The following is a 57671-nucleotide window of genomic DNA, read 5'->3' on the forward strand; positions in this document are numbered from 1 at the left end:
TCCACGCCTGCGACTTCGTGGTGGGACGGGGACGTTGTTCATGCTTCCTCCTCATGACGGCTGGGCCGGCGGCCAGCAGTGCTACGAACCGGCGGCCCGGTGGCTGGGCAGCCACCATCGACTGTCGACGTCGTACCGGGTGGTGGTTTGCCGGTCGTCCTGCACCGTGACCGGCGGAGTAGGTAGCGACAATCGACGATCATCTAGATGCGTCGATGGCCAACAGTATTGGCGCGACGTGGCCAACCAGTCAACAACTTCCGGAAATACTTCCGAAACCTCGCCTTGACCAGGGTCTACGGGAGGTGACACGTTGACACTGGTCAGCAAGAACAGGCTGGTCAGCCGTCCCAGGTCACCGTCATCAAGTCCTACGCCAGGTCAGGCCGGCCGGTAAGCGAAAGTTCCAGAGACCTTCCGGATGTTCACCGGGCTCGGTCGCATCCCTGCTCGGGGAACCGGGACACCCCGCTATCCGCTGCCAGGGTCGACGGTGAGCTGGTTGGTCAGCACCACCAGAAGCTCGAAGCGGGCGGTCGGGTCGTCCAGGTCGTCACCGTACAGGTCACGCAGCCGCTTGAGGCGATAGCTGACCGTCTGCGGATGCACGAACAGTTCGGTGGCGACCTCGGCGCGCGACCCCCAGTGCCGCAGCCAGGCGTAGAGCGTGGTCAGCAGGTTCTCCCGTTGCGCTGGGCGTAGCTGCGCCAGCGGCGCCAGGCGGCGGGCGGTCAGCACCGCCAATGCCCGCTGCTCGCCGCGCAGGGTCAACGCGACCAGGTGGTCGTCGGCGAAGACCGGGTCGGTCATCGAACCGCCCAGGCCGGCGGCCAGCTCGGCGAGCCGGACGGCCGCCGGCACCTGGGTCCAGCCGAGTTCCGGACCGACCACCGCCCGCCGCCCGGTCAACGCTGCGGTCAGGGCGGCGCGGGCCGCCCGGGGACCGGACCGCAGCAGCAGCACGGCGTCCCGGCCACGCTCGACGACCAGCCCGTCCGGGCCGTACCGGAACCGCACGTCGCGGGCCTGGTCCAAGGGCAGCAGTACGGGCACCACCATGTCCAGGCCGACCCAGCCGACCCGGGCCGCCGCGGACTCGACGGCGCTGGGGATGCCGTCGCCGCGGAGCAGCAGCTCGGCGAGTTGTCGACGACGATCGACCTCACCGGCCTGCTCGCGCAGTTGCAGGGCGTACCCGTCGGTACTCGCCGCCGCCAGTTCGGCGACGTACGCGCTGACCGCGTCCGAGAGGTCGATCAGCTCCTCCGCGTCGACCGGGCGCAGCCGGGCCAGTGACTGCGACGCCGTACGCAGCAACAGCCGTGCCGCCGTCCGCAGCGCTGCCAGCAGCGCCTCCGGTCCACGGTCCTCACGTGCCTCGGCGGCGCCCAACCCGACGAAGACATCCCGGAACCGGGGCGGCAGCGCCGGCTCCTCGGTGCCGACGAGGTCGAGGAAGCGGTCCAGCGCCACCTGCACGGCGGTGCGTACATCCCGGGTGAACTTGTCATCGGCGATGCCGGCGAAGGCGGGGGTGGCCTCGGTGACGGCAGCCGCGACGGCGGCAACGGTGGCCGGCAGGTGCGGGCGCATCGCGGCGGCCAGATCGGCGGGCAGGTGGCGCCAGGGGGTCGCGGAGACGGGCGCACTCACCCGCAGATTTTGTCACGACGGGATAAGAACGGTGGACATTGACGCTGCCGACGGGACGGTGTGTCGATCGGCGTCGCCGGGCGACGATGGACCCGCGACCAACGACCGGGCCCCCGCATGTGCCGCCCGGCGGCCGGCGACCTGACGGAGGAGAACGCGTGCAGCACCGACTGTCCCGCCAGCACGTCGTCGACATGTGCCGGACCATGCTCGCCCGGGGCTACCTCAAGGCCACCGAGGGCAACGTCTCGGTCCGGGTGCCCGGCCACCGGCGGTACGCGGTCACCCCGAGCAACTACGACTACGACCGGATGCGCGTCGAGGACATCTGCATCGTGGACTTCGACGGTCGGCACCTGCCCGACGACTCCGGCGCCCCGCTCAAGCCGTCCATCGAGTGCGGGATGCACGCCAACATCTACCGCGAGCGGCCGGACGTCAACGCGATCGTGCACACCCACCAGCCGTACGCCTCGGCGCTGGCCTTCCTGCGCAAGCCGATCCCGGCGCTCACCGATGAGCAGGTGCGCTTCCTGGGCCGGGAGGTGGCCATCATCGACTACGCCCCGTCGGGCACCGGATTCCTGGCCCGCAACGTGCAGAAGAAGGTGGCCAGCGGGGACAACGCCTTCATCATCGCCAACCACGGGGTGGTCGCCGTCGGCACCGACCCCGATCGGGCGGTGTTCAACATGGCGCTGCTGGAGAAGGTGTCGATCGCCTACCTGCTGGCGCTGACCAGCGAGGCGGGCAAGGTCCACACCATCCCGACCGCGATCCGGGAGATCGCCTTCAGCAAGCTGCGGGCCGACGAGAAGCGGATCGCCGCGCAGCTCACCGAGGCGGTCGAGCCGCTGCGGGTACCCGCCGACGAGGAACTGCCGAGCGCCGACGCGGCCGCCGCCGAGGTCGTCGCCGGCTCTGCCGCGAACGGCGCGGGCGGCGCGGCGAGCGCCGCCGGGACCCCCGTGGCCGACCGTGTCCCGGGCGCGGAGTCGGCCCGGCTCGGGTACGCGATCAGCGAGTACCCCGACGTCGACGACGTGATGCGTCGGTTGAAGGCGCTGACCGCCCAACCGGTCCGCGGGCTGCGCCACGACGCCATGCTCGACGTGCTGAACTACTTCGACACCAAGTGCCGGGCCAGCAGGGAGATCACCGACCGGGCGAAACGACGTATCCCCGGGGGCGTCCAGCACAACCTGGCGTTCAACTACCCGTTCCCGCTCGCCGTCGACAAGGCCGACGGCGCGTACCTGGTGGACCGGGACGGCAACACCTACATCGACTTCCTCCAGGCTGGCGGGCCGACGATCCTGGGCAGCAACTACGGCCCGGTCAACGAGCGGGTCGCCGAGGTGGTCCGACAATCCGGCCCGGTGACCGGCCTGTTCCACGAGTACGAACTCAAGCTCGCCGAGATCATCCACCGGTTCATGCCGCACGTGGAGATGTACCGGTCGCTGGGCTCGGGCACCGAGGCGGTGATGGCCGCCGTCCGCGGCGCCCGCGCCTTCACCGGCAAGAAGATGGTGATCAAGGCCGGTGGCGCCTATCACGGCTGGTCCGACACGATGGTCTACGGGCTGCGGGTGCCCGGCACCTACCGGATGAACGCCAAGGGCATTCCCTTCGGGGCGACGGCCCGCACCCGCGAAGCGTTCCCGCACGACCTCGGGCAGCTCAAACGCAAGTTGATCGAGAACCGGCTGCGCGGCGGCACCGCGGCGGTGGTGGTCGAACCGGTCGGCCCGGAGTCCGGTACCCGGCCGGCGCCGCGCGACTTCAACGCGCACGTCCGCGAGTTGTGCGACGAGTTCGGCGCGCTGCTGATCTTCGACGAGGTGGTCACCGGTTTCCGGCTCGGGTTGGGCGGCGCTGCCGGCTACTTCGGTGTCACCCCCGACCTGACCGTGCTGGGCAAGGCCGTCTCCGGCGGCTACCCGATGGCCGGTGGCGTCGGTGGGCGGGCCGACGTGATGGCGGTCTTCGGTTCCGGGTTGGACGGCAGGAGCGGAGCGCACATCCAGGTCGGCGGCACGCTGTCGGCCAACCCGCTGTCCTGCGCGGCCGGCTACTTCGCCATCGAGGAGATGGCCCGCACCAACGCTCCGGTGATCGCCGGCCGGGCCGGTGACCGGCTGACCCGAGGCCTGCAACGGCTGATCGACTCCTACGGGCTGCCGTACGTCGCGTACAACCAGGGGTCCATCGTGCACCTGGAGTGCAGCGGCGTGATGCTGTTGGACATGCGCAACCCGGTGAAGCTGCTCAAGGAGAACAAGGCCCGCAAGCGGCTGATGGAGCAGATGGGCGCCGCCTACACCGCGCACGGCATCATCACCCTGGCCGGCTCGCGGATGTACACGTCGATGGCCGACACCGACGAGGTCATCGACGACGCACTCACCCGATTCGACCAGGTCTTCGCGCTGGTCGAGGGGGTCTGATCCAGTGGCCGTCAGCCCGCCGCAGGTCTTCGCGATCGACCTGGGCACCTCGGGGCTGAAGGCCGCGCTGGTCGCCGCCGACGGCACGGTCACCGGCTGGGCCGAGCGTCCGGTGCCGCTGCGGGTGCTGCCCGGTGGCGGCGCCGAGCAGGATCCGCTCGCCTGGTGGACGGCGCTCGGTCAGGTCGCCGCCGACCTGGGCCGGGACCACCCCGAACAGCTGCGGGCAGTGACGACGGTCTGCGCCTCCACCCAGGGCGAGGGGACCATCGCGGTGGACACCCACGGTGACCCCCTGACCCCGTGCATCACCTGGCTCGACATGCGTGGCGCGCCGCACCTGCGACGACAGTTCGGCGGCTTTCCCGCGTACCAGGGGATGTCGGTGCGCCGGATCGCCCGCTGGCTGCGGCTGACCGGCGGCATGCCCTCCCCGACCGGCAAGGACCCCGCCGCCCACATGCTGTTCGTCCGCGACACCCTGCCGCAGGTGTACGCGCGGACCGCGACGTTCCTCAACGTGCTCGACTGGATCAACCTGAAGCTCACCGGACGCACGGTGGCCACCGTCGACTCGATCCTGACCTCGTGGGTGACCGACAACCGGCGTCCCGGCGACATCCGCTACTCCCCCGCCCTGGTCACCGACTGCGGCATCGACGCGGACAAGCTGCCGCCGATCGTCGCCTGCACCGAGGTGATCGGCACCCTGACGCCGGCCGCCGCCGCCCACCTGGATCTGCCCACGACGGTGCGGGTGGTCGCCGGATCGATCGACAACACCGCGGCGGCGATCGGCGCCGGCACCACCGGCGACAACGAGCCGCACCTGTATGTCGGGACCTCCTCCTGGATAGCGGCCCACGTGCCGCGGAAAAAGACCGACATCGCCGCCGGCATCGCCGCCGTGCCCTGCGCCATCGACGACCGCTACCTGATGACCGCCCTGCAGGCCACCGCCGGGGCGAACCTCACCTGGCTCCGGGACAAGATCGTCGAGTACGACGACCCGTTGCTCGGCGCCGGTCGGGTCAGCCGTGACGAGGGAAGCATCTTCGACGCCTTCGACACGATCATCCCGACGGTGCCGCCGGGCGCGAACGGTGTGCTCTACACCCCCTGGCTCTACGGCGAACGCGCCCCGGTGGACGATGCGAATCTGCGCGCCGGGTTCTTCAACATCTCGCTCGACACCAACCGCTCGGATCTGCTGCGGGCGGTCTTCGAGGGGGTCGCGTTCAACACCCGCTGGCTGCTCGGCTCGGTGGACCGGTTCCTCGGCGCGCCGGTCACCTCGATGGCCATCACCGGCGGCGGGGCACTGTCGGACTCGTGGTGCCAGATCTTCGCCGACGTGCTCGGCGTCGAGATCCGCCGCGACGCCCAACCGCTGGCGGTCAACGCCCGGGGTGCGGGCTGGATCGGCGCGGTCGGCACCGGGCAGCTCACCTTCGCCGACATTCCGGACCTGATGCGCACCGACCGGGTCTTCGCACCGGACCCGGCGCACCGGCCCGGCTACGACGAGATCTTCGACGTCTACCGGGAGCTGCACAACCGGCTCGCCCCGGTGTACCGCCGACTCAACCGCCGCTGGAAGATTCGGTAGCCATCGATCATGGCTTTTATCCTCTGATCGATGCGACGCTATGACGTCAGCCCGGGACATCGGCAGGAGGATAGATGCAGGCAATACTTCGGAGGTTGCGCGGAGCTCCGTCCGCTGACCCCGAGCAAACTGATCCGGAGCAGGCCGGACCGCAGTTGCAGTCCCCACCCGGACCAGGACGGCTGGCGGGGACCGTTCGGGTGGCGTCGCGCCTGCTGCGGCATGAATGGACGTTGGCGGCAATCGCGGGCCTGGCGTTTGCCGTTCTCCTCACCTGGCCGACGCTCAAGCAGCCGTGGACGACCATCCCGGGCGACATCGGCGATCCCCCATTGCAGGCGTGGCAGGTCGCCTGGGCCGGTCATGCCCTGCTCACCGACCCGGCCAACCTCTGGCACTCCAATACGTTCTTCCCGAATCTGTACACGTACGCCTACACCGATGTGGTGCTCGGCTATGCACCGGCCGGTCTGCTCGGCCACGGTGTGGCGGCGGCCCTCTTCCGCTACAACCTCCTCTACGTCCTGGCCCACGCACTCGCCTTCGTCGGGGCGTACGCCCTGGTGCGCCAGCTGGGGGGTATCCGGACGGCGGCGGCCGTGGCCGGCGTCGCCTGGGCCTTCGCGCCGTGGCGGCTCGCGCACAGCGGCCACCTGAACATCCTCTCCATCGGCGGCGTCGCACTCTGCCTGGCGATGCTGGCCCGCGGCCACGGCTGGTCCCTGCGGGACGGTCACCGGCCGGCGCTGCACCGCCCCGGTTGGATCGTGGCCGGCTGGCTGGTCGCCGCCTGGCAGATCACCCTGGGCCTGGCGATCGGCCTGCCGCTTGCCTATTTCCTGGCCGGCACCGTGGTGGTGGCTGTCATCGGGGTCGGCTGGTCCCGGTGGCGGACCGGTAGGTGGGTGGTGGGTCGGCGGGTGGTGCTGGCCAACCTGCTGGGTGGCGTCGTTTTCAGTGGGGTGTGCGTCTGGTTGGGAACCGCCTTCCTGCGGGTGGTGGAGCTGAACCCGGAGGCGCATCGGGATCTGTCCTGGACAAAGATGTACTCCCCGCCTCTGCTGGGATACTTCGTCGCGCCGGCGGACTCGTGGCTGTGGGGCGAGCACTTCGCGGCTGCCCGCGCCCAGTTGTCCTGGCCGCCGGAGATGGCGCTGCTGCCGGGCGTCACGTTGATCGTGCTGGGCGTGGCCGGGCTGAGCTACTCGACGTTCCGGGTCCGTCACCGTGTTCTGCTCGGGCTCGGTGTGCTGGTCAGCGGCGCCCTCGGGCTGGGCAGCAACCTCGTCGGTGGGGGCGATCCGGGATACCTGACCTTGTCGCGGCTGCTGCCCGGCTGGGATGCGCTACGGACCCCGGGGCGGCTGATGATGTGGACGAGCCTGCTGCTCGCCATTCTCGCCGCGGGAGCGATCAGCGAGTTCGGGCGCAATCGCCCCCGGCTCGGGTGGCGGAAGTGGGTGAGCGCGGTCGTGCTCGTGCTGCCCCTGCTGTTGGTCACGGTCGAGGGCGTCAACCGGACACCGCACCCCACCGTGCCAACCGCCCCACCGGCGTTCCGCGCGGCGACCGAACCGCTGCTGGTCCTGCCCAGCAACGGTACGGCCGAATCCGACATCATGCTCTGGTCCACCGAGGGATTTCCCCGCGTCGCGAACGGTTCCGTCACCTTCCTGCCGGCCAGTCACCAACAGATCCGCGCGATGACCACGACCTTTCCCGATTCGGGCAGCATCGCGTTTCTCCGGCAGGTCGGCATCCGGTCGGTGGTCGTCCTGCCGGATCGGCTGGCCGGCACGCCGTGGGACGGCCTGCCCACCCGACCGGTCGATGGCCTCGGCATCACCCGGGAGGAGATAGCCGGCGCGTTGGTGTACCGCCTCGACTGAGCGACCGGCGATAGGCAGATCAGCGCAGAGGTACGGGCGTCGTCCGCGGACGACGCCCGTACCTTGCGGGTGGTGCGCATCTTCGCAACGTAGGTCGCGCTTGAGCGCCGGAAGGCGCGCCCGGATGCTGTACGTTGCCGGCTACGAGGTCAGCCGGAAGGTGGCGTCGTTACGCGCCTGGGCGTCGTTGATCGGATCGAGCCGCAGCAGGTAGTTGTAGTGCCGGATGTAGCGGTCGGGATAGTTGTACGACCGGAACGACGACCACGACGAGTTGCCCAGACCGGCGACCTGCCGGAAGGTGGCGTCGGCGGCGAAGACCGAGCTTGCGTCGTTGGCCGCCAGCACGAAGTCGAAGCCGTAGTGCCGAAGGTAGTGGCCCGGGTAGTTCACCGATTCGAACGACACCGCGCTGGCGTCGGCCAGCCCGGGCACCAGCCGGAACTGGGCGTCCTGAGCCGGGTTGACGTTCGCGTCGATGCGTACGTCGTAGTTGGCGTGCCGCACGTACCGGTCCTGGTGGGTGTACGCCTGGATCCGGTTGACCGGGGTGGTGGCGCCCCACCGTCCCAGCACGGCACTCTCCTCGGCGGCGGTCAGGTTCAGGATTGAACCGTGCCGCTTGCGGGTGCCACCCAGGTTGTAGTCCGACCGGGTCCGGAAGTTGGTGACGCTGCCCAGGTTGGTGGAGGTGACCGGCATATAGCCACGCCCGGTGGCGTACTGGTCCAGCCAGAGCGCCCACTCGTTGCGACCGTTGAACTGCATCCACATCGGCCCCTCGACCACGTTGCCGCCGCCGGTGCCGTTGGAGATGCCGAGGTGCGAGAGATTGCCCAGCACCGTCCACGAGCCGAGGATCGAGTTGCTGGCCTCGATGGTGATGTGCCCGTCGGCCGACGCCCGGTAGTAGCGGTAGCCGCCGATCGCAGCCGGCACCTCGACGATCTGGGTGTCGATGATGCCCTGGCCGCCACCGGGTCGTTCGATGTAGAGCTGCGGTGCGGTGAAGTTGCGGAAGTCGCTGGTCCGCACGTACCAGATGCGGTGCTTGGTCACGCCGTCGCGCAAAGAGTTCGTCGCCCAGTAGACGACGTAGTCGCCGGTCGCCGGGTTGTAGACGGCCTCCGGCGCCCAGGCGTTGCCGGCACCGGGGATCGCGCCGGCCACGTTGATCAGCCAGGGAGTGGACCAGTTGACCAGGTCGCGGGACTCCCACACCACCAGCGACCTGCTACCCCGGTTCGCCGCGTCATTCCACGAGGTGCCGCTGGCGATCCGCAGATCGGTGGCGACGATCCAGTACCGGTCGCCGGAGGGCGAACGGACGATGGAGGGATCGCGTACTCCCCGGGTGCCGATCGTGGACAGCAGCACGGGTGAGCCGTTGTTCAGGTCGCGCCAGGTCAACCCGTCCCGGCTGTGGGCGAAGTAGACCTGCTCGCCGGTGGCCGACTCGCCGGTGAAGTGCGCCATGAGGTAACCGGTGAACGGATCGAGCGCGGCGGCCTCGGCACGCGGTGCCTGCACGGCCGGCAGGACCAGCAGACAGAGAGCGGCGAGCAGGGCACTCAGCCTGGTCAGGACTCTGGACATGTGCGGCTCTCCGTCCGGCCGAGCCGACGTTAACGCTAACATCGCCCTCGCCGGACCGGCCAAGGTCACTGTTTCGGGGGTGTCACGAAGTCTCCGCCTCAAATCGACAGCCGTCAAGACGACAGCGACCCGACGGCCTGGGCGCTGCGCGACGCGCGCAAAGCCACGTCCCGCCTGAGAGCAGATACGGTCCGCGTCGGCCCTGCGCAAGCGGGGCGTACCGGTGCTACATCGTGGGCGCTGGCACACTGGCCGGGCCGTCGATCCGGAACCGGGGGGCCAGTCATGACGACCGTCGATCGTGTCCAGCCGAACGAGACCACCGTGCCGCTGCTGCCCTGCGTGGCCGTGGACGAGACGCTCGCCTTCTGGCGCGCCCTTGGATTCGCGGTCACCTACGAGCAGCGCAAGCCGTACGTGTATCTGGCACTGCGGTGGAGCGGATTCGAGCTGCACTACGGGCCCGCGCCCCGCGACCTCGACCCGGCGAACGAGAGCAGCGGCGGCTGCCTGGTCATGGTGGACGCGGTCGCGCCGTACCACGCGGCGTTCACCGAGGCGATGCGGCGCGCGTACGGCAAGGTGCTCGCCCGGGGGTTGCCCCGGATCACCCGCTACCGGCCCGGCGCGTCGCGATTCAGCGTCGTCGACCCCTCCGGCAACACCATCATCTTCATCGCCCGGGACGAACCGCAGGAACTGGAGTACGGCGGCTCGAAGCGGCTGACCGGGCTGGCCCGGGTGCTGGACAACGCACGGATCCTGCGTGAGTTCAAGTCCGACGACCGGGCGGCGTACCGGGCGCTCAACTCGGGGTTGCGCCGGCACGGCGACGCGGCGTCGAGCGTCGAGCGGGCGCTGGCGCTCGCCGCGCTGATCGAGCTGGCCACCGCGCTGGGCGAGCCGGAGCGGGTTTCGGAGTGGGGCGCGCAGCTCCGGACGGTGAGCCTGAGTGCCGGGGAGCGGGAGCAGGTCCGACAGGCCGTCGGCGATCCGGGCACGCTCGAACCCTGGCTTCCTGGCACCTCCTGAGAGTCCCGCCAAGCGCCGGTCCGGCTTCGACCCGGAGGTTCCGTCAACTGACGGCTGATGGTGTCAGCCGGCGGCCCAGCTACCTCGACTGGTCGGCTGACTCGGCGCAGATGGCGGCCATCTCCTTCAGGTAGTCGGTGAGCGGTTGCAGACCCGCCGCCGCGCGCCGCGCTTCGACACCCGTCTCGTCCTTGATCGGGGTCGCGGGAACCGGCCCGTCCGCGCCGCACCGCATCTGCGTCCCGTACACCTGGGACTCGCCCTTCGCGACCGCGACCCGATCCTCCAGATAGGCGAGATTGCCCGGCGAGGCCCGCCCCTGCGCGACAGCGTCACGCAGCAAGGTGAGCGCCTCCTGTTGGAAGGCCGGATCGTGGTCGGAGTGCTGGACGATGGCCCAGGCGGCGTTCTCGCCGTCCTTGCCGACAAGATCGAAGGTCGGCCACCCGTGCTCCTGGACGATTTCCTTCAATCGGAGGGTGCGCTGCTCGACAGTGTCGACCTGGGGTTGACCGTTCATCTCCGCCTGGTCCCGTTCGAGCATCTTGACGAGCTCGTCGTGCAGCCCCTTGTCCAAGGTGGCGGTCGCCGGCAACGGTTGCCGCAGCGAGGTGGAAGCCTGGCTCAGCGGCACCGACGATCCGGACGGCTCAGCGGAGCGGGGCGAGGACGAACAGCCGACCAGAGTCGCAAGGATGATCAGCGATAGCGGTACTCGTCGCCGGCCTCGCATGAGCACCTCCGCCGCCGAAGTGGTGTCGACATCGGCACCTTACCCAGAGGACAGCGCCCGCGGGTGTCTACAACTGCTCGGGTGCGTCGATGCCAAGCAGGTGCAGCCCGGTACGCAGGGTGTCGCCGGTGAGCCGGCACAGGGCGAGCCGGTTGCCGCGTCGCGTCCCGGTGGTCCGCAGCACCGGGCACCGCTCGTAGAAGGTGGTGAAGGTCTGCGCCAGCCGGTACAGGTAGCCGCAGAGGCGGTGCGGCTCGTACCCGGCGGCCACCTCGGCGAGCGTGTCGGCGAAGGCGTCGAGGTCGAGGATCAGCGCCCGCTCGGCCGGCTCCAGCCCGACGGTCGGGTCGACGGTCGCCTCGACGCCCTCCGCCCGGGCCAGGATGGAGCGTACGCGGGCGTGCGCGTACTGCAGGTAGACACCGGTGTTGCCGGTCAGCGCCAGCATCCGCTGCGGGTCGTAGGTGTAGTCGCGGACCCGGTTGTTGGCCAGGTCGGCGTACTTCACCGCACCGGTGCCGACCTGCCGGGCCCGCTCGTCCAGGGCCTCTCCGGCCAGCTCTGGGTTCTTGGCGGCGACCACGTCGCGGGCCCGGTCCACGGCCTCGGTGAGCAGGTCGACCAACCGTACGGTGTCACCGGCCCGGGTCTTGAACGGCCGCCCGTCGGGGCCAAGGACGGTACCGAACGCCACGTGCACGGCGGGCACGGTCGGCGGCAGCCAGCCGGCCCGACGGGCGGTGTCGAAGACCATCCGGAAGTGCCGCGCCTGCCGGGCGTCGACCACGTACAGCAGCCGGTCGGCGTGCAGCTCGCCGACACGCTGCCGCAGCGCGGCCAGGTCGGTCGCGGCGTAGCCGAAGCCGCCGTCGCTCTTGCGTACGATCAAGGGAGTCGGCTCGCCGTCGGGCCCGCGGAGGTCGTCGAAGAAGACGCAGAGCGCGCCGTCGCTGGTCACGGCGACCCTACGGCGTTCGAGTTCGTCGGCGAGTCCGGGCAGCGCGGTGTTGTAGGCGCTCTCCCCCACCGAGTCGGCGTCGGTCAGCCGTACGCCGAGCCGGTCGTAGACCTCAGTGAAGTAGCGGGTCGACTCGGCGACGATGTCGCGCCACGCCGCGACGGTGGCCGGATCGCCGGCCTGCAACGCGACCACCCGCCGCCGGGCGCGGTCGGCGAAGGCCGGGTCGGCGTCGAAATCCGCCCGCGCCCGCCGGTAGAGCGTGGCCAGCCGGCGCATCGTGCCCGCGTCCTGCGGTGCTGTCGGCTCGGGGTGCTCGACCTGATGCTGGATCAGCATGCCGAACTGAGTTCCCCAGTCACCGATGTGGTTGCGCCGGACCACTGTGCCGCCGAGGTGTTCCAGGACCCGCACCAACGCGTCGCCGATGATGGTGGAGCGGAGGTGCCCGACGTGCATCTCCTTGGCGATGTTCGGCTGGGAGTAGTCGACCACGGTGGTGACGCCCGCCTCGGGAGTGCCGACACCGAGCCGCGGATCGGTGAGCCGGTCGGTGAGCTGCGCCAGCAGCGCCCCGTCGGTCAGGTCGAGGTTGACGAAGCCCGGCCCGGCCACCTGGGCTGCGGCCACCCGACCGTCCGCGGACAGCCGCGCGACCACCTCCGCCGCGATCTCTCGCGGATTCCGCCGCCGGGCCCGCGCCGCCGCCAGCACTCCGTCGGACTGGAAGTCGGCGTGCTCGGAACGGCGAATCTGCGGTGCGAGGTCCGCCATCCCCAGGCGGGCCGCGGCGGCGGAGACGCAGTCGGACAACGACGAGGCCAACGAGGGCACGGTCACAGGAGCTCCCTGGCATGGGATGAACGGGATCGTCACGAGGCGGCCGGCCGCACGGCAGGTGCGGACACGACGGAGGTACGCGCGAGAGGACGGACGACTATCGTCGTCGCAGGCGCGAGCGGCGGACGGTGCCGAGCACCCGGTCCATCTCCACCGCCTCGAACGCCGGGCCGCGATCCGAGTGCGGCCAGATGCCGGAAGTGTACGCGTCATCCGGTGCGGCGGTGGGCCGGGTCGGTGCGCGCCTGTCGCGGCGTCCCCTCGACGCATGGGGAAAACCCTGATTCCCGCCCCACGGGCACTGTCTAGGGTCGATCACAGGCCCACCCCGGTCCACTTCTGACGGACCGGGGCCGACACCGGTTGGTCGGTGCCGGTCGGGCACTTTCCGAGCCGACGAGGAGTACCGGTGCGCAAGGTTGTCTCGGCCGTCCTCACGCTGCTCCTGGCCCTTGCCGCAACCGGTTGCGGCAACGGATCCCCCGCCGATCCCACCGCCGTCGAGGATGACCCGTACAGCGAATCGGCGCTGCGCTACGGGCTGGCACCCGTGCCCCATCCCGACCTGACCTACCAGCCCGACGTGGTTCTCGTCGGCGGCGGGGGCCGCTCGGTCCGGTCGGTCACCGCGGACGGGTTGACCTGGCGGATCGACGCTGCCGCGCCCCGCGCCGACAAGCTGGCGTCCGGAAAGATCATGTTCATCACCGGCCGAGGCGTGGGCCGGGTGCTGGACCTGCGGCGCGACGGTGACGACCTGCTCGTCACCATCGGCCCGGTCACCGTCACCGACGTGATCCGCGACGGCATCCTCGAGCAGCGGGGCATCGCGATCGAGAACCCGGTCGTCTACCAGGCCGGAGAACCGCTCTGGGCGATGTCCGAGGCGGAGGCCGAGTCGCTCGGTGCCACGCCGTCCGGTCGCGCCGGGCGCGCCGCTCCGCTGCGGCTCGCCCCGACGCCACCCCGGCCGGCCCAGCCGCCACCGGCCCGTGGCGGCGGTGAGGTCAAGTCGGTCGTCGCCAACTTCTCCACCGGGGTGAGCCTCAACGACGGCGCCGAGGTCAGCTTCCACTACGACCGCGCCGGCACGAAGCTGTCCGGACGAGCCGCGCTCACCTTCAACCGGCCGGAGGCGGACTTCCACCTGAGCATCAAGGGCGGTTCGGTCACCCGGGCGGACCTGACGATCAGCGGTGGCTTCGGCATCCGCTACTCGTTCGAGGCGGGGATCCAGGACGGGCAGAACATCACCGCGGTGCTCCCCGTCCCGGCGGAGTTCAGCATCCCGATCGGGCGAGTCATCGGCGTACCGCTGGCGCTCACCGTCAGCCAGACGCTGAAGGTCACCACCGCGTTCGGTGCGAAGGCCGGAACGGTCAAGGGCAACGGCGAGTTCTCCCTGGCCGGCTCGCTCGGCTACGGCTACGTCAACGGCACGTTCGGCCCGCAGGTCAGCAAGAACTTCAAGCGCAAGGAGAGCCTGATCAACTCTCTGCGTGGGGTCCCGGTCGGGGTGATGGGCCTGCTGATCGAGCACCGGGTCCGGTTCGATGTCGGGTTCAGCGCCTTCGTGCTCAAGGCCGGCCTGTTCTTCGAGGTGTCGACCGGCTACGGGACGACCATCGGATCGGCGCTGGGCGCACCGCTGGCGGTCTGCCGCGGGGTCGGCCTCGGCGTCCGTGCCTCGTACGGCATCGGGTACGAGATCCTCGCCCCGGTCGTAAAAATGATCAACAAGTTTCTCCGCCTGGTGAAGATCGCGCCGATCAACTCGTCCGGCAAGCTGGGGCCGAAGCCGTACGTCATCCACACGGCGGAGGAGATCATTCCGCCTGGCACCAAGCTCTGCGGCACCCCCAAGCCGGCAGCCGCCTGACGGTGGACACCGCCGGTGTCGGCCCTGAGGTGTCCGGTCAGCGAGCCGCGTCGTCGCCGGTGCGCGGGGTCCGGCGTGGCAGGCCCGGCGCCCAGGCTCAGTCCGGCAGGTCTGCGATCCGGGTCGAAAGCCTGCGCAGCATCGCGAGTTCGTCGGCGCTGACGTGCTCCAGGAAGCGGGACCGCACCGAGACGACGTGGTGCGGGGCCGCCTGTTCCAGGACCGCGAAGCCGTCGTCGGTCAGGTGCAGGAGGCAGCCGCGCGCGTCCTGCGGATCAGGTTCCTTGTCGATCAGCCCTCGACCCTGCATCCGCGCGGCGTGGTGGGACAGTCGACTGCGCGACCACTCCATCTTGGCGGCCAGTTCCTTGAGCGGCCACCGGCGGTCGGGCTTCTCCGACAGCGTGCTCAACACCTCGTAGTCCGCCGCGGAGAGCCCTGAGTCGCGCGCCAGATCACGACCGATCCGGGCCGGCAGTGCGACGAGCAACCGCCGGAACGCCCGCCACGCCTGTTCCTCGTCCTCGCTCAGCCAGTCGGTGTCCATCCGAACACTCTACATTTCGTTGACATGTCATCAAGACCTCCCTAGTCTCGTTGACATGTCATCGAATAGCCCCAGCGACCTCCGCGTCCTCGTCATCGTCGCCAGCACCCGACCCGGCCGGCTCGGACCCGCGATAGCCGACTGGTTCGTGCAGACCACCCGCCCGCAGGCGGCGGATGGCAGGGTCACCGTCGACGTCGCGGATCTCGCCGACATCGGGCTGCCGCTGCTCGACGAACCCGAGCATCCCGCCCAGGGCAGCTACCAGCACGAGCACACCCGCCGGTGGAGCCGCACCGTGCAGCTTGCGGACGCCTTCGTGGTGGTGACGCCGGAGTACAACTTCGGCATGCCGGCGGCGCTGAAGAACGCCTTCGACTTCCTCTACCACGAATGGGCGTGGAAGCCGGTGGCCTTCGTCAGCTACGGCAACACCTCGGCCGGCACCCGGTCGGTACAGATGGCAAAGCAGGTCGTCACGACGCTGAGGATGATGCCCGTCGGCGCGACCGTCGCCCTGCGCCTCGCGGACAGCGTCCGGGACGGTCGGGTGAGCGGGTCCCCGACGCTCGACGCCGCCGCCCGCGCCGTGCTGGTCGAGGTGAGCCGGGTGGCCCGCGCGATGCGCCCGCTGCGCGGCGGAACCGACGTCGTCGACGGACCGGTCGACGGCCTCACCCTCACCGACGGTCAGCCGGGCGACCTGGCGGAACTGCTCGTCCTCCAGCGCTGCTGCTGGGTGCAGGAAGCCATCGTCAACGACACCCTCGACCTGGCACCGCTGCGGGAGACCCTCGACGACCTGCACGCCTCGATGTCGACCTGGCGGTGGTGGTGCGTACGCCGCGACGGCCGCCTCGTCGCGGCGGTCCGCGCCCGGGCGCACGAGGGCACCTGGCTGATCGGACGCCTCATGGTGGCGCCCGACCAGGCGGGCAACGGCATCGGTTCCTGGCTGCTGTCGTACGCCGAGGAACAGGCACCCGAGGAGACCACCGGCTGCACGCTGTTCACCGGTCACCGCAGCACCCGAAACATCAGGTTGTACGAGCGCGCGGGCTACACCCGCACCTGGGTCGCGGATCCACCGCAGGACGTCGTGCACCTGTCCAAGCCGCGCCCGGCCGGCCAACCGCACCGACCGATGACCGACAGCCCTGTCCACGACGGTGCCGGCGTGGGGTGATGCCGAAGTGCCCGCGCTCCGCGACGCACGCGTCCTCGGCCACCGCGCCGGTTGGCGAGCGGCAACGGGTCGCGGTCGTCGGCATCTCCTCGTCCTCGGGCACCGAACTGGACCGCACTCTCGCCGCACTCGGCACCAACCTGCTCACCGTGCCACCGGGGCGGACGTTCTTCGGCGCCGACGCGCAACTGCCGCTGGAATCGGTCGCGATGATCGGTCGGATCGGGCCGGTGACCCAGGTGGCGGCCAGCTCACCGACGCGGAGGTCTACCGCACCGACCGCACGACGTGAGCCGCCGAGGCGATCGGCGCCACGGGGCGTCCGGGTGGATTCCCGGGCGCCCCGCAGCGGTCACCGTCACAGGGTGATGCCGAGTACCTGTCGCAGTCGGTCGGCGACGGCCCGGTAGCCGGCGGCGTTGGGGTGGAACGAATCCTCCGGGTCCGAGATCACGAACCCGTTGGACCACGGACCATCGCTGCACACCCGGTGTCCCTGGAACGCGTCGAAGGCGTCCACGAAGACGATCCGCCCGTCACCGGTCGCGCGGACGGCCGCGGCGATCATGTCGCGAGCCTGGGCGGTGGCCTCGGCGATGCGGGTGAGTTCGGCGGTGTCGATGGTGGCGTTCGTACCGAAGCAACCCAATCTCGTGGGCAGTGGGTCCACCCCCGGAATGGGCAGGAAGGCCGGATAGCTCAGCACTGCCAGCACACCGTCCGACCGCATCCGCGAGAGGATGTTCTGGTAGAGCGCCACCAGCCTGACCTGGGTGGCCTGTAGCTCCGCCGGGGTGACCAGCGGAGCGCCACCGCAGTCCGACAGCGCGCAGTCGCGTAGCTTCGCGGCGAAGCCGAGGTCGTTACCGCCGATGGTGACCGTCACCAGCCTCGTGTAGGGCTTCACGTATTCGATCTGCGCGAATTCCTCCAGGCTCCGCGGGTTGGTCAGGTCGCTGATCCGCGCGCCATGACACGCCTTCAGGTTCGTCCGGTCGATCGGCAGGCCCCGGAACCGGTCGCCCCGGATCTGCATCGAATAGGTGGCGTTGGCGCGCCGGCAGGTCGCCGGGTTCGGCGGGCCGAGGTACGGTGGCGCGCCGGTGCCGGCGGAGTACGAGTCACCCAGCGCCGTGTAGCGGATCACCGGTGCCGCCAGCCCGGTGTCGAGCGTCCCGGTGCCCAGCACGATGTGCAGCAGATCCGTGCCGAGCCCCTCGCAGAGCAGGTAGCGCAGACCGGGCAGCGGACCGCAGGCGCCCCAGGCGGTTCCGATCGGCGCCAGCAGGTAGAGCTCGAAGAGGATCTCCACCTGACGTCCACCGTCGTAGAAGTCACCGGGTATCCGGACGCCGCCGCTGGTGGCTCCGTAGTAGTACCGGTTGAAGGCGAACGGCGAGCCCACGTACAGCAGCGTGCCGTCGTATCCGGCGCTGCGGTCGACGACGCCGACGACACCGTACGCGTAGTCGAGGTAGAAGTTGCAGCTCAGCTCCGCGAAGTACTCGACGGTCGCGGAGTAGTTGTCCGCGTCGGCGTTGACCGACGTCCGGCGCGCCACCTGCTCCTGGCAGTACCAGTCCGCGTCCTGCTCGGCACCGGCGGTCCGGCTGCGTACCGCTGACCCGGTCCCCGCGCGCAGACCGTTCCCAGTCGCCTTCTCCTGACCCGGCAGAGCTTTGGGACTGACCGGTCTGGTGCTGCTGGTGAAGGGTGCCGCTCGGGTGCCCTTACGCGGCACCACCACCGGTCCGGGAAGATCCGGTCGTGGTTCCCACGCCTCGGTCGATCCGCTCTCTCCGGCGGCCGACACCGTCGGCGCGGCCGTCGCACCGGTCGGCGCGGCCGAGGCGGCCACCGCCGGCTGCACCGCGGCCAGCAGTCCGACCACCACCAGGATCGGCACGCCCACACCGGGACGTCGCCGTAACGACCACCACGGGAAGGTGGCCCGGTGCCGGGACCGGCGTTTTCCGTCCACGATCATCACCCCTCACGTCCTGCCGAATCGGGTACCGGCAGAGTGGCAAGAAGGGTCGGCTGAGCGGATCCGTGAAACTACGCAAGCGGTTACGCAGGTGGTCGGTGATCCCGGGCATCCTCGGTGAGCCGACGGGCCATCGCGGTGCGGGAGTGCACCTGAAGCTTGGCGAAGACCCGGTTCAGGTGCGACTCGACGGTCCGTGGGCTGAGATAGAGCCGCGCGGCGATCTCCTTGTTGCTGAGGCCGGTGGTGGCCAGGCCGGCGATCTCCCGTTCCCGGGCGGTGAGCACAGCAGTGCCGGCCGGTCGCTCGGAGCCGGCCGGGCCGGCGGCACGGTTGCCGGCGAGCACGGATACGGCCCACCCGGCACCACAGGCCCGGTAACCGGTCTCGGCCCGGTCGAAGGCGGCAGCGCCCGGGCCATGCCGACCAGCGACGAGGTACGCGGCACCGGCAAGGTGACGGGACAGCGCCTCCTCCATCGGCGTACCGGCCGTCGCGAAGCTGGCCGCCGCACTCTCCGCCAGACGTGTCGCCCGGTCCGGACCCTCCATCCGGTACGCGGTGAACGCCCGGGCGAACCGGGCCAGCCCCACCTCGTACGGCAGGCCGGCCGCCGTGGCCCGTCGCTCCGCCCGCGCACCGGCCTCCGTGGCGGTGGCCCGGTCACCCCGGCCCACGGCGACGATGGCCGCGACCACATCGCGCGCCACCAGCATCGGTGGATGTGCCGAGGGCGGTGTCGACGGCTCGGTGAGCAGGTCGGCACCACGGTCCCAGTCCCCCGCGACCGCCCTGACCAGGGCCAGCTCCACCCGGTTGATCCGCCACCATGCCCGGGACCGTGGTGGTCCGACCGCCGGTTCTGCTCCGTCGCTGCTCGGGCCACCGGTAGCGAGGGAGGTGGCCGGGCCGGCGGTAGCGAGGGCCGCGACCGGGCCGGCGGTCCACAGCACCGGGCGCAGGCGGACGGCGGCCGCCATCGCACCCATCTCCGTGCTGCCCACCCGGTCGGCGGCCGTCCGCGCCTCCTCGGCGGCCAGCACCGCCCGGGTCAGCCGACCGACGCGGGTGTGCACCAGAGACTCCATCACGAGCAGGTACGGCGAGGCGCTGCTCGGTCCGAGACCGTCCAGGATCCGTCTCGCCCGGACGAGATGTCGATCGGCGTCGGCGAAGTTGCCCAACTGGATCTCCGCCAATGCCAACGGTGAGACGATCTCGACGTACGGGCGCAGGTCCGCGTCGCTGGTGGCGTCCACGGCGGCGACGGCGGCAGCAAGCTGGTCGCGCGCGGACCCGGCGCTGCCGAGGTACAGGGTGGCGAGCGCTCGCAACGTCCGCGCCGCAGCCACGAGCACCGAACGGCGGTCGTCCAACAGCTCCAGTGCCCGCTGCGCGTGTTGCACCGCTGAGGTCGGCTCCTCCCGGAACGCGTCCACCGCCGCCAGTTCGACATGCAGCTTCGCCTCCTCGGCCGGATCGAGCCCGCCACGGCCGAGTTGCGCACCGAGCGTCGCGGCCGCTTCGGCGAAGTCGCCGAGTTGCCGGGCCACCGCCACACTGAACGTCTCAGCCCGTGTCTGGACCGGACCGCCGGTGCGGCGCAACCGCTGGAGCACCTCGCGGCTGCGGACCAACTCGCCGCTGCGGCCGAGGGCACGGGCGTACCACATCGACACCTCGGCACGCCGGTCGTCGCGCTGCCCGGTGTCCGGCATGATGCGCAGCGCGGTACCGAGCCAACGCGCCGCCTGAGCGGGGGCCTCGTGCGCGAACGCGACGCCCGCGTCGACCAGGGTCGCCACGGCGGTCTCGTCGCCGTGGCGAGCGGACCGTTCCGTGTGGTGTGCCACCAACTGCCGGGACGCCCGCCGGCCACGCAGGTAGTCGGCGGTGCGGGTGTGCGCTTCGAACCGCCAGGCCGCGCCGGTCAACGCGTACGCCGAGGCCCGCATCAGCGGATGCCGGTAGCGCAACCGACCGCCGTCCGCATCGAGCAGCCCGAGCCGTCCGAGCTGGTCGACCGCCGCGGTGACCGCGGGCATCGGCAGGTTGGCGACGTGCCCGACGAGGTCGATGGTGCTGTGGTCGCCCACCACCGCGGCGATGTGCGCCACCCGCTGCACCGGAAGCCGCTGGGCGGTGATCTCCGCGGCGAGTCCGGCCAGCACCGACCGTCGCGATCCGGCGAGGCAGTCGACGTCGGCCGGATCGCGCCGCCGGGTCAGCGCCGCCAAGCCGTCCAGTTCGTCGTCGCCCAGCCGGGACAGCGCCTGGATGTACAACGGGTTGCCGAGACTGGCCCGCATCACCAGCTCTCGGCGGCGTCGTGGCACGCCGGCCAACAGCACGTCGAGACTGGCCTCGTCCAGCGGCGGGAGGTCGATGAGGGTGGCCGCCGCGCCGAGCCGCGCGATGGCGTTGACCAGCCTTGCCGGCGGGCAGGCCGGGCGGAATGCCACCGCGAGCAGCAGCGGCACCGGCGGCGGTTTGCCGATCAGATGCTCGGTCAGCTCCAGCGACGCCGAGTCGGCCCAGTGCACGTCGTCGAACAGCAGCGCGACACCGGGTTCTGTCGCCTGGATGAGCATCCGCCGCACCGCCGTCGGCATCGCGGGCTGCCCCGCCTCGCCCGGCCCGCTGCCAGCCGGCTCCACCATCTCGGCGTAGAGCCCGAAGGGCACCCCCTGCTCGTACTGAGTGGCCCGGCCGAGGCGGACCAGCAGTCCGACGTCGGCGGCCCGCCGTGCCAACTCGCGGAGAATCCGCGTCTTGCCGAGGCCCGCCTCGCCGCACACCTCCACCACGACGGAACGTCCGGCGAGCACGGTGGCCACCGCTCTGTCCAGCGACTCCAGCTCCGCTGCCCGGCCCACCAGCACCGGGTCGTGCCCGAATCCCACCTCTCGGCTGGCCGTCATCTCGCCTCCCCACGGGGAGTGTCACAGCGACAGCCATCGGTGGCCATCAACTATTGGCCTGATCGTTGTCGGCATCGTCGGCGTCGCGACCGGCGGTCACCGGGCCACACGATGTCGACCTCGATCCGCGGCACCTCGGCGGATCGGGCCGACGCCCGAGAGGCCGCCTCGTGCGGGTCGCGTCAGGTGGTGCCCCACTGGCCACGGTGGACGACCGCACCGACGTCACGGCGGCGCGCGGCGACGGCGGGGTTCTGCGGTGCCAGGTCGTCGGCTCGGTAACCGACACAGATCCCGCCGATGGGTGCGTACTCGTCGGGGATACCGAACTCGGCCTTGAAGGCCGCCGTGTGGGCGGGCACGTCGACCTCGGGTCGAAAGTCCTCACCGGTTGCCGGCATGATGCCGAAGAAGCAGGCGTCCAGGCCCTCGTCAACGGCTGTGAGCAGCATCATCAGCGCCGCCATGCCGGTATCGACATACCAGTAGGGTGCCGGCCAACGGGCCTCTGACCGATCGGTCCAGCCCTTGTCGGCCTCGGCGTACCGGGCGAGGTAGGCCGCCTTGTGCGCGAGTGGTACGACCACGAGCGGAGCGTTCTGCATCGTGGGCGTCTGCGCCACGCGGGTCGGCACGAACGGCCAGAACCTGGCGCGGTCGGCCGGTTCGGTGAGGGCGAGGAAGGCCCAGCCCTGGGAGAAGCCGGCCGACGGCGCCCGTAGCGCGCTGGCCAGGATCGTCTCGATGACCTCCGGGCTGAGCGGCCGGTCGGCGTAGTGCCGCACCATTCGACGGCGACGGATAACCTCTGCGAACTGCATGCAGGGATCCTGCCACCGTGGCCGACCCGCCACCAGCCACAGCCACAGCCACAGCCAGGAGTTCCGCGTCGAGGTGGCGGAACGTCGCGAGCGGCATCAGCTCGCCTACCCGGCCCGGCTGTCGATCGGCGTCCGGCGGGGCTCGCGCTGATCATCCGAGCCCTCCGGACTAGTCCACTCGGCGGGTGGCACGGTCTCCGCCGGGTCCACGCTGCCGTCACCGCGAACGCCGGCGATCAGGTCGGTGGTGGTGTGGGCGCGGATGTCCAGCGGCGTGCTGTCGGCGAACCGCCTGACGACCGCTCGGACGTGCTGCTCGGCGGGTTGCGCGAGACCGTCGTACACGGCCGCGAACAGTTCCCGGGCCGGCTGCCGGAGCCAGCCGGCCGGCAGCAGTTCCACCGGCAGTTGCGGGTCGAGGGTGGGAAAGCGACGGAAGGTGTCCATCACCTCGGTACGCGCTCGGACCGCGGCGGCACCGTCGACCTGACCGGACCTGACCATGGGCAGCAGTGGCGTCCAGCTCTCCAGGAACTCCTCGTAGTGCCGGGTGATGGCGTCGATGTCCCAGGCCTCGATGGGGGCCCGGTCGCTGGTCGAAGCCAGCGGGTGCTGACGGCCACGGAAAACCGTGACGGTGCCGAGAGTCAGCTGTTCGAGGTGCGCCCGCGCCGGCGGCGTCAGTTCGTACGGCGAGATCCACAGGCCGTCGTACAGCGGCGCGTAGCCGAGCCAGCGGAGTTGGCTGCGCAGGGCCCGGCGCTGCGCGCTGTGATCCTGGGGCAGCGAGAAGGCCACCATCGTCCAGCAGCCGTCCCACGGTGCCGCCGCGGTGGCGGAGGTCAGGATCCAGTTGCCGCCGGTGGAGAGGTTGGCTGCGGCGGCGCGGCTGAGCCGGTAGGAGCTACGGCGTCCATGCCGGCTGCCTTCCAGCACACCACGCCGGGCCAGCCGGCTGATCGCGGTACGGGCACCCGCGGTCGTGACTCCGGACTCGGTGAGCAGCGCGACGATGGCGGCGGAGGGAAGCGCGGCGCGGGTCCGCAGCGTGTAGTCGGCCATCAGCGTCATGGCGAAACCCTGGGGCGAGTTGCCCACCTGTCGCCGCGGCATCCGGAGCGAGTCGCTCCCGTCGTCGGAATAGATCTCCTCGATATGGAACGGGCTAGTCACGGGCGCTCCGGACTCGACTCGGGGACGGGATATCGACTGTAGATGGACGCCGATGCGCCGGTTCCTCGGCCAGGCCGGACGAAGGTCGGAGTTGATCGAGGTGCGTCGATTGACACTTCCTGGGCCTAGGAGAACAATATCTGCTACACGACGCCACACGGAGCCGGGCAGGGCAAGCCAGACGTGCTGGACAAGCCGTGTTCACCGCGCGGGGAGTTGGGCGAACCCGCGAGCACAACACACCGACCGATCCCAGCCTGCACAGAGGTGTTCGAAGGAGTCGTCCGTGAAAATCAAGAGGAAATTGATGCTCGGCTTGGCCATGTCACTGGTCGCAGCCGGTCTGGTGCTTCCCGGGTTCAGTCCCGCGTACGCGGCCTCGCTGACCGAGGTGACCAGCTTCGGCGACAACCCCGGCCGGATGCGCATGCACATCTACGTGCCGGACAACCGCCCGGCCAGGCCGGCGACGGTGGTGGCCATGCACGGCTGCGGCGGCTCAGGCCCCGGCTTCTACTCCGGAAGCGAGTTCGCCAGCCTGGCCGATCGCCACGGCTACATCGTGATCTATCCGTCCGCGACCCAGCAGGCCGGTTTCGGCAACTGCTTCGATGTCTGGTCGGACGCCGCCAAGCGCCGCGGTGGCGGCAGCGACCCGGTCTCGATCATGTCGATGGTCCGATACGCGCAACAGCAGTACAACGCCGACCCCGACCGGGTCTACGCGACGGGCAGTTCGTCCGGCGGCATGATGACCAACCACATGCTGGCCCTCTACCCGGACGTCTTCAAGGCCGGTGCCGCGTTCATGGGGGTGCCGTACAACTGCTTCGCCAACGCGGCGGACTACGCACCCGGCAACAGCCAGTGCACCGGCGGCAACATGAACCGGACCCCGCAGCAGTGGGGTGACGCGGTGCGCCAGGCCTACCCCGGCTACTCCGGCCCGCGTCCTCGGGTACAGCTGTGGCACGGCACCAACGACACGCTCGTGCCGTTCTCACTGTTGCAGGAAGCCGTCGAGCAGTGGACCAACGTGTTCGGGCTCAGCCAGACGCCCACCTCCACGGACACGCCGCAGTCCAACTGGAACCGCCGCAGGTTCGCCGACACCAGCGGCACGGTTCAGGTCGAGGCGTACAGCATCCAGGGCGCCGGGCACAGCCTGCCCTCCAGCGGCATGGCCGCGTCCGCCATCCAGTTCTTCGGCCTGACCAACCCGAACCCGACGACTCCGCCGCCGAACCCGACCACGCCGCCGCCGAACCCGACCACGCCGCCGCCGAACCCGACGACCCCGCCGCCGAACCCGACCACGCCGCCGCCGAACTCCGGCGCCTGCCGGGTGAGCGTCGACATCAACGCCTGGAACAACGGCCTCACCGAGAACATCACCATCACCAACACCGGCACCAGCACGATCAACAACTGGTCACTGGTGTTCACCCTGCCAAGCGGCCAGACCATCACCGGCGGCTGGAACGCCTCCTACTCCCCCTCCTCCGGACAGGTCACCGCCAGAAACCTCTCCTACAACGCCAGCATCCCCACCAACGGATCACTGACCATCGGCTTCCAAGCCACCCACACCGGCAACACCGCCAAGCCCACCTCATTCACCCTCAACGGCGCGACCTGCACGGTCGCCTGACACCATCGGCGCTCCAGGGAGGCACGCGAACGTGTCTCCCTGGAGCACCTGCCGATGGCCGCACCGTTCTGCGCTCGCCGCCAGACCCGGCCCGGCGCAGCTACGGCTTGGCCTGCACGCCCTGACCGAGCAGCCCGTCGACGAAGGCGCGGAGGCCGTCGACATAGGTGTCCCGCGGGGCCAGCACCGCCCAACGGTCACCGAGCGCCGCGAGGTGCGGCAGTTTCTCGGCGTCGATGTTGCCGAAGAACGCGCCACGGTGGGTCGCCGCCTCGTCGCCGCCCCGGCGGGCGGTGTGTGAGCGGACGAGAATCTCCCCGACCGTGTAGTACCAGATGCTGCGGAAGACGTAGACCGCGTGGTCGGGGGTGCAGCCGTAGTCGATGGCGCCGGCCACGATCGCCTCGACCAGCCCCAGGGGTGAGGCGCCGAGCCGGGCGATGAACCCGTCGGTGGTGAGGACCTCGGCGGCCCACGGCCACGCCGCGAGCGCGTCGTGGATCGTGGCGGCAGCGGCGATGACGCGTTCCTGCGGATCCTCGGGCAACCCGGAGTGGGAGACCTGCTCCCCGTACTCGTTGATCAGCAGGAACAGCAGGTCTTCCTTGTCCTGTACGTGGTGGTACAGGGTCGTCGCCCCCACGCCGATCTCGGCGGCCAGCTTGCGGATGGTCAGCCTCTCCCACCCGTTTCGATCGATGAGACCACGTGCGGCGGCCAGGATCTGGGCACGGGACGTCGTCGGTGGTCTGCCTGCTTTGAGTCGCGGCGCATTGGCTTGGGGCACCGCCCCATCATGCCCCCTCCGCCAACCGGGTTGCTTCGAGGTGACTCGCTGGACAGCGGCTCAGCACCGGTGTTAATTTCAGAACGCGTTCGAAAAGTCGGGCGTCACCAGTCACAACGACAGAGGACCGGGTTTGCGGTGACCAACAAGGCATTACTCAACGAACAATCAACAATCGACCGGGGTGGCAGACCAGGGCTCACCCTCGCCGCAGTAGCAGTCGTGCAGTTCATGGTTTCGCTGGATCTGTCGGTCGTGAACCTCGGCCTTCCGGAGATCGCCGAGAGCCTCGGCTTCAGCGAACTGGGCCTGACCTGGGTGATCCACGCGTACGCCCTGGCCTTCGGCGGCCTCCTCCTGCTCGGCGGCAAGATCGCCGACCGGTACGGCCACAAGCGGATCCTGCTCATCGGGCTTGTCGTCTTCGGTCTCGCCTCCCTCGCGGGCGGCTTCGCCGACGCACCCGGTTACCTGGTGGCCGCCCGCGTCGCGCAGGGCGTCGGCGCCGCCATGCTGGCTCCCGCCGCGCTGGCGCTGCTGACCGCGACCTTCCCCAGCGGCAAGCCCCGAGTCAAGGCGTTCGGCGTGTGGGCCGCGATGAACGCCGCAGGCGGTGCGCTCGGCGTCCTGATCGGCGGTGTGCTCACCGAGTACGCCGGCTGGGAGTGGGTGATGTGGGTCAGCGCCCCGATGGCCGCCGTGGCCGCGGTGCTGACCTGGCGTGGCATCGCCAGGGACGTGCCGGTCAGGCCCGATGGCCGCCCGGACGTACTGGGTGCCCTCCTGGCCACCGGCGGCATGACGCTCCTGGTGCTCGGTATCGTCCGCACCGACCGGCACGCGTGGACCTCGATGGTCACCCTCAGCACCCTGGGGGCGGCGATCGTGCTGCTCGTCGCGTTCGTCTACGTCGAGCGGACCACCACCCGCGACCCCCTGGTCCGGGTGGGTCTGCTGGCCAACCGCTCGGTCGCGGGGGCCAACACCTACAACCTCATCTTCGGCGCCACCATGGCCTCGGCCTTCTACTTCGTCTCGCTCTACCTCCAGCGGGTGCTCGGCACCAGTCCGGCGGAGACCGGGTTGAAGTTCCTGCCGCTGGCGATCGGCGTGGTCGTCGGCTCCGTCATCGCCATCAAGCTGGGCTACAAGGTCCCCGCCCGGACGCTCATGATCACCGGAGCGTTGGTGAGCGCGGTCGGATTCGCCGGGTTCGGCCTGATCAGCGCGGACGGTTCGTTCCTCGCCGACGTCCTCGTCCCGTCGGTGATCGCCAGCGTCGGCTTCGGGCTCTGTCTCGGGCCGATGGTCTCCACCGCCACCCACGGCGTCGCGCAGCACGAGACCGGCACGGCATCCAGCCTGTTGAACAGTTCAAGGCAGATCGGTGCCGCGCTCGGGCTCGCCGCGCTCAGCACCGCCGCCTTCGAGTACTCCGGCAAGGAGGGCACGCCCAGCGCACTCAGCGACGGGTACGCCTTCGCCCTGACGCTCGGTGCCGGGCTCTGGGTCGTCGCCGCCATCATCGCGCTCGTCGTGCTACCCAAGGTCGGCCCGGCGACACAGGCCGCGCAGGACGACCGCGATCTGATCGACGTACCAGAGAAGGCCGTCTGACCAGCGGTCGGTGACGAGCAGCAACCGCACATCGCGATGTCGGCCGACACGCCGCGACGAGGGTCCGGCCACCGCCTTCGGCGGATCCTCCGTCAGTGAGACACGCGGCACTGCGTCGGCGGCCGGTACGTCATGAGCGGCTCACTCGGTGCCGGCCAGGGTCGACGCGCGACGGAACACCTGTCGTGCGTCGACCCTGGCCGGGCAACACACCGTCGCCGGACTCGCGTGCCCGCACACGGTCGTCCCACCGGCCCCGGAAGTCCGGCCCGGGCCCGGCCCCGCGACCCGGCGGCCGCCCCTGCAACGTGGAGCGTGCCGCATCCGAAGGATGGAAGATGCCCACAGACGTACCACGCCGGCGGGGCGTCGGCCGACCCCCGCGCCTGTCCGTGGAAGCGATCATCGACGCGGCCACTCGGATCCTGCAGGACGAAGGCCTCGAGAAACTGTCGATGCGACGCCTGGCAAACGAACTGGGCAGCGCCCCGATGGCGCTCTACCACCACATACGCGACAAGGACGAACTGCTGGTGCGGGTGATGGAGTCACAGGTTCGCACCATCGCCCGGCCCGACCTCCCCGCCGAGCCCCGGGAGCGGCTCATCGCCGCTTCGGTCCTGCTGTACGACCTGCTCGCCGAACGTCCCTGGATCGTCGAGGTGCTGACCAGCGACAACCTGATCGGTCCCTCGGCCCTGTGGATCGTGGAGGAGATGCTGGACGCGGCGATCGACTATGGCCACTCCCCCGACGAGGCGCACCACGTCTACCGGACGATCTGGTACTACATCGTGGGGAACCTGATCATCCGGGTGACCAGTGCCCGCCGCCGCGTTCGGGCCGGCATCGCACACCAGGACCAGGTCGTCGCCCAGCTCACGACCGCCACCCACCCGCGGGTGGCCGCGATCGCCAACCGCTGGGCCGAACTCAACGCCCGGGAGAGCCACCGACAGGCACTGGCCGCGATCGTCGACGGACTGCTGCCCTCCCGCCGGTCAGCAACGCCGCACTACACCGCGTCGCACACCGCCCCCGTGGCGACCACGAAGCGACCTGAACGGCAGGGTAGCGTCGATCCGAGCCAACTGGAGCTGTTCATCTCGTTGTGCATCCCGCCCTACGGTCCGCCAACCGAGTTGAGCGTGAGTTGGCACCCCATCATGCGGACCTGAGCGAGCCACATGCACGTACCCCGGCCACACCTGTGGCCGGGGTACGCCAGCGGCTGGCCGGGGTACGCCAGCGGCACCGCGCCAGCTCCAGAAGACCTAGAGCCGCAGCTGAGGCGAGTGCAGATCCAACCAGGTGTGCAGGTCGAGGACTCGCTCCAGACCGCCCCGCATCGCCACCGGCATCCGCGTGGGATCCTGTGCCACAGCCTGCTGGGCCCAGTTCCGGTCGATCAGCGCGAACACCTTCGCTTCCCGGTCGGCCACCAGCTCTTTCACCTGCTGCTGGAGGATCTGCGCGTACGTCGGGTTCTGAGTGGACGGGTACGGGCTCTTGACCCGCTCCACCACCGATCGGGGCAGTACGTGGGCGGCGGCCTGACGCAGCAGGCTCTTCTCCCGCCCGTCGGACACCTTCATCGACCATGGCGTGTTGTAGACGTACTCGACGAGGCGGTGGTCGCAGAACGGCACCCGCACCTCGAGCCCCACCGCCATCGACAGCCGGTCCTTGCGGTCGAGCAGGGACCGCACGAACCGGGTCAGGTGCAGGTGACAGGCGATCCGCATGCGTCGTTCCGCCGCGGATTCCCCGTCCAGGTGCTCCACCTCGGCGAGCGCCGACGCGTACTGGTCCGCCGTGTAGGTGCCGACGTCGAGCCGCTCACGCAGACCCGGCTCGATGTGGTCGGTACGACCCGGCAGGGTCAACGGCGGAATGACCGTCATCCAGGGGAACGTGCCCGCGTTCAGCGCCGCCTCGTGATGGAACCATGGGTATCCGGCGAACACCTCGTCAGCCGCCTCACCCGACAGCGCCACAGTGGAGTGTTGCCGAATCGCCTTGAACAGGAGGTACAGCGACAGGTCGAGATCACCGAAGCCGTTCGGGATGTCACGGGCGGCCACCGCCGCGCGACGCACCGCCGGGTCGGACAGGTCGGCGGGGTCGAGCACCACGTCCCGGTGCGCCGACCCGACGTGAGCCACCACGTCGCGTACGAACGGCGCATCCGGGGTGTCGCGCATCTCGTCGGGTACGAAGTTGTCCTCCTGGCCGACGAAGTCCACCGAGAAGCTGCGTACCTGCTCGCCCCGCATGCCGAGCCGCTGCGCGGCGATGGAGGTGATCGCACTGGAGTCCAGCCCGCCGGAGAGCAGGACACACTGCGGCACATCGGAGATCAGCTGGTGGTCGATCACGTCGGTGAGCAGGTCCCGCACCCGGGCCACGGTCTCGTCGAGGCTGTCGGTGTGCTCGACCGCCCGCAGGCGCCAGTACACGCGCTGCCTGATCCCGGCGCGGTCCACCGTGACCAACTCGCCGGGCAGCACCTCGTGCATGCCCTTCCACAGCGCCCAGCCGGGTGCCTTCGTCTGGGCGAACAGCTCACGCAGCCCGTCGGTGTCCACCACCTTCGGTGCCAGCGGGTTCGCCAGGATCGCCTTGGGCTCGGAACCGAAGAGGACCCCGTCCGGCGTCGGGTAGTAGAAGAGCGGCTTGATCCCCATGCGGTCGCGGACGAGTACCAACTTCTGGTCGCGCTCGTCCCAGACCGCGAAGGCATACATGCCCTCCAGGTGGTCCACGACGCTCTCCGCCCACTGGAGGTATCCCCGGAGCACCACCTCGGTGTCGCTCTCGGTCCGGAATGTGTGCCCGAGCGCCCTGAGCCGTTCGCGCAGTTCCCGGAAGTTGTAGACCTCCCCGGAGTACACCAGGGCCACCTCACCGGCCGGCGTGCTCTGGGTCATCGGCTGCACACCGCCCGGCAGGTCGATGACGGCGAGACGCCGGTGCCCCAGCGCGGCGTGCCTACGCACGAACACCCCGCGGTCATCCGGGCCCCGGCAGGCCATGGTTTCGGTCATCGCGTCGAGCGTCGCCCCCTGGCGTACCAAATCAGCGTCGAACGACACCCACCCGGCAATACCACACATCTCTTCCTCATTCCACTCGATTTTGCGCGATGCTCGTCGGTCCGGGTCAAGGGGTGGACGGCCACGGCACCGCCGAGGTGGCGGACATCGCGCGAGCGCGTGCCGTGAGGAGCTCGACCACCGCGTCGCGGTGCTCATCCAGGTAGAAGTGGCCGCCGGTGAAGACGCGGGACTCACACGCGCCATCGGTGACGTCTCGCCAGCCCGCCGCCTCGCCGGCGGTGACCTCCGGATCCCGGTCGCCGTAGAGCACGGTGATCGGTGCCCGCAGCCGGACGCCGGGCAGCGGCCGATACGTTTCGCTCAACCGATAGTCGGATCGGATGACCGGCAGAAACGCCTGGATGAGCACCGGATTGTCGAGGATGTCCAGGTGGGTGGCCTCGGTGCGACGCAGCTCCTCGATCAACTCGTCGTCGCTGCCGAGGTGCACCTCGCCGGGTCGGGCCAGGTGCGGCGCGGGATGCCCGGACACCACCAGCGCCACGGGCGGATCGCCCGCCGCGGTCAGGCGGCGGGCGACCTCGTAGGCGACGACCGCACCCATGCTGTGCCCGAACAGCACCGTCGGCGTGGGCGCCCCCGCCAGCGGCAGGTCCGCCGCCACCGCGTCGACCAGGTCCCGCATCCCCGTCGGGGTCGGCTCGGCGAACCGGTCCTCACGACCCGGGTACTGGACCGCGAGGAACTCGATGTCCCAGGGCGCCGACGTGGTCCACGGTCGGTAGTAGCTCGCGCTGCCCCCACCGTGCGGAAACAGCACCACGCGGGCGCGGGCGTAGGGCCGGGGCGCAAGCCTGCGAAACGCCCCGGGGAGCAGCTCATCGGCCGGCATCGTGGCAGCTCACTCGCTCACGCCGGGCACCATGGAGAGACTCCAGAAGTCGGCGTAACGGCCGCCGCGACGCAACAACTCGTCGTGGCTGCCCTGCTCGACGAACTTGCCGTCATCGATGAAGACGACCCGGTCGGCGCGCTGGACGGTCCGCATCCGGTGCGCGACCATGACCACCGTACGACCCGCCATCAGGCGCTCGATGCCATCGTGGACGGCCGCCTCGTTCACCGGATCGAGTGCCGAGGTCACCTCGTCGAGCAGCACGATCGGCGCATCCTTGAGCAGTGCCCGCGCGATCGAGACCCGCTGGCGCTCACCGCCGGAGAGCGATGCCCCACCTTCGCCGACGTTCGCGGACCATCCGCCGGGCAGCCGCTCGACAACCTCGTCCAGCCGCGCGGCGGTTGCCGCCGCCCGCACCTCGGCCTCGCTGGCGTCAGGACGCCCGAGCCGGACGTTCTCCTCGATCGTGCCGTCGAACAGGTAGACGTCCTGGAAGACGATGGCGATCTGTGACATCAACACGGCTGGGTCGATCTGTCGTACGTCGACATCGCCCACCCGCACCGCTCCCGCGTCCACGTCGTAGAACCGGGCGATCAACTGCAGCAGGGTGCTCTTGCCCGAGCCGGACGGACCGACCACGGCCAGCCGCTGCCCCTGCGGCACCGACAGCGACACACCGTCGAACACCGCACGGTCACCGTGCCGGAAGGTGACCCCGTCGAACTCCAGGTCGAACCGCTCCGGCCGAACCGGCTGGGCCGCCTCGGGAAGCGGCTCGGTACGCAGCACCCTGTCGAGCCGGTCGAGTTCCGCGCGGGCGGTGCGCAGCTTGCCGCCGATGTCCGACAGGGACAGCAGCGGGTCCGCGCTGCGGGCAGCGAGCACCAGAATGGCCAGCACCTCCGCGGCCCCGATGTCGCCACCGAGCGCGAGGTAGGTCCCCAGGACCAGCACTGCGGTGAAGACGGCCTGCACGATGAGCGTCAGGCCCACCGCGCCGGGCAGCACCGACATCGTCTGCCGGCGGGAGGCCTGTTCCACGCCCTGAAGCGCGTCGTCGAGCAGGCTGAACCGCTCGCCACTGCGGCCACCGGCCCGCAGCACCGGCTGGGCCTGCAGGTATTCGATGACTCGGGCGCTCGCCTCGTTGTTGCGAGCGGCGTTGTCAGCGTCGTTGACGGCCATCAACCGCGCGGTCCACATCTGGGTGAGCACCACCAGCGGCGCCGCCACCAGGGCCGCCAAGCCGAGCTGCCAGTTGAACACCGTTATCACGGCCACGATCGTCAGCGGCGTCACGCAGGCCGAGATGAACGGCCCGAGCAGGTGCGCCGACACGCCCATCGCCGCGAGCAGACCACGGCTGGCCATCACGGACACCTCACCCACCCGAGCGGCGTTGTACCAGCCGATGGGCAGCCGGGCCAGGTGTTCGCCGAGGCCGTGGTACATGCCCCGCAGCATGGTGGTCCCGACACGCATGCCGGACAGGTCGCTGGTGTAACGCAGGACCGCGTAGACCGCGACGCCGACCGCGAACGCGATCAACCACGGCCAGGCGTCCGACGGGGTGCTCCCGAACAGTGCCCGCAGCACGGGCACCAGCAGCGCGTAGAGCAGACCCTCCAGCACGGCGGTCACCGTCATCAGAGCGACCGTGCGGCGCATCGGCCTGGCGTACTCGTCGCCGAGCACCCGCAACAACATTCTGATCATCGGGAAAGGTCTCCTTGCAGTACCTGACCGCGGGCTTCACTGTCGTCGGCGACAGCCGACTGCTGGGTCCGCCAGAACGCGGCGAACCTTCCGTCCTGGGCGAGCAGGTCGTTCGGCCTGCCCTGCTCGACGACCCTGCCCTCGTCGAGCATCACGACGAGGTCGGCGTCGGCGACGGTCTCCAGGCGGTGAGCGATGACCAGGACCGTCCGGTCGCGCAGCGTCGCCAGCGTCTGCCGGACCGCCTGATCGGTCTGTGGATCGGCGAAGGCGGTCGCCTCGTCCAGCACCAGGACGGGCGTGTCGGCGGCCAGCGCACGCGCGATGGCGATGCGTTGCGCCTCACCGCCGGAGAGCTTGACCTCCTCACCGATCACGGTGTCGTAGCCGCGAGGCAGCGCGAGGATGCGGTCGTGGATGTGCGCCAGCTGGGCGGCACGCGTCACCTCCTCGGGTGTCGCGTGCGGAACCGCCAGCGCGATGTTGTCCGCGACCGACGCGCGCAGCAGCCGGACGTCCTGGAGGACGAAGGAAACCCGACGGTAGAGCTCCCTGGTGTCGACGTCGCGCAGGTCGACACCGCCGAGGCGCACCGCACCGTCGGTCGGGTCGAAGAACCGGGGCAGCAGTTGCACCAACGTGGATTTTCCGCTGCCGGAGGGCCCGACCACCGCGGTGAGCGTGCCCGGCTCCAACACCAGGTCGATCCCGCGCAGCACCTCGGGGCCGTCGTCGTCGTAGCTGAACCGGACGTCGCTCAGCTCCACCCGGTTGTCCTGCGGAGAGGCCGGCCGGGCGGACTGCGGCAGCGTGCCCACGCCGAGAACCTCACGGATGCGGCTCACCGCGCGGCCGGCCGCCTGCATGTCGTCGAAACCGTGGCCGAGCGCCGCGACCGGAGCGGTCAGACCCAACCCGAGCAGCAGGAAGGGCAGCAGGTCCACCGGGGCCATGTCGCCGGAGGTGATCCGGACCGTGCCGCCGATCAACACCACCAGCAGGACGAAGGGCGGCGACAGCGCCAGCTGCATGCCGGCGGCGACCGCGGAGACACCCCGCACCCACCGGGTGAAGATGTCGACGAAGTCGTCCGCGGCGGTGAGGAACTTGCGGTGGGCGCGTTCGGAGCCGCCGAACGCCTTGACCACCGCGATGCCCTGCACGAACTCCACGACGGAGGTGGCGATGCGGCCCATCGCCGCGTCGAAGTCCTCCTGCGCGCGGTTACGCGCCGGAGTCATCAGCAGCGGGACGTGCGCGATGGCCAGCACCACCGGGATCAGGGTGATCAGGGTGAGCCGCCAGTCGATGGTCAGCAGGTAGACAAGGGACACGAGCGGCACCACGAAGGCGGAGACCAGCTCGCCGGGAGCGTGGGCGATGAAGGGGTGCACGGCCGCGACGTCGTCACCGACCACCTTGGCCAGCTCGCCACTGCGCCGACGGGAAAGCCAGCCGATCGGCGCCTGCCCGAGGCTGCGGGCCAGCTCCCGGCGCAGCGAAAGCTGCACCTTGCCGTCGAGAATGTGACCGAGCCCGGACGACGCGCCGGTGAACACCAGTCGGACGAACAAACCGATCGCGCCGAGGATCACGGCGGTCCATACGCGGTTAGAATCGATCGGGCCGGGCGACAGCAGGGCGCGCCCCACCTCGATCACCGCGAACAGCGGCGCCAGCCCCGCGACGGCACCGATGACCTGTAGGACCACGACGACCGCGAAACTCGGGGCATGGGGACGCAGCAACGGCCCCGTGCTCACCGGCTGCCGTGCCGTCGGAGTGCCTCCCGATGACGGCGTGGACTGCTCTCCTGCCTCAACGGAGTGGGTCGCACTCATCGCTCTCCCGTCCCTATTTTCAAACATGTTCGAGAATTACTCTACCCCGAACCCCACCGCCGATCTACCGTGAACCGGCAGGCCGTGGAGGAACAGGTTGTCGCTCGGCGCGAAGGTCGGCGACCCTGAGCGGTTCTCCCGGATCGGGAGCGGCGACCTCGGGATAACCAAGGGCCTCGGTCAACTCCTTCCAGGCGGTGGCGACGGCCAGGTGGCGCTGGCCGCCGCGCAACGGATCGACGCCCGCCTCCACTCGTTCACGCAGGTCGTCGAGGGCGGTCAGCACACCGTCTGCCCACAGCTCGTGCACCACGCCCGACCAGGTGGGTGTCACCGGTGAGCCCACATAGTCCGCGGTGGGCCCGAGCACGTCCGACCACCGGGTGTCGGCGGCCGCCGCACCCGCGAGGAAGACGCCCGCCGGATCCGTCGGCGTACGCAACACCGGACTCCAGAGCACCGGGCCGTGGGTGTTGGCCAGCATCACGTTGCCCGCGTCGGTGCCAACGGTGATCCGGTGCAACAGCAGACTCGTACTGTCGTCGCCCGCCTGCATCCGGTTCTCCACCCGCAGCGTCAGCGGTACGCCGGCGATCTGCCCGTCCACGCTGGCCAGCGGCCGGCCGGTCCGGTTGCCGACGGCCGACAACGACCACGGCCGCAGCCCGTCGAAGACCTCGGCGAGGATGTCCAGCAGGTCGAAGCAGACCTGCACCGCGCACACCGCGTCGACAAAGACCGGTTTGCGCAACCGGACCAGCGTGCGGGCGGCCGAGATGAACTGCCGCACCGGCTCCACGTGCGGATAGAAGGTGTTGACCACGTACTGGGCTCCGGCCCGGCGCGCCGTCCGCAGGCAGTCCGCCAGCTCCGCCGGGTGCACCGGATGTTCCTGCAACACGTGGATGCCCCGGCCGAGCAGCGCCTTGGCCAACTCGACGCCCACCCCGCCGCCGACCGCGGTCGACACCACGACGCAGGCAGCGTCGATGTCGTGCGGCAGGTGGGCGACCGAGGAGTACAGCGGAACGCCGTACTCCTTCGCCAGGGTCACCGACCGGGTGCCGCCCCGGGCCACGATGCCGGCGAGCTCGAACCGTTCCGGAGCGCGGGCGATGGCCGACAGGTAGACCTGACCGAACCGCGTGCCGCACACGACGACCCGCATCGGTCTGGACTCTGGGCCGCTCATCGGTTCGCCGCCGTCATCGCCGCGATCATTGTCGCCACGTGGGGCGGTTGCAGACAGCTGAAGTGGTCACCGGGGACGTCGATGACCGTCAGCTCACCGAGACAGACCTCCGGCCAGAAGCGGGCCGCCTCGGCGACGGACCCGGGCAGCAGGCCCCGGTCCGACGTGGGCCGAACGAGGGTGATGTCGCCGGCGTACGGCTCGGGTTCATGCCGGGCCACCGCCTGGAGGGTCCGTACGAAGACGGCGTGCGCGGCGGCGACCCGCGTGGGCCCGTCCCACGCCGGCTCTCCGTCGGCGACCGCCTGATGCACCTGCGCGTGCCGGTCGACGCCGGCGCGCTGCCCGAGGGCGCGGAACGGTTCGGCGACCCCGGTCAGCCGCTCGTCACCGGTCAGTCGCCCGAGCGCGCCCGCCGACACCACCCCCGGCGAGTCGGCCAGCACGGTCGTGATCGCGTGGTCCACGGCTGCCTCGTCGGTGGGCCATCCGAGCGTCGCCGGGTCGATGCCGGCAGCTCGGACGAAGGCATGGTCCAGCAGGAGTTCGTCGTCCACCCGGTACGGGACACGTTGTCCGGACACGACCGTCAGCCGTGCCGTCGTACCGGCCTCGCTCAGGGCCCGGGCCAACTCCAGGGCGACCGAGGCACCGAGGCCGTAGCCGATCAGCTCGACGTCGTCGAACCCGGCGTCCCGGATCTCGCCCGCGTAGCGCAGGGCCAGCCCATCGATCAGGGTGGCCGGGTCGTCCGCACCGGTCACGCTGCCCTCGGGCACGGTGAGCCCGAAGACCGGCCCGTCCGCAGCGAGCCCGACGGTCAGGGCCCGCAGCGCGGTGAGGGTACCCGTGCCGTCGTGCACGAGCAGCCGCACCGGCCCCTGGGCGGGACCACCGAGCGGGACCAGCGGTGACCGCTGAGCCGTTTCGGCCGCCACCGGAGCCGGCGTCGGGTCCGATGCCAACCGTCCCGCCAGCCCCGCGACGGTCGGCTCGTCGAGCAGGGCCCGCAGCAGTACGTCGAACGGAAAGCGAGCGGCTTCGGGCAGTTGTTCGCGCAGTTGCCCGACGAACCGTGCGGCCAGCAGCGAGTTGCCGCCCGCGTCGAAGAATCCCAGCTCCCGGCTGGGCGGCCGGCCACCGAGCACCTCGTTCCACAGGTGGGCGATGCGCTGCTCGACACCCGGCCGTGGCGGTTCGGTCCGCCCGTCGGGCACGGCGGTCGGGGCGGGCGCCGACTCCAGCAGCCGTTTGCGGTCGACCTTTCCGTTCGCGGTCAGCGGCAACGCCTCGACGACGCGTACCCGCGCGGGAACCATGTACGCGGGCAGCCGGTCGGCCACCCACGCGACGACCTCGGCGGAATCGACGGCGCCGGGTGGCCGCTGCGGCACCACGAAGGCGACCAGTGCGCGTTCGAGCGTGTCGTCGCCCGCCGCCAGGACCACACAGCTGCTGACGGCGGGATGCTCGCCGATCGTCGCCTCGATCTCGCCGAGCTCGATCCGGTGGCCACGGATCTTGACCTGCTGGTCGGCCCGGCCGAGAAACTCGATCTCGCCGTCGGGGAGATATCGACCCAGGTCACCCGTGCGGTACAGCCGCTCCCCCGTTTCCGGGTGACGGATGAACCGCTCGGCGGTGCGTACCGGGTCGTTGAGATATCCGTCGGCCAGCCCGACGCCCGCGATGAACAGTTCACCGGGGACCAGGTCGGGCCGGTCGCGCAGCGCGGAGTCGAGCACGTGAAACCGTTGGTTCGCCAGCGGCAGTCCGTACGGGATGCTGCGCCAGTGCGATTCGAGTGTCCGGATGCGGTGGTAGTTCGACCAGATCGCCGCCTCCGTCGCCCCACCGAGGCTGACCAGTTCGGCGTCGGGCACATGGCGGGCGGCATGACCGGGCAGCGACAGCGGGATCCAGTCTCCGGACAGCAGCGCCAGTCGCAGGCTGGACAGGTCGGCCGGCTCCACGTCCAGGTAGTGCATCAGCATCTGCAACTGCGCGGGAACCGAGTTCCACAGCGTGACGCCGTGGGCGGCAACCATCGCCGCCCAGTGCGAGGGGTCACCTCGACGCGCCGGGTCGGGCAACACCAGTGCCGCACCCCGGGCCGGCGGCCCGAACAGGTCGTAGACGGACAGGTCGAAGCTCAACGCGGCGAGGCCGAGCACCCGGTCGGAACCGGTCACGGCGAAGCGCTCGTTGATGTCGTGCACGGTGTTGGCGGCGGCCCGGTGGCTGATCATCACGCCCTTGGGCGTTCCGGTGGAACCCGAGGTGTGCATGACGTAGGCGAGTGCGGTCTGCTCCGGGCCGGGGTTGTCGGGGATCTCCGCCAACGGCACCGGCCGCGCCTCCGTCACGTCGACGACGGCGACCTCGGCGGGCAGCGTACCGGCCGACGTGCCGGCGACCACCGCGAACCGGGCACCGCTGTCGATCAGGATGCGGTCCCGGCGAACGGCCGGCTGGCCGAGGTCGACGGGCACGTACCCGCCGCCGGCGAGGAGCACCCCGAGCACCCCCACGACCTGCTCTCGCGACTTGTCGATCAGGACGCCGACGAGGTCGCCCGGCCGGCACCCCTCGGCGCGCAGTCGCTCGGCGACCCCGGCGGCGCGGGCCAGCCAGTCCCCGTACGTCATCGACCCGGCGGCGTCGACGACGGCCGTCCGGTCCGGGTTCTCGCGGGCGTAGGCGACCAACGGTTCGTGCAACAGGCAGTCCGGCACCGGCGCGTCGGTCGCATTCGCGGCGACCCGGCGTTCTCGCTGCGCCTGCGGCAGCGGCTGCGGGTCGACCGCCGCCCACGCCGCGTCCGCCACGGCCAACCGGTGCAACAGCTGCACGAACGCGTCGAACATCTCGTCCACGAGGCGGTCGGGAAAGACCCCCTCACGGATGTCCCAGTTCATGTCCAGACCGCCGAACTGGTCGCCCACCTGACAGTCGATCCACACCTGCGGCGTCTGGCTGATCCCGTACACCGGCCTCGGTTTGCGGCCGGCCACCGACGGCTCGCCGCCGCCGACGCCGATGGCGCCGGTGAACACCACCGGCAGCACCGCCGCGGCGTCGCGTCCGCGACGCCGGGCAAGTTCGCGTAGCACCTCCACACCGCTGAACAGCCGGTGGTCGAGGTCGTCGAACACCCGCTCACCGAGGGCGCGAGCCCGGTCGGCGAAGCTCGTCCGCTCCGAACGCTCCACGGCGAGCACGCTCAGCGAGGTGAAATCGCCGAGCAGGTTGTCAACGTGCGGATGCAGCGGCATCCGGTTGAGCACCGGCAGCCCCACACAGAACCGGTCGTTGCCGCTCCAGCGACCGATCGTCTCCGTGTACGCGGCCAGCACGGCGTTGGCGGGGGTGACGCCGTGCTCGGCGGCACGGGCCTTCAGCGACCGCCACACCTGGTCGTCCACCGTGGCGGCCAGGCGGCGGAACCGCGCTGATGCGGAGACCGGATCCTGGTCGTCGCGCAGCGGGAGGGCCGGGGCACCGGGCAGCTGGTCGATCCGCTCCAACCAGTACGACCGGTCCCGGCCGTACCGGTCGGTGTCCCGCAACCGGCGCTCGGCCAGCACGTAGTCCCGGAAGGTCGCCTCCACCGGGGGCAGGACGCAGTCCGGTTGCCGGTAACGGCTGTCGAGTTCGACGAGCACCCGTTGCAGGCTGAGCCAGTCCAACGCCATGAAGTCGACGGAAACGTGCAGCACGCTACGGTCGGCGGCCAGGGTGAGGCGCAGCTCGTACATCGGCCGCTCACCGGTGGGATGCACCCGGTGGGACAACTCGTCGCGCGCCCTGGCGATCGTTTCCCCCACGGCGTCGCCGGGTGCCCCGCGCAGGTCGGCCACCGTGATACCGGTACGCGGTGGCGCGGGCAACACGCGTTGGGAGCCGTCCTCCTGGATGACGGTTCGCAGGGCGTCGTGTCGGCGTACCAGACCGTCCCACGCCTGCCGCATCCGATCCGGATCGAGGTCCGCCGGGTACTCGAACTCCTGGTAGAGGTGACAGGAGACCGCGCCGTAGGCGAAGGCCGGGTTGCGTCCGAACAGGTAGGCCGACTGGATGTCGGTCAGCGGAAAGGCCTCGTCCCGCGCCTCCGGGTGGTCCCGCCACACCGGGGCGAACCCCTGATCGGCGGTGCCGCTGGTGTCGGACATGGTGGCCAGCAGTTCGGCCTTGCTGCCGCGCAGCCGGGCGAGGAGTTCGTCGGTCATGCTGCCGCGGGGAGCCCGGAACCGTAGCTGCTGGCCCTCCCGCCAGACCTGGATACCGGCGCTGGCGAACTCGTCGAGCAGGTCGCTGGCGTTCACACCGCACCCTCTTCGAAGTCCTCGGCAGTGTCCCAGCCGGCGGGCCGCGTCCCGCCGGTCGCGTCCCGCAGTTCGTCGATGAGCACGCTCAGTCCGGCGACCGTCGCCGCGCGCATGACGTCGCGCATGGGCAGGTCGACCCCCCACACCCCACGTACCTCGGCGACGAACCGGGTGGCGAGCAGGCTGTCGCCGCCGAGCCGGAAGAAGTTCTCGTCGCGACCCACCCCGTCCAGGCCGAGCAGCTTCGCCCAGCGCTCGGCGACGAAGACCTCGGTGCCACCGCGCGGTGGGGCACCGACGTCGCGTGGTCGATCGACCGCCTGTTCGAGGACCGCCTGGATACGTCGCCGGTCGACCTTGCCGTTGGCGCTGAGCGGCAGCGCGGGCAGCACGGCGATCTGGGCCGGCACCATGTGCTCGGGCAACCGGTCCTCGGCCCACCGGCGCACCCGGTCCGGGTCGACCCCGCCCGCCGTCGCGGGGCGGTCGGCGGTCAGCAGGATCTCGCCGGTGGCCTCGGTACGCAGCAGCCGCACGTCGGTCAGCCCCGCCGCGAGCAACGCCTGCGTCCAGCGGTCGGGGCCATGGAGCCAGCCGACCCGACCGTCCGCGTCGAGCCGACCCGCACGTGCTTCCAGCGGCAGCGCGCTCACCAGCGCCAGTGGTGTCGGGTGGGCGCGTTCGAGCAGGTACAGCCGGCCGCCGGGGGCGAGCAGCAGTCCCATGGTGGCCGCCGCCGTCTCCGGGTCGGGCATCCGGTGCAGGACGTTGTTCGCCACAACGGCGTCGAAGGCGTGGGTGTGCGGTGCGGCGATGGCGTCGGGGCTTTGCACCGCTACCCGGACGCGGTGCCCGTGCTCACGCAGCAGCGTCTCGGCCTTGGCCAACGTCGGCCGCGCGGCCCCGAGCAGCGTGTACTCGACCGCTGCCCCGGGCAGTGCCGCCAACAGCCGGGTGGCACCTCGGCCGCTGTCGGTCTGCCACTCGGCCACCGTCCGGGGTGATGCGCCGCCATGTTCCTGCAGGTCGTGCGCGATGGCGGCAAGACACTCGGCGGTGGCGGGCATCAGGTCGTTGAGCGCCTCCGGTGCCAGCACCGGATCGTCCAGCAACGCGGTGGCGTCGGCGTCACCGGACAGGATGGCCGTGTAGAGCGGCGCGGCCCATTCCAGGGTGGCCGAGACCGGCGCCAGGCGAGTGTCGAGAGTGCTCTCCCGAACCCGCTTGACCCACGTGGCGTCCGTGACCTCGGCCCACCTCGGTCCGGGCGCGTATCCGTCGGACGCACGGGACACCACGTCGCGGTGCGCCAGATAGTCGAACCAGACGTCCAGGACCGGCCGTTGCCCGGCGCTGACGGTGAACGGTGTGCTTCCGGGTTCGATCAGCGGCGCGACGACCTCGGTCAACAGCACCTCGACCAGTTGGTGTTCGAGCAGGAGCGGGTCGTCCTCGTTCGCCGCGCTGGTCAGCGGCGGCAGGAATTCCTCGCCCGGCCGGCCGGCGGTGCGCTCGACGACCGGGAGATCAGCGTCCGACGTCGACGAACGCTCGACCACGGCGGCGACCACCTCGCGTCGACCGTCGGTGACGACGACGGCGACGGCCTGGGCCACCTCGGGGTACGCGGTCAGGCAGGATTCGATCTCGCCCAGTTCGACCCGGAAGCCGTTGATCTTCACCTGCTGATCGAGGCGCCCCAGGAACTCCAGGTTGCCGTCGGGCCAGTAACGACCCAGGTCGCCGGTGCGGTACCAGCGCTCGCCGTCCACCACCGGGAAGCGGAGCGCGCTCAACTCGGTGTCGCCCCGGTAGCCCAGCGCCACCCCGGCGCCGCCGATCCACAACTCGCCCGGCACCCAGTCGGGGCAGTCCCGGCCGCGGCTGTCCACTACGCGGAACTTCTGGTTCCGCAGCGGCGTGCCGTACGGGATCGACCGCCAGTCGGCGGGCACCTCGACGACCTCGAAGGAGTTCGACCAGATCGCCGCCTCGGTAGCGCCGCCGAGCGAGATGAACCGGCAGCGTCCGTCGGTCGCACCGGCCAGCCTGCCGGGCAGGTCGAGCCCGATCCAGTCGCCGGAGAGCAGGGCGAGGCGCATCGTGGCGGGAAGAGCGGCGTCGTCCGCCGCGGTGAGCAGCATGTCCAGCAGGGCGGGAACCGTGTTCCAGATGGTCACCCCGTGCCGGCGGCACAGCGTCAGCCACTCGGCGGCGTCGCGCCGGCCGGACTCGGGTACCAGCACCGCGGCGCCACCCACCGCGAGCAGACCGAAGATGTCCCACACCGAAAGGTCGAAGTCCAGCGCGGACACCGCCAGGACGCGGTCCGTGGGACCGACCTCGAACCGCTCGTTGATGTCCTCGACGGTGTTGACCGCCGCACGATGGGTGAGTTCGACACCCTTGGGCAGGCCGGTGGAGCCCGACGTGAAGATCACGTACGCGGCGTCGTCGGGATCGACGGGGACCGGCGCGGCCAGCGGCTCGGCCTGCTCGGCGGCGTCGATGGTGAGAACCTCGGCGCTCAACCCGGTCGGGTCCACCAGCCCGCTGCCGTCGAGGACGACCTGGACACCGCTGAGTTCGAGGATGCGGGCGCGTCGCTCGGCGGGCTGGTCCACACCGACCGGGACGTACGCGGCGCCGGCGGCGAGTACGCCGAGCACCGCCACGATCTGCGGTACGCCCTTGGGCGCCAGCACCGCCACGTACGATCCACGGCCCACACCGCGCCCGGCCAACGCCCCGGCGACGCGCAGGGCACGTGCGGCCAACTCGTCGTGGTGCAGCGCCTCCTGCTCGCCCCACAGCAGCGCGGCCTGCCCGGCCCGCTCGCCAGCCTGGGCGAAGAACCGCGTGTGCAGCAGGTTGTCGGTCATCGACCGGGTCGTCGAATTGACCACTGCCCTCGTCCGTCGGGTTGCCACGGGCAGGTCGATCTCCGGCACCGAGCTCGTCCACGCACCGGCCATCAGGCTGCGGACCAGCGACTCGTACGCGGCCAGCATCGCGTCCAGCATGCCGTCGGGAAAGAGCGCCTCGACGGCGTCCCACACCAGGCGTACGGTGCCGTCGCTGGTGCGGTAGATCTGGTGGTCGAGCCAGATCTGCGGGGTCTGGGAGATCATCCACGTCGGCTCACCGAACTGCGCGGCGAACTCCTCCGGGATCAGCGGAGCGGACAGGTCCACGGAGAACACCACGGGGGCCGTACGGGGTGATTCCGGGTCAGCGCGGGTGAACTCGCGCAGCACGTCAACGCCGGTGTAGGCGGCGTGCCCGATGTCCTCGTGCATCTGCTTCTGCAGCGTGCGTGCGTGGTCGGCGAAGCTGTCGCCGGAGAGGTCGACCTCGAGCAGCACCAGACCGGAGAAGTCGCCCACCAGCCGGGGCATCTCGGGATGCACGTCGAGGTCACGGTCGAACAGCGGGAGGCTGAGCAGGAAGTGCTCGTCTCCGCTCCAGCGGCTCAGGACCGTCGCGTAGGCGGTGGCCAGCACCGCTGCCGGCGTCAGTCCCGCCTCGCCGGCCCGACGCTCCAGCTCCCGCCACTCCGGCACGGTGAGGTCGAAGAAGCGACGGGCGAAGCGTTGCACGGTGACCGCTTCCGGGTCGACCGCGAGCGGCAGTTTCGGACCGCCGGGCAGCGTCGGCAGCCGCCGCTGCCAGTACGGGCGGGCCCGGTCCCGCTCTGCGGCCCGGGTGTCGGCCTGTTCGGTGAGGTAGCGGCCGAAGGAGTAAGCGACCTCGCCGAGGGCCTCCGGGTCGTCGTACAGGACGACCAGGTCGGAGAGCATCACCCGGAAGCTGGCCAGGTCCACGGCCAGCAGGTCGATGTTGAAGTGCAGCCGGTCCACCCCGCCGGGCAGCCGGGTGAGCAGCACGTCGACCACCTCGCCGCGGCCGACCTCCAGGATGCGGTGCGAGAGCCGGTCACGCAGCTCCAGCGCCGCCGCAGCGGCCTCGTCGGCGGGGCGGTCACGCAGATCGTGCACGGTCAGCCCGGGCCACGGGGACTCCGGCAGAACCTGCTGGGTCGCGTCCTCGTCGAAGCGCGCCCGCAGCATCGGATGGCGTGCCAGCAACGCCCGGACAGCCCGTTCGAGTCGCTGGGCGTCCACGCCGGTCGACTCGAACTCAAGATAGTTGTGGCAGCCGACGCCGCCGAGCGCGTGGTTGCCCGAACGACCGAACAGATACGCCTGCTGCACCGGGGTCAGCGGGAAGGCCCCGTCCGGGTCGCGCCGTTCGTCGTCGGGGACCGGCCGCTCGGGTGCCGTCGGTTCGGGCGCAGCCACCGGGACGCCGACCAGCCCGGCCCACGCCGACAGCCGGGGGTCGGTGGCCAACTCGGTGAACGTGACCTCGGCGCCTGCGTTGTTGAGCCGGCTGGTCAGGCGCATCAGATGCAGCGACTGCAGGCCGAGTTCGAACAGGTTGCTGTCATCGTCCGCTGTGGTCAACTCCATGCCGAGCAGTTCGGACACGGCAGCGCGCAGGGCGTCCCGATCCGTCCCGGCGCCGCAGTCGGTGTTCTCCGATAACATTCTCAAGCTCCCTTGCGCGCTATCGACTCCGCTGCGGGATTGTTTGGTTCGAAATACGTCGACTGGCGGGACGCGAGATTGATGTCAGGCATTTGGCGACATCAGCGCCGACACCTGGCCCCGACCCTAACAGCAGCCCGCAGCACCGAGCAATCCATTGTCGCCCGATGGGTGGCTGTGAATATTGTGGACGATGTCATGAGAATTACACATCGGTGGTCGGGCTACCGGTCGACCCCGAGCAGTTCGGTAAGGGAATCACCCAACATTGTTCCCGGAAGGCCGAGATCGAAAGCCAGATCGAAGTGGTTCCGGGACGGCACGACGAGGTCCGTCACCCGGCCGCCGCCGGCCCGCACGGCATCGACGAACTCCGCCTGTTGCCTGCCGAACTCGTCGGTTTCGTTCTCACCCCGCGCGACGACCAGCGGTGGCAGCAGCGACGGCAGCCGGCGCATCGGGCTGTAGTCACGCGCCGTCTCCGGGTCCAGCCCGAGCGCCTGGTTGACGTACGTCCGGCGGACCGGCTCCAGATCGTAGACGCCGCTGAGCAGGACCGCGCCCGCCACCGCCCGATCGGGACGGTCCCCGTGCCGCTGCCAACCGGCCGGGTCGAGCAGCGACATGACGGCCAGGTGCGCGCCCGCGGAACAACCGCTCAGGTAGATCGATCCGGGGCGCGCCGGGAGCTGCCCGGCGTTGCGACAGATCCACCGAACTCCGTCGGCGACCATGCCGACGATCTCCGGTAGTCGGTACGCGGGCGCCAGGCCGTAACCCAACGCCGCGACGGAGATCCCGCGCGGCACCAGATCCAACGCCATGAAGGACGATTCGAGTCGGCTCAACTCCTGCCAGTAACCACCGTGAATGAACACCAGCAACGGGCCACCCGCGTCGGCTGCCGGGAAATAGTCGAGCAATTGCTCGGGGCGTGATCCGTAGCGTATGCCGGAATACACATCCAGCCGGTCGCGCGCCATTGCGCTACGTTCGGCGTACTCGCGTAGAAAGACGTTGATGTCCGCGACGCACGAACTCGGCGAGTACTGAACATCCAGGGAACGTTGGTCGTACGTCAGATACACGTCAATTCGCTCCGGTACCGAAACGGTCGCTGCTGATCGCTGCTCCGTCTCCCGCACGTGCGGGAGACGGAGCGTACGAACACGGTCAAAGGTTGGCGCGCATGGCGGCGAAGTACTCGTTCTGGGTGGGCAGTTCCTGCACCAGCTTCTCGGCCTTGACCCGGATACGCTCGAACTCCGCCAGGGCCGCGCGCTCGTCGGCCAACTCGACCGCGGGTGAGTGCCGGAGCTCGATTCCGCCCGTGCCCAGCAGGATGCAGTTGTACGAGTAGGGCGGCAGGCCGTGGTAGTACGGGTAGATCGACTCGGTGTCCGGCACCTTGTGCTGCCAGATCTCGAGGCGCTCCTCGAGCGAGTCGGGGATCACCCGGGTCTTGGTGTCCTTCCAGTACTGGTTGTCGACCCGCTTCGCACCCCGGTAGTGCAGGCAGAGGAACTCGCGGACGCCGTCCATGACGTGTGCGACGGAGCGGTTGTACTGCTCACGAAGCAGGTCGTCGCCACGCCCGGCCGGAAAGTACTTGACCATCTGTTCGATGGCGTGGTGGATGAAGAAGATGCCGGTCGACTCCAGCGGCTCCACGAAGCCGCTGGCCAGGCCGACCCCGACGCAGTTCTTCACCCACGACCGCCGGCTGCGACCGATACGCATCCGGATGTGGTTCGCGGGCACGTCGGCCGCCTCCGGGCCGACGAACTCGCGCAGCGTCCGCTCGGCCTCTTCCGGGGTGGCGTAGTCGCTGGCGTAGACGTAGCCGGTGCCGATGCGGCTGATCAGTGGGATCGTCCAGATCCAGCCGGCGTCCTGCGCGGTCGCGGTGGTGCACGGCCGAAGCGGCTTGCGGTCCATGTCCAGCGGCACCTGGAGGGCGACCGCGCTGTCGTTGGGCAGGTTCTCCTGGTAGGACACGAACGGCTCGCCGAGCGCCTTGTTCAGCAGCAGCGCCCGGAAGCCGGTGCAGTCGACGAACAGGTCGGCGGCGATGTCGCCGTGCTCGGCGGTCCGCACGTGCGAGATGAACCCGTGCTCGTCGAGGGCCACGTCGACGACGTTGTCGACGACGTGCTTGACGCCCCGCTGGGTGGAGTACTTGGTGAGAAACTTCGCCAGCAGGTGCGCCTCGAAGTGGTACGCGTAGGGGATCTGCGCGCCCTGATACTCCGCCATGGTCGACCGGGCTGAGGTGTCGTCGGTGGACTGCTCGACGAATCCCTGGTCGACCAGGCTCCCGTTCAGGTACCGGGGTGAGCGCTCGGCGTCGCAGAGCGACGCCATGACGAAGCAGTCCTTGTCGAACCGCGACGTCGTCGGGTAGCGCAGCCACCAGTCGCTGAGGGGGAACCCGTCGACCGACGCCATCTGCTCGAACGGGTGGTAGAAGTGGTGGCCCGGCTCGCGCCAGTTCTCGAACCGGACGGCCAGCTTGTAGGTGGCGTTACAGGCCGGCATCCAGTCGGATTCTTTCAGTCGCAAGAACTCGAAGAAGTGCCGGATGTCGCTGAAGGTAGCCTCACCGACCCCGATCGTGCCGACGGTGGCCGACTCGACGACGGTCACGTCGATCCGGTCACCGAAGGCTGCCGCCAGGTACGACGCGGTCATCCAGCCGGCCGTACCGCCACCGACGATGGCGACTCGCTGTTTCCTGCCCGGGTCGCGCGTGTTCTTGGCAGCGGCACCACTGACAGTCATTGCGGTTCCTCCTTGTACCCGATAACCCGGGACTCGACGAAAGGGTGTGCATCGGCTCAGTTCTGGGCGACCCCGCGGCTGATCGCGGGCGCCAGGACCTCCGGGAACAACGTCCGCTCGGTGGACCGCCACAGGTAGGCGGCGCCGGCTGAGCCGGCCGTACCGCGGGCCGCGCCGAGAAACTGCTCGGCCAGTTGGGCATGCCGGGCACGCCATGACCGGACCGCGTCGTCGAAGGCCACCAGCGCGGCGCGTACCCGCTCGACCGCCCTCAGGTCGCCGTCGACCCGCATTCGGTCGCGGTACTCCACGAAGGCGCACGACAGCGACTGCTCCTCGGACCGGGCGACGAGCCGCGCCCGCTCCCCCGAGGTGAACCCTGGTATGTTGAGGAAGCGCGGGTCCCGAGCCCCGCAGAGGAACTCGATCTCCCGGTACTGTGCGGACTGGAAGCCGCTCGACGAGCCGAGGGTCGCCCGGATCTCGTCGAACGACTCTGGTGCCAGCGTGCTCAGGACGTCGAAGTGTGCGCTGAGCACGCGCATCGCCGACGGTAGTCGCTCGATGTGGTCAGCGGCGACGTCCGCCCGGTCGCGGGTCAACGCGTCCCGTGCGGACTCGATGTGCCGCAGGATGACCGCGAACCACAGCTCACATGCCTGGTGGGCGGCGAAGAAGAGGGTGCGGTCCGGCTCGTCGCGTACGCAGGCGATGTCGAGCAGCTCGTCCAGTCTCAGGATCTCCCCGTACGCGCGTTCGCGCTGGGTCTCCGTCGCATCGGTCATCGGTGTGAAGGCCCTCCTCCGCAAGGTGCCGGGACGGTGGCTCAGCGGTGCTGAAGCTCACGCCGCCCCGCGCGCAGGGCACTTTTGTCGATCTTCCCGACGGGAGTACGCGGCAGGTCCGGCACGACGACCAACTCGTCGGGCAGCTTGTACGGCGCCAACCCACGGTCGCGGATGTGCTCCCGGATGGTGCGCAGCGACAACGGCTTCGCCGCCGCGTCCGCTTCGGCGGTCAGCACCACGAACACGCAGATCCGCTCGTCGATGGCGTCGTCGGGGATACCGACGACGGCGGCGTCCCGGACCAGCGGATAGGTCAACACGTGCCCCTCCACCTCCTCGGCGGAGACCTTCTCCCCGAAGTGGTGGATGATGTCCTTGAGCCTGCCCTCGATGACGATGCGCCCGTCCTCGGTCAGCTTGGCCAGGTCACCACTGCGATAGAACCCGTCGGTGGTGAACGCCCGACGGTTGTGCTCCGGCGCGGCGAAATAGCCCCGGATGGTGTACGGGCCGCGGGTGAGCAACTCACCGGTCACCCCGGCCGGAAGCTCACGATCCTCGGAGTCGACGATCTTGACCTCGTCGTCCGGACAGATGGGTGTGCCCTCGGTGGTGTAGACCACCTCCAGCGGATCGTCGAGACGGGTGTGGGTGATCAGCCCCTCGCCGATGCCGTACACGTTCATGATCCGGCACCCCAGGCCCGAACTGACGCGCTGAACCGCGGCGGGGCCGAACTTCGAGCTGCCCACCTGAAGGGTCATGGCGCTCATGTCGACCGGCATGCTCTGCGCCGCCTCGGTCCACAGCAGCGCGAGCGCGGGTACCAGAGCGGTGTGGGTGACGCCCTCCCGACCGATCAACGGGAACACATGGTCCGGGCTGGGGTTGGCCGCCAGGACGGCCTTTCCGCCGACGAGCAGCGCACCGAGTACGCCGGGGCAGCCGAGCGCGGCGTTGTGCGGTACGGGATTGGCCGCGAGGTAGACGCTGTCCGCGCCGAATCCGGTCACCTCAGCGCACCTGAAGATGTTGTAGGCGTAGTCGTCGTGGGTGCGGGGGATCAACTTCGGCACACCGGTGGTGCCGCCGGAGAGCAGCAGCAGGGCGATCTCGGCTGCGTCGACCGGTGGCAGTTGCCGCGGCTCCGACCTGGCCAGTTCGGCCAGCGGGGTGAACTCGGCGCTGTCGCCGACGATCACGACGTGCCGCACGCCCGGCACGTCGGCGCGGATCTCGCGGGCCAGCGCGCGGTGGTCGAATCCCTGGAAGCGGTCCGGACCGACGTAGGCCACCGCATCCGAGGCGCGGGCCAGGTGGGTGATCTCGTCGCGACGATGACCGGGCAGGGCGAGCACCGGTATCGCGCCGATGCTGAACACCGCCAACAGGACCGACAGGAATTCGTTCACGTTGGGCAGGTGCAGGACCAGCCGGTCGCGGCTGCCAATGCCGAGATCGAGCAGACCTGCGGCGATACGGTCGGCCTCCTCCGCCAGCTCGGCGTAGGTGACGCGGCGAGTGGCGTCCACCGCAGCGATCTTGTCCGGATGGCGGCGGACGCTGTCGTCGAACAGCTGCCGAAGGGAGAAACCTCGCCAGTAACCCGCACGTCGATAGCGGTCGGCGACGTCGGGCGGCCAGGGCACGAACCCGTCCAGCATCTGTCTGTCCTCCTTCGGTACGGCGATAACAGATTCCGGTAGCAGGCCAGAGGCCGCGTCGCACCCGACAGAGCCTTGACAGATTGTCTGGACGAGCGGGCGGACTCGGTGACGCTCGATGTCGTGAGCCGAACACGGAGATCCGATCGGGGTTGGGTACGCACGCTCACCAGCGTCGAGGACCCCACCGCGCGACTGGTCTGCTTCCCGCACTCCGGGGGCACTGCGGCGGCCTACCGCCCCTGGTCCTCGGCGGTGCCGGCCGGCGTGGCGCTGCACGCGGTGCAGTACCCGGGCCACGCCGACCGCCTGGCCGAGGAGCCGGCCGCCAGCATCGCCGAGATGGCGACCCAGGTGGCTGCGGAGCTGCTCCGGATGCCGCCCGCCCGGTGCGCGCTGATCGGACACAGCCTGGGCGCGCTGGTCGCCTACGAGACGGCCCGAGCGTTGCGGGACAACGGCAGCTCCGTGCACCACCTGTTCGTCTCGGGTGCGGCCGGGCCGTGGCTGGCCGGTGGCGGCACCACTCACCAACTCGGCGACGAGGAGCTCTGGTCGTCGGTCACGAAGCTCGGCGGGATCGAACCGGAGATCGCCGACCAGCCCGAACTGCGCGACCTGCTGCTACCCGTGCTGCGATCGGACATCACCCTGCACGAGACCTACCGGCCCGCACCGGACACCGCCCCGCTGGACTGCCCGGTCCGGGGCTACTACAACACCGAGGACCCGCTGGTCGACGCCAACCAGGTGGCCACCTGGGCGGCGGTCAACGACGGCGAGTTCAGCATGCGTGCTCTGCCGGGCGGCCACTTCCGGCTGCTGTCCCACCCGGACGAGCTGCTCGCCGACGTCATGGCGACCCTGACCGACAGCGGGGTGCGGCGGTGACCCTCGACGGCAGATCGGTCGTCGTCACCGGCGCCGCCACCGGTATCGGCCTGGGCATCACCGAGTGTCTGGTGAAGTCGGGTGCCAACGTGACCGTCGTCGGCCGCCGGGAGCAGCCCCTACGGGCCCTCGCGGACCGCTATCCCTTCGCCGTGGCGGTGGTGGCGGCGGACGTCTGCGCACCCGGCACCGCCGACCGGATCGTCACGGCGGCCACGGAAACCTTCGGCGGCCTCGACGCGGTGGTCAACAACGCCGGCCTGGCCCGGTTCGGTCCGATCGACACACTCGACCCGGGACATCTCGACGAGATGTTCGCGGTGAACGTCCGCGCGCCCGCCGACCTGATCCGGTGCGCGCTGCCGCTGTTGCGGGCCAGCAGGGGCAGCGTGGTCAACGTCTCCTCGGTCGGCGGCGTCCTGTCGATGCCGGGGCGTGCCTACTACGGCGCGACCAAGGCGGCCCTCAACAGCCTCACCCGTTCCCTGGCCCGCGAGCTCGCACCAGACGTACGCGTCAACGCCATTCTTCCCGGGCCGGTGGACACACCGATGTGGACCGACGCCGGTCTGGACGACGCCGGCATCGAGCGGCTGCGAACCAACCTGACCGCGGCGACCCCGATGGGACGTTTCGGTGACCCGGCGGAGATCGGCCAATGGGTCTGCACGCTGCTCGACCCGGCGGTGTCGGGTTGGGTCACCGGCGCCCTGATTCCCGTCGACGGCGGCCGTACGGCATGAGACCCGCCCAGCCAGGTACCAACCCTTCACGGAACAGAGGTGGTCAGAGCGTGAGCCCCCAGATCTCGTCCGCTGCCAGCTTCATCCCCTCATCGTGCCTGCACACCATCTTCCGTGCCGCGCAGGACATCGAGCGGCGCACCGGCACCGAGGTGGTGAAGCTGCACGTCGGCGACCCGTACTTCCACCCCGCGGAGAACGTCGCCGACGCGTTCGTGGCCGCGGTGCGCCGCGGCGACACCAAGTACACCGGCCCGGAGGGCCTGCCCGAGCTACGCGAGGCAGCGGTGGAGAAGTTGCGTACGGACAACGGTGTGGACACCGTCGTCGACCGGGTACTCGTCACGCCGGGCTCGTGTGAAGGGCTTGCCGCCCTGCTGCAGACCCTCACCGGCCCCGGGGCCGAGATTCTCCTGCCGGAACTGCACTGGCCGGTCCATCTGCAGCAGAGCCTGCTCGCCGGGCTCCGACCGGTGTTCTACCCGCTCGGGCCCGGCTTCCGACCCGACGTCGAGCAGATCGCAGCCGCCGCCGGCCCGCGAACCAGGGTGTTGCTGATCAATTCGCCCGCCAACCCCACCGGTGTCGTGCTGAACCCCGACGAGATCACGGCCCTGCTCGACCTGGCCCGCGACCGGGGCTGGCACGTGGTCAGCGACGAGGCGTACGAGCACTTCTGCTACGAACGTGACCACCTCTCCGTCGCGTCCCTCGAACGCGACGTTCCGGTCGACGAGCGCATCGTGCACAGCGTCTTCAGCTTCTCCAAGAGCTTCGCGATGACCGGCTACCGGCTCGGGTACGTCGTGTTGGCGAACGACCGCGCGGCCGACGTCATGCGGGTGGTCCAGGAGGCGAACATCATCGGCACCTCCACACCCGTCCAGCACGCCGGGGTGGCCGCGCTGGCCAGCCGGTCCGACGCCGCCGCCACGAACCGCAAGTTGGTGCAGCGTAACCGGGACGTGGCCCTGCCGCCGCTGCTCAAGGCCGGGCTGCTGAGTGAGCTGCCCGCCGGGGGCTGGTACGCGATGCTGGACGTGGCCAGGACCGGGCTGGACGCCGAGACGTTCGCGCTGCGGCTGCTGGAGCGCAAGGGCGTCGCGGTGGTCGCCGGCAACGGGTTCGCCATGCGTCCCCAGCTAGACGACCAGGGTCACATCCGCGCCCACGACTACGCGCCCTGGGCGCGGCATCTGGTCCGGGTCGCGTTCTGCGTGGATCCCGGCTCGTTGGAGACCGGTGTGCGCAAGATCCTGGAGTTCGTCGACGAGTGCGGCGACGGGACTCACCGGTCGGCCGGATGAGCCGAGGACCTGCCGTCGGGCCGATGCCCGTCAGGCAGGTACGGCGATCCGGAAGGTTTCCTATGCGTTCGAGCGAGGAGGTGGGCAACACCATGCCGGAGCCCGTCACAGGCACCGTGGCGCCGCCACTGGTCGACCCGGCGCAGTTCCGTTCCCTCATGGCCTCCCATCCCGCCGGGGTCGCCATCGTGACGACCACGGCGTTGAACGGCGTGCCATGGGGGATGACCTGTTCGTCGGTGTGCAGCGTCGCGCTGAAACCGCCGACACTGCTGGTTTGCCTGCGCGCCGCGAGTCCGACCCTGGCGGCGTTGCTCGCCGTCTCCACCTTCGCGGTCAATCTGCTGCGCGACCAGGGCGAGCGGGCCGCGCAGTTGTTCGCCTCCGGCGCGCCGGACCGGTTCGAGCAGATCGACTGGGCTCCGGATCCGGACTCCGGCATGCCGCACCTGATCGACGACGCCCACACCGCCGCGGACTGTCGCGTCAGCAACGCCCTGCCCGTCGGGGACCACGTCGTGGTCTTCGGCACCGTGTTGCGGGTACGCACCCACGCGGTCGCCCCGGTCAGCCCGCTGTTGTACGGCATGCGGCGGTACTGGTCGCTGGCCGGCACCCCGGCACCCGAGGCTGCCGGGTCGGACCCGGACGGCCGACGGTGAACGAGTCCCTGGAGTGGAAATGAGCAGTGTCAGCACCGGCGTCCAGCAGGGCGCACCTCGTTCGTCCGGCCCAAAGGCCCGGATTCCCGACTGCCCGCTGGGGCGCACGGTGGAGGTCGTGGGAGCCTGGTGGACGTTGGAGATCCTGCACGAGATCTTCAACGGCCATACCCGGTTCGCGGCCATCCAGCACAACCTTGAGACGCCCACCGAGCTGCTGCGGGAGCGTCTCGGCGACCTCCGGAGCAGGGGTCTCATCGAGCAGGCGGCCGATGCCACGGACCCCGAGGGCCGGGAGTACCGACTGACGCCCCTCGGTAGGACACTTCGTCCGCTGCTGCTGGTCATCGCGGCGTGGGGTAACCATCGGCTCGCTCCGGAGGAGCGGAGCGTCGTCCTGGTCGACACCGAGACCGGCACCGAGGTGGACCCGATCGTGGTGGACCGGCGGACAGGCCGGCGGATCGACACTGAGAACGTGGTGTTCGCCTGTGGCCCGAAGGCCAGCGAGATGGTCGCGGCTCGGTACCCGAAGATCATGCTGGCCACCTGAGTGGCGTCAGGAAGGGTGGCGGTGTCCCGCCGCGTGCCCGCCGTGGAACGGCGTGCTGACGCCGTCGTACCGCAGTCGCAGCATCATGCCCTGATCGGCGTGTGGCAGGTTGTGGCAGTGGTTCATCCAGATGCCCCGGTTGTTCGCCTGGAACATCACCTCCCACACTTCGCCGGGGCGGACGTCGAACGTGTCCATCCAGAGCGGGCTACCCGAGGACGGTTGCCCGTTTCGGGACAGGATCAGCACCGGATGGCCGTGCAGGTGCCAGGGATGGGTCTCCAGGCTGCGGTTGACCACGGTGAACCGGACGATGTCTCCGTCGGAGACGATCTGGTCGGGGATCGACGGGTGGCCCCGCCCGTTGACGGTCTGCGCGAACGCGGGTCGTCCGTCGACCATGGCCACCCCACGGTCGAGCACCAGGGTGAAGTGCCGGTCCGCGGTCGCGGTGCGCAAGGGTACGGGAGCCGAGGTCCCGTAGGTGAACAGGTCCAGTTCCGGCCAGTCGGCGGTGTCCTGCGCGCCGGCCCCACCGTCGGGGGCGTCGGGGCTGGGTCGTAGCCACACGGCGGCCACGCCGTCGACGAACAGCGCCACGGGGGTCTCCGGCATGACGAACACCAGATCGCGGCGCCCACCCGCCGCGACCCGCAGCGCGGTCCGGCTGGTCTCGCCGGGCCCCTGCAGGTCGCGGCCGTCGACGGCCACCACCCGGAACGGGGTGCCGGCCAACGCAAAGCGACGCGGGTCGGAGTCGGTGTTGACCAGGCGCAACCGGACCGTCGCACCCGCCGCCGCGACGTGCTCGACGCCCGCGACCGCCGCACCGCCGCTGAACGTGTGCACGGGGACGACCAGGTCGAGGTCCGCAGGGTCGGGATCCGTACGCGGTGTCACGACGAGCACTCCGTAGAGGCCGCGTCGCACGCCGATGTGGGACACGTGGTGGGTGTGATACCAGTAGGTCCCGACCTGGTCGGCGCGGAACCGGTAGCGGAAGGTCTTCCCTGACGCCACCACCGGCTGACTGAGGCCCGCCACTCCGTCCTCCCCGCAGGGCACGTCGTAGCCGTGCCAGTGCAGGGTCACGCCCTCGTCGATGTCGTGGTTGACCAGGCTCACCTCGATGAGGTCACCCTCGGTCGCAGTGAGCTGCGGGCCGGGCGCCACACCGTCGAACGTCCAGGCGTCGACGTCCTGCCCGGACGGCAGTCGCACGGCGGCCCTGCGGGCGGTCAACTCGTAGGCGCGTCGGACGCCCCCTGGCGCGGGAGTGTCCGGTCCGCGCAGGTCGGCCACGGAGAGCAGGGCACCGCGGGTGGGGCCCGGACCACCTCCGGCCGTGTGCGCCGGGCCGGACGACAGCACCGACAGGCCCGCTCCGGTGCCGGTCGCGCCGACCGCGACCACACCGCCGGCGACACCGAGGAAGCCCCGACGGGACAGGCCCGGCGGCCCGGCGTTCGGCTTCGCCTCCTCCGCCACGTCCGTGCCCGGTACGGCGACCGACCGCGCGGTCAGCAGGACGGCCGCCACCACCAGACCAACCGTGATCAGCGCCGCCGGCAGGGTCAACGGATACCCGACGAGGTAGGTGAGCACGAACCCGGCCAACGCGGCGTACCCGGCGGCGAACAGCGCGATGACGCCCGCCCTGTCCCGACCGGCCGGCCGGGGTGCGCCAGTGGCCCGTGTGAGCAGTATCGGTCCGGCGACCACCGCGGCGACCACCGCGGCCACCGCGAGCAGCGGCATCCCGAGCAGCACCTTCTCCTGGACGAACCACCAGCCCCGCCCGGCCAGCAGCGCCACCGACACGCCCTTGGCCAGGGTGAGCGTCAGCGCCGCGACGAACAGCACCCGGGCGGCTCGGGCGTACCTGCGCATCGCAGTCACACCGGCGGCGAGCCACGCGGCAGCGGCCAGCAGCGCCCAGGTGTGGTCCAGGACGGTCAGTGCCGCAGTGGTCATGACCGGGTCGCGTGGCTGAGCTCGGTCTGCTGCCAGGCGATCTGCCGTGCCTGACGCACGAGCCACAGGGTGGTACCGACGATGAGCAGTCCGTTGACGGCGTGCACGCCGAAGATGAGGTGACCCGTCTCGGAGCCCTCACCGAAGGACTTGGCGACTTCCCGGATCAGCGATTGGATGAGCACCAGCCCGGCCACCATGGCCATCCTGCCGGTGATCCGACCGGGCATGCGGGCAATCGCGGAGACCACCACGAGTACGACGGAGAACAGGAGCATCACGTACCCGAGGAAGCGGTGGGGGGAGAACGCCTCCTCGGTCGGCGCGGAGTCGAACGCACCGCTGGCGGCAAGATAGAACTGCACCACCTCGGCGAGCAGCAACAGTGACACCAGGCCCGCGAAGAGCTTCTTCATGGCACAGATCCTGGTATCGGGTCGCCGGTCGCGCATTGGACGAGGCGCGGCACCTGCTACGCCAATCCGCGTAGCGGAAACCGACCTGCGTACGTCGCAGGGCGTAGTCGGCCACGCACCGGAGAGTGCGGCGGTTGCCGTAGGATCTGCGGCATGGACCTGCGGGTGATGCCGGAACGACTGCGCACCTGGTTCGCTCGTCGGCCGGTCTGGTTCGCCGACGTCCTGTTGGCACTGTTCGTCACGGTGATCCAGGTCCAGAGTGTCAGCAAGTACGGCACCGTCCTGCCCGAGCCGATCGCCCGGCCCGCCTCGGACTTCGGGTACGCCGGCTACGGCCTCGTCGTGCTGAGCGGTCTGGCCATCGTCGTCCGACGCCGGTGGCCGGTCGCCGTGTTCGCGGTCACCGGAGCGGCCAGCCTGGTCTACTTCGGTCTCGGCTTCCCCGACCGGATGTCCTGCCTCGGTCTGTTCGTCGCCCTGTACACCCTCGCCGCCTACGGCGACGGACGCCGGTCGCTGCTGATCGCGGGCACCGGCACCACGGTGCTCGCCGTCGGCTGGTTGGTCGCCGGGGCGGACATCCAACCTGTGGAAGCCATGGGCTGGGTTCTCTTCCGGATCGGAGCGTCGGTCGTGAGCATCACGCTCGGCGAGTCCGTCCGATCGCGCAGGGTCATCGCGGCGGACGCGCAGCGGCGGGCAGAGATGGCCGAACGGTCCCGCGAGGAGGAGACCCGGGCGCGGGTCGACGCCGAACGGCTGCGAATCGCGCGCGAGGTCCACGACACCGTCGCGCACGCCATCGCCATCATCAACGTACAGGCCAGCGTGACGGCACACGTGCTCGACAAGCGGCCGGCTCAGGCACGCGACGCGTTGCGGGCCATCGAGCAGACCAGCTCGCGGGCGCTGCACGAGATGCGCGCGGTGCTCGGCGTGCTGCGCGAGGACGACGGACGTGAACCCAGTCCGG

At 70.3% G+C, this 57671-nt stretch carries 38 protein-coding genes (1 of these 38 running past the window's edge); 15 read left to right on the plus strand and 23 right to left on the minus strand.

Translation table 11 applies throughout. From position 1 onward, the window contains the following. Window positions 1–471: 471 nt before the first annotated feature. Window positions 472–1653 carry a PucR family transcriptional regulator gene (locus Vlu01_RS25110; protein WP_239096111.1) on the minus strand — a complete coding sequence of 394 codons (1182 nt, stop codon included), beginning with the start codon at window positions 1651–1653 and terminating at the stop codon, window positions 472–474. Between the two features lie 158 nt (window positions 1654–1811). Between Vlu01_RS25110 and Vlu01_RS25115 the strand changes: the two genes are divergently transcribed. The 3 genes from Vlu01_RS25115 (at window position 1812) to Vlu01_RS25125 (ending at window position 7601) form a co-directional block, all read left to right on the plus strand. Continuing rightward, window positions 1812–4103 carry an aminotransferase class III-fold pyridoxal phosphate-dependent enzyme gene (locus Vlu01_RS25115; RefSeq protein WP_204004028.1) on the plus strand — a complete coding sequence of 764 codons (2292 nt, stop codon included), beginning with the start codon at window positions 1812–1814 and terminating at the stop codon, window positions 4101–4103. Window positions 4104–4107: 4 nt separating this feature from the next. Further along, window positions 4108–5712, plus strand: a complete 1605-nt coding sequence (locus Vlu01_RS25120) for a xylulokinase (protein ID WP_204004030.1) — start codon at window positions 4108–4110, stop codon at window positions 5710–5712. Between the two features lie 74 nt (window positions 5713–5786). After that, window positions 5787–7601 (plus strand): hypothetical protein, encoded by a 1815-nt coding sequence (locus tag Vlu01_RS25125; protein ID WP_373307513.1) that lies wholly within the window; start codon window positions 5787–5789, stop codon window positions 7599–7601. A 141-nt stretch (window positions 7602–7742) separates the two neighbouring features. On the opposite strand, the gene Vlu01_RS25130 is transcribed toward Vlu01_RS25125, so the two are convergent. Further along, a complete protein-coding gene (locus tag Vlu01_RS25130; RefSeq protein ID WP_204004036.1) occupies window positions 7743–9197 on the minus strand; it encodes a glycoside hydrolase family 43 protein in 1455 nt (484 codons plus the stop codon). A gap of 285 nt (window positions 9198–9482) precedes the next feature. Between Vlu01_RS25130 and Vlu01_RS25135 the strand changes: the two genes are divergently transcribed. Continuing rightward, window positions 9483–10229, plus strand: a complete 747-nt coding sequence (locus tag Vlu01_RS25135; RefSeq protein ID WP_204004040.1) for a DUF8817 family protein — start codon at window positions 9483–9485, stop codon at window positions 10227–10229. Between the two features lie 79 nt (window positions 10230–10308). On the opposite strand, the gene Vlu01_RS25140 is transcribed toward Vlu01_RS25135, so the two are convergent. Both Vlu01_RS25140 and argS read right to left on the minus strand, forming a co-directional pair. Next, complete coding sequence (locus Vlu01_RS25140) at window positions 10309–10863, minus strand: DUF6624 domain-containing protein (protein ID WP_204004043.1); 555 nt, start codon at window positions 10861–10863, stop codon at window positions 10309–10311. Between the two features lie 166 nt (window positions 10864–11029). Next, complete coding sequence (gene argS, locus Vlu01_RS25145; RefSeq protein WP_373307514.1) at window positions 11030–12754, minus strand: arginine--tRNA ligase; 1725 nt, start codon at window positions 12752–12754, stop codon at window positions 11030–11032. Window positions 12755–13169: 415 nt separating this feature from the next. Between argS and Vlu01_RS25150 the strand changes: the two genes are divergently transcribed. Further along, window positions 13170–14639, plus strand: a complete 1470-nt coding sequence (locus Vlu01_RS25150) for a hypothetical protein (RefSeq protein ID WP_204004049.1) — start codon at window positions 13170–13172, stop codon at window positions 14637–14639. Between the two features lie 97 nt (window positions 14640–14736). On the opposite strand, the gene Vlu01_RS25155 is transcribed toward Vlu01_RS25150, so the two are convergent. Next, window positions 14737–15186 carry a MarR family winged helix-turn-helix transcriptional regulator gene (locus tag Vlu01_RS25155; protein WP_204004052.1) on the minus strand — a complete coding sequence of 150 codons (450 nt, stop codon included), beginning with the start codon at window positions 15184–15186 and terminating at the stop codon, window positions 14737–14739. Window positions 15187–15241: 55 nt separating this feature from the next. On the opposite strand from Vlu01_RS25155, the gene Vlu01_RS25160 reads away from it, so the two are divergent. After that, the gene (locus tag Vlu01_RS25160; protein WP_204004054.1) at window positions 15242–16372 is read left to right on the plus strand and encodes a bifunctional NAD(P)H-dependent oxidoreductase/GNAT family N-acetyltransferase; all 1131 of its coding nucleotides are present in this window, start codon (window positions 15242–15244) and stop codon (window positions 16370–16372) included. 358 nt (window positions 16373–16730) lie between these two features. Here the strand turns inward: Vlu01_RS25160 and Vlu01_RS25165 are convergent, their stop codons facing one another. The 4 genes from Vlu01_RS25165 to Vlu01_RS25180 form a co-directional block, all read right to left on the minus strand. Next, window positions 16731–18353, minus strand: coding sequence for an SGNH/GDSL hydrolase family protein (locus Vlu01_RS25165; protein ID WP_204004056.1), 1623 nt, complete (start codon window positions 18351–18353; stop codon window positions 16731–16733). 89 nt (window positions 18354–18442) lie between these two features. Continuing rightward, window positions 18443–21280: a helix-turn-helix transcriptional regulator gene (locus Vlu01_RS25170; protein ID WP_204004058.1), complete on the minus strand. Its 2838-nt coding sequence runs from the start codon at window positions 21278–21280 to the stop codon at window positions 18443–18445. Window positions 21281–21462: 182 nt separating this feature from the next. After that, window positions 21463–22101: a nitroreductase family protein gene (locus Vlu01_RS25175; protein WP_204004060.1), complete on the minus strand. Its 639-nt coding sequence runs from the start codon at window positions 22099–22101 to the stop codon at window positions 21463–21465. Between the two features lie 105 nt (window positions 22102–22206). Continuing rightward, complete coding sequence (locus Vlu01_RS25180) at window positions 22207–23274, minus strand: PaaX family transcriptional regulator (protein WP_204004062.1); 1068 nt, start codon at window positions 23272–23274, stop codon at window positions 22207–22209. Window positions 23275–23560: 286 nt separating this feature from the next. Here Vlu01_RS25180 and Vlu01_RS25185 point away from each other — a divergent pair, with 286 nt between their 5' ends. Next, window positions 23561–24925 carry an extracellular catalytic domain type 1 short-chain-length polyhydroxyalkanoate depolymerase gene (locus Vlu01_RS25185; protein ID WP_204004064.1) on the plus strand — a complete coding sequence of 455 codons (1365 nt, stop codon included), beginning with the start codon at window positions 23561–23563 and terminating at the stop codon, window positions 24923–24925. 100 nt (window positions 24926–25025) lie between these two features. On the opposite strand, the gene Vlu01_RS25190 is transcribed toward Vlu01_RS25185, so the two are convergent. Then, complete coding sequence (locus Vlu01_RS25190) at window positions 25026–25712, minus strand: TetR/AcrR family transcriptional regulator (RefSeq protein ID WP_204004067.1); 687 nt, start codon at window positions 25710–25712, stop codon at window positions 25026–25028. Between the two features lie 138 nt (window positions 25713–25850). Between Vlu01_RS25190 and Vlu01_RS25195 the strand changes: the two genes are divergently transcribed. Together Vlu01_RS25195 and Vlu01_RS25200 are read left to right on the plus strand one after the other, a co-directional pair. Further along, window positions 25851–27329 carry an MFS transporter gene (locus Vlu01_RS25195; protein ID WP_204004070.1) on the plus strand — a complete coding sequence of 493 codons (1479 nt, stop codon included), beginning with the start codon at window positions 25851–25853 and terminating at the stop codon, window positions 27327–27329. A 338-nt stretch (window positions 27330–27667) separates the two neighbouring features. Then, window positions 27668–28507 (plus strand): TetR/AcrR family transcriptional regulator, encoded by an 840-nt coding sequence (locus Vlu01_RS25200; protein ID WP_204004073.1) that lies wholly within the window; start codon window positions 27668–27670, stop codon window positions 28505–28507. A gap of 96 nt (window positions 28508–28603) precedes the next feature. Here Vlu01_RS25200 and asnB read toward each other — a convergent pair whose 3' ends face one another. The 11 genes from asnB to Vlu01_RS25255 form a co-directional block, all read right to left on the minus strand. After that, on the minus strand, window positions 28604–30445 hold the full coding sequence (asnB, locus tag Vlu01_RS25205; RefSeq protein ID WP_204004075.1) for an asparagine synthase (glutamine-hydrolyzing): 1842 nt from the start codon (window positions 30443–30445) through the stop codon (window positions 28604–28606). A gap of 46 nt (window positions 30446–30491) precedes the next feature. After that, window positions 30492–31280 (minus strand): thioesterase II family protein, encoded by a 789-nt coding sequence (locus Vlu01_RS25210; protein WP_204004077.1) that lies wholly within the window; start codon window positions 31278–31280, stop codon window positions 30492–30494. Between the two features lie 9 nt (window positions 31281–31289). Continuing rightward, window positions 31290–33005 (minus strand): ABC transporter ATP-binding protein, encoded by a 1716-nt coding sequence (locus Vlu01_RS25215; protein ID WP_204004079.1) that lies wholly within the window; start codon window positions 33003–33005, stop codon window positions 31290–31292. Next, window positions 33002–34768, minus strand: a complete 1767-nt coding sequence (locus tag Vlu01_RS25220; protein ID WP_204004081.1) for an ABC transporter ATP-binding protein — start codon at window positions 34766–34768, stop codon at window positions 33002–33004. The genes Vlu01_RS25215 and Vlu01_RS25220 overlap by 4 nt, the downstream gene beginning before the upstream one ends. 142 nt (window positions 34769–34910) lie before the next feature. Next, the gene (locus Vlu01_RS25225; protein WP_204004083.1) at window positions 34911–36014 is read right to left on the minus strand and encodes a Gfo/Idh/MocA family oxidoreductase; all 1104 of its coding nucleotides are present in this window, start codon (window positions 36012–36014) and stop codon (window positions 34911–34913) included. 20 nt (window positions 36015–36034) lie between these two features. After that, window positions 36035–40363 (minus strand): non-ribosomal peptide synthetase, encoded by a 4329-nt coding sequence (locus Vlu01_RS25230; RefSeq protein ID WP_204004085.1) that lies wholly within the window; start codon window positions 40361–40363, stop codon window positions 36035–36037. Then, entirely contained in the window at window positions 40360–44916 is a 4557-nt protein-coding gene (locus Vlu01_RS25235; protein ID WP_204004088.1) for a non-ribosomal peptide synthetase, read from the minus strand. The genes Vlu01_RS25230 and Vlu01_RS25235 overlap by 4 nt, the downstream gene beginning before the upstream one ends. 224 nt (window positions 44917–45140) lie before the next feature. Continuing rightward, window positions 45141–46004 carry an alpha/beta hydrolase gene (locus Vlu01_RS25240; RefSeq protein ID WP_204004091.1) on the minus strand — a complete coding sequence of 288 codons (864 nt, stop codon included), beginning with the start codon at window positions 46002–46004 and terminating at the stop codon, window positions 45141–45143. Between the two features lie 85 nt (window positions 46005–46089). Further along, on the minus strand, window positions 46090–47697 hold the full coding sequence (locus tag Vlu01_RS25245) for a tryptophan halogenase family protein (protein ID WP_204004093.1): 1608 nt from the start codon (window positions 47695–47697) through the stop codon (window positions 46090–46092). 56 nt (window positions 47698–47753) lie between these two features. Then, on the minus strand, window positions 47754–48482 hold the full coding sequence (locus Vlu01_RS25250) for a tryptophan 2,3-dioxygenase family protein (RefSeq protein WP_204004096.1): 729 nt from the start codon (window positions 48480–48482) through the stop codon (window positions 47754–47756). 41 nt (window positions 48483–48523) lie between these two features. Further along, the gene (locus tag Vlu01_RS25255) at window positions 48524–50149 is read right to left on the minus strand and encodes a (2,3-dihydroxybenzoyl)adenylate synthase (protein WP_204004099.1); all 1626 of its coding nucleotides are present in this window, start codon (window positions 50147–50149) and stop codon (window positions 48524–48526) included. 123 nt (window positions 50150–50272) lie between these two features. On the opposite strand from Vlu01_RS25255, the gene Vlu01_RS25260 reads away from it, so the two are divergent. The 5 genes from Vlu01_RS25260 (at window position 50273) to Vlu01_RS25280 (ending at window position 54305) form a co-directional block, all read left to right on the plus strand. Then, window positions 50273–51040, plus strand: coding sequence for a thioesterase II family protein (locus Vlu01_RS25260; RefSeq protein WP_204004101.1), 768 nt, complete (start codon window positions 50273–50275; stop codon window positions 51038–51040). Further along, entirely contained in the window at window positions 51037–51783 is a 747-nt protein-coding gene (locus Vlu01_RS25265; RefSeq protein WP_204004102.1) for an SDR family NAD(P)-dependent oxidoreductase, read from the plus strand. The genes Vlu01_RS25260 and Vlu01_RS25265 overlap by 4 nt, the downstream gene beginning before the upstream one ends. A 50-nt stretch (window positions 51784–51833) precedes the next feature. Beyond that, a complete protein-coding gene (locus tag Vlu01_RS25270) occupies window positions 51834–53090 on the plus strand; it encodes a pyridoxal phosphate-dependent aminotransferase (protein WP_239096112.1) in 1257 nt (418 codons plus the stop codon). A 62-nt stretch (window positions 53091–53152) separates the two neighbouring features. Further along, on the plus strand, window positions 53153–53752 hold the full coding sequence (locus tag Vlu01_RS25275) for a flavin reductase family protein (protein ID WP_239096113.1): 600 nt from the start codon (window positions 53153–53155) through the stop codon (window positions 53750–53752). Between the two features lie 19 nt (window positions 53753–53771). Next, the gene (locus Vlu01_RS25280) at window positions 53772–54305 is read left to right on the plus strand and encodes a winged helix-turn-helix transcriptional regulator (RefSeq protein ID WP_204004104.1); all 534 of its coding nucleotides are present in this window, start codon (window positions 53772–53774) and stop codon (window positions 54303–54305) included. Window positions 54306–54311: 6 nt separating this feature from the next. On the opposite strand, the gene Vlu01_RS25285 is transcribed toward Vlu01_RS25280, so the two are convergent. Together Vlu01_RS25285 and Vlu01_RS25290 are read right to left on the minus strand one after the other, a co-directional pair. Continuing rightward, a complete protein-coding gene (locus Vlu01_RS25285; RefSeq protein ID WP_204004105.1) occupies window positions 54312–56279 on the minus strand; it encodes a multicopper oxidase family protein in 1968 nt (655 codons plus the stop codon). After that, a complete protein-coding gene (locus Vlu01_RS25290) occupies window positions 56276–56695 on the minus strand; it encodes a DUF6220 domain-containing protein (RefSeq protein WP_204004106.1) in 420 nt (139 codons plus the stop codon). Before Vlu01_RS25290 ends, Vlu01_RS25285 begins: the two co-directional genes overlap by 4 nt. 153 nt (window positions 56696–56848) lie before the next feature. Between Vlu01_RS25290 and Vlu01_RS25295 the strand changes: the two genes are divergently transcribed. Continuing rightward, a protein-coding gene (locus Vlu01_RS25295) for a sensor histidine kinase (protein ID WP_239096114.1) crosses the window boundary here: on the plus strand, window positions 56849–57671 show its 5' portion. 413 nt of this gene lie beyond the right edge of the window; only the first 823 of its 1236 coding nucleotides appear in the window; its start codon is at window positions 56849–56851; its stop codon lies beyond the right edge, outside the window.

The sequence above is a fragment of the Micromonospora lutea genome (assembly GCF_016863535.1).
Lineage (GTDB): Bacteria > Actinomycetota > Actinomycetes > Mycobacteriales > Micromonosporaceae > Micromonospora > Micromonospora lutea.

Bases quoted from the DNA above. Each gene is read 5' to 3' on its own strand.
- Vlu01_RS25225 (WP_204004083.1), bottom strand. From the start codon at position 36,014: ATGCGGGTCGTCGTGTGCGGCACGCGGTTCGGTCAGGTCTACCTGTCG.
- Vlu01_RS25130 (WP_204004036.1), bottom strand. From the start codon at position 9,197: ATGTCCAGAGTCCTGACCAGGCTGAGTGCCCTGCTCGCCGCTCTCTGT.
- Vlu01_RS25250 (WP_204004096.1), bottom strand. From the start codon at position 48,482: ATGACCGATGCGACGGAGACCCAGCGCGAACGCGCGTACGGGGAGATC.
- Vlu01_RS25280 (WP_204004104.1), top strand. From the start codon at position 53,772: ATGAGCAGTGTCAGCACCGGCGTCCAGCAGGGCGCACCTCGTTCGTCC.
- Vlu01_RS25285 (WP_204004105.1), bottom strand. From the start codon at position 56,279: ATGACCACTGCGGCACTGACCGTCCTGGACCACACCTGGGCGCTGCTG.
- Vlu01_RS25160 (WP_204004054.1), top strand. From the start codon at position 15,242: ATGTCATCGAATAGCCCCAGCGACCTCCGCGTCCTCGTCATCGTCGCC.
- asnB (WP_204004075.1), bottom strand. From the start codon at position 30,445: ATGTGTGGTATTGCCGGGTGGGTGTCGTTCGACGCTGATTTGGTACGC.
- Vlu01_RS25125 (WP_373307513.1), top strand. From the start codon at position 5,787: ATGCAGGCAATACTTCGGAGGTTGCGCGGAGCTCCGTCCGCTGACCCC.
- Vlu01_RS25235 (WP_204004088.1), bottom strand. From the start codon at position 44,916: ATGTTATCGGAGAACACCGACTGCGGCGCCGGGACGGATCGGGACGCC.
- Vlu01_RS25245 (WP_204004093.1), bottom strand. From the start codon at position 47,697: ATGACTGTCAGTGGTGCCGCTGCCAAGAACACGCGCGACCCGGGCAGG.
- Vlu01_RS25255 (WP_204004099.1), bottom strand. From the start codon at position 50,149: ATGCTGGACGGGTTCGTGCCCTGGCCGCCCGACGTCGCCGACCGCTAT.
- Vlu01_RS25200 (WP_204004073.1), top strand. From the start codon at position 27,668: ATGCCCACAGACGTACCACGCCGGCGGGGCGTCGGCCGACCCCCGCGC.
- Vlu01_RS25135 (WP_204004040.1), top strand. From the start codon at position 9,483: ATGACGACCGTCGATCGTGTCCAGCCGAACGAGACCACCGTGCCGCTG.
- Vlu01_RS25275 (WP_239096113.1), top strand. From the start codon at position 53,153: ATGCGTTCGAGCGAGGAGGTGGGCAACACCATGCCGGAGCCCGTCACA.
- Vlu01_RS25290 (WP_204004106.1), bottom strand. From the start codon at position 56,695: ATGAAGAAGCTCTTCGCGGGCCTGGTGTCACTGTTGCTGCTCGCCGAG.
- Vlu01_RS25175 (WP_204004060.1), bottom strand. From the start codon at position 22,101: ATGCAGTTCGCAGAGGTTATCCGTCGCCGTCGAATGGTGCGGCACTAC.
- Vlu01_RS25215 (WP_204004079.1), bottom strand. From the start codon at position 33,005: ATGATCAGAATGTTGTTGCGGGTGCTCGGCGACGAGTACGCCAGGCCG.
- Vlu01_RS25170 (WP_204004058.1), bottom strand. From the start codon at position 21,280: ATGACGGCCAGCCGAGAGGTGGGATTCGGGCACGACCCGGTGCTGGTG.
- Vlu01_RS25155 (WP_204004052.1), bottom strand. From the start codon at position 15,186: ATGGACACCGACTGGCTGAGCGAGGACGAGGAACAGGCGTGGCGGGCG.
- Vlu01_RS25210 (WP_204004077.1), bottom strand. From the start codon at position 31,280: ATGCCGGCCGATGAGCTGCTCCCCGGGGCGTTTCGCAGGCTTGCGCCC.